This is a genomic window from Solwaraspora sp. WMMD1047, from assembly GCF_029626155.1.
GTDB lineage: Bacteria > Actinomycetota > Actinomycetes > Mycobacteriales > Micromonosporaceae > WMMD1047.
This window is the reverse complement of the sequence record NZ_JARUBL010000001.1, coordinates 1541170-1597461: the sequence shown is the minus strand read 5'-3', so window position 1 is coordinate 1597461 and position 56292 is coordinate 1541170. Positions and strand designations below refer to the sequence as shown.

Below are 56292 nucleotides of genomic sequence, written 5' to 3'. Positions count from 1 at the left end.
GGCCGAGCGCCACCGCCACCTCCCGCTCCCGCGGGCTCAGCCCGTCGATCAACCGGCGTGCCCGCTCCCGGCGGGGGTCCGGACCGGGCTGGCCACCGCCGGCCGCCGAGACATGGTCGATCAACTGCCGGGTCACCACCGGCGACAGGGTGGCTTCCCCGGCGGCGACCTGCCGCACCGCCCGGACGATCTCCCCGGGCGGCGTGTCCTTGAGCAGGAAGCCGCTGGCGCCGGCCCGCAGCGCGCGCAGCACGTACTCATCGGCGTTGAACGTGGTCAGCACCAGCACCTCGGGCGGCTCCGGCCCACGCCGCAGCGCCTCGGTCGCGGCCAGGCCGTCCATCCTCGGCATCCGGATGTCCATCAACACGACGTCCGGCCGGTGCTCCGCCACCGCCCCGGCCACCTCGGTGCCGTCGCCCACCTCGCCGACCACCCGCAGGTCGGACGCGCCGCCCAGGATCATCGTCAGCCCGGCCCGGACCAGCGCGTCGTCGTCGACCAGCAGCACCCGAACGGTCATGACGGCCAGGGTAACCAGGCGGTCAGCTGGAAGTCGCCGTCCGCCGTCCGGCCGTGCCGCAGCCGGCCACCGGCCAGGCTGGTCCGCTCCGCCAGCCCGATCAGCCCGGTCCCCGCGCCCGGGATCGGCGGCACCGGACCGGAGCCGGGGCCAGAGTCCGGGCCGGGACTGATCGGGCCGCGGTTGGACACCGCCACGTTCAGCCCGTCCCCGGGTCCGCCCGTCACCGAGACCGCCACCCGGGCGCCGGGTGCGTGCTTGCGGGCGTTCGTCAGCCCCTCCTGGACGATCCGGTAGGTCCCCCGCCCGACCGCCGCCGGCACCGCCGCCGGATCGGCCACCTCCGTGCGCAGGCTCACCCGGACCCCCGCCTCACGGGACTCGGCCACCAGCGCCGGCAGATCGGCGAGCGTGGGCTGCGGCCGCTCCGGTGCCCCGTCCGGTTCCTCCCGGAGTACGCCGATCACCTCCCGCAGGTCGTCGAGGGCCTGGTGGGCGCTGGCCCGGATCACCCCGGCCGCCCGGGTGATCTCGTCCGGGGAGGCGTCCGGGCGGAACTCCAGCGCCCCGGCGTGCAGGCTCAGCAGCGAGATCCGGTGTGCCAGCACGTCGTGCATCTCCCGGGCGATCCGGGTCCGTTCCACCTGCCGCGCCTGGGTGATCCGCAGCTGCTGCTCCGCCTCGGCCCGGTCGGCCCGGTCCCGCAACGAGAGCACGAGCTGCCGGCGGGCCCGGACGAACATCCCCCAGGCCAGCACCGCCCCGAGGAACACGACAGTGAAGATGAGCGAGCCCAGCCGGCCCAGTTCCTCGTCCGGGTGGATCTCGAAGTAGATCACCCCGGCGACGACGAAAGCCGCGCCGAACGGACCGACGATCGCGAAGCGGCGATGCACCGCGAGCGTGAAGTAGGCGATGACCTGGACCGCGCCGGTGGTCACCGAGAACATCGAGATGATCAGGGCCACCAGCGCCAGTCCCACCGGCCAGCGGCGCCGCCACCAGATCGCCAGGCTCCCGGCGAGACCGAGCACGGTGTCGACCGGGATGAGCCAGGCAGGGGTCATGCCGCCGGTGACGAACTGCGAGTCGGGCCGCCGGATGTCCCAGGCCGTGAAGATCGCGTAGCCGAGCGCCACCAGGAAGAAGATGCTGTCGACCAGCCAGTCCCGGGTGGTCCGCCGCGGCCTCGGCCGAGCCCCGCCCGCCTCGGCGCGGACCTCGGCGACCAGCGCCGACGGCAGCAGCCAGGCGTACTCGGAGGCCGATCTGCCGCTCATGCCGCCATGCTACGTACGGTCACCGGCCGTCGACAGCGACCAAAGTCGAGATGATCCGGTAGACGAAGGTAGTACCGCGCCCGCCGGTCATCGACCGCCGGCCGAAGCGCCGCCACCCCCGGTCCCGCCAGGCTTGACGACATGATCAGAGTTGACCGCCTCAGCAAGCGGTACGGGGCGCACACCGCCGTCGACGACGTCTCCTTCGACTGTCCCCCGGGCACCGTCACCGGCTTCCTCGGCCCGAACGGCGCCGGCAAATCCACCACCATGCGGATGATCTGCGGCCTCACCCCACCCACCGGTGGCAGCGCCACCATCGACGGCGTCGACTACCGCCGGCTGCCGAATCCCGGCCGGCACGTCGGCGTGCTGCTGGACGCCTCGGCCCAGCACGGCGGGCGGACCGGCCGCGAGGCGCTGGCCGTGTCCGCCCAGACCATGGGGGTGGACCGGCGCCGGGTCGCCGAGAAACTCGCCCTGGTCGGCCTCGACCGGACTGCCGCCCGGCGGCGCGTCCGCGCGTACTCGCTCGGGATGCGTCAGCGGCTCGGCCTGGCGCAGGCGCTGCTGGGTGACCCCCGGGTGCTGATCCTGGACGAGCCGGCCAACGGCCTCGACCCGGAGGGGATCTTCTGGATGCGCGGCGTGCTGCGCGACTTCGCCGACCGGGGCGGCACCGTGCTGCTCTCCTCCCACCTGCTGCGCGAGGTCGAGGCGGTGGCGGACCGGCTGGTGGTTATCGGGGGTGGCCGGATCGTCGCCCAGGGCGGCAAGGAGGAGCTGCTGGCGACCGGGGAGATCGGCACCCGGGTCCGGGCCCGCGACCAGCGGACGCTGGCAGACGCGCTGCAGCGGGCCGGGCTGCCCGCCACCGCGAACCCGGACGGCAGCCTGCTGGTGACCGCGCCGGCCGAGCAGGTCGGCGAGGTCGCTGCGGGCGCCGGCGCCGTCCTGCACGAGCTGCGGCCCGCCGAGAACGGCGGGCTGGAGCAGATCTTCCTCAACCTGACCGCCAAGGGAGCAGACCGGTGACCACGCAGACCGCACAGACCCCGTCACTGGCCCGGCTGACCGCCGTCGAGCTGCGCAAACTGGGCGACACCCGGGCCGGATACTGGCTGTTGATCGTGATCGGCCTGGTCGCGGCGGCCGTCGTCACCGTCCAACTGTTCGTCTTCGACGCCGAGGCGCAGACGTTCGAGAACTTCTTCCTGCCGTCGCTGATCCCGGTCGCCATCCTGCTGCCGGTGCTCGGCATCCTCTCGGTCACCAGCGAGTTCTCGCAGCGCACCGCGCTGACCACCTTCGCGCTGGTGCCGCAGCGGCACCGGGTGGTGGCGGCCAAACTGGCCGCCGGGGTGCTCGCCGCGGCGGCGTCCGTGCTGGCCAGCCTGGTGGTGGCGGCGATCGGCACGCTCATCGCCACGGCCACCGGCGGGGCCGGGACCTGGCGGACCCCGCTGGTGCTGATCGGCTACGCCACCCTGTTCCAGGTGCTCAACGTGCTGTTCGGGATCGGGTTCGGGATGCTGCTGCTGAACAGCCCGCTGGCGATCGTGGTCTACCTGGTCCTGCCGACCGCCTGGTCGATCCTGGGCGAACTCGTCGCCGCGCTGCGGACCGCCGCCGGCTGGCTGGACATCTCCCGCACCATGGAGCCACTGACCACCCCCGACGTGACCGCCGGCCAGTGGGGGCGGCTCGGGGTCTCGGTGCTGGTCTGGATCGCCCTGCCGATGGCCGTCGGGCTGATCCGGCTGCTGCGCCGCGAAGTCGCGTGAGCACGATGATCCGGCCACCGGGGTGGCTGCGCACCCTGGCCTGGATCGGACTGCCGCTGGTCGGCGCGGCCCTCGGGTGGCTGCTCGTCGTCGGCGCCGGCTGGCTGCTCACCCTGCCGTGGATTCCGATGCGCGGACCGCTCCGGCTGATCGACTCGCTGCCCGACCCGCAGTCGGCCATCGGGGCCACCGCCCTCGGCGGCGTACTCGGTCTGTTCGGCGGTTGGGCGGTGGCTGACGGCGGGCTCCGGGTCACCGTCGCGGCCGACGGGGTTCGGCTCACCCGGGGCGACACGGTCCGGGAGTTCGACCGGTCACGCGTCGGCGCGGTGTTCCTGGACGGCGAGCGGCTGGTGCTGCTCGACCCGGCCGGCCGGGAACTCGCCCGGGAGCCCGCCGGGCTGATCGTCGACGGGTTGGCCGAGCCGTTGCGGCGGTACGGCTATCCGTGGCGGCCGGACGGCGACCCGTACCGGGCGGCGTACCGGCGCTGGGTGCCGGACCTGCCGGAGCTGCCGGCCGGCGCGGACGCGTTGCTGCGGGCCCGGCAACGGGCGCTGGAGGCCGACCACCGCGACGACGCCGACGAGCTGCGCGCCGAACTGGCCCGGCTGGACATCGTGGTCCGGGACGAACAGAAACGGCAGTACTGGCGCCGGATCGACTGACCTACCGGCACCCGGCCGGACGGAGGCAGATGTCGCGTCCGGCCGGGGCCCTGCGGCCAGGCGGGATCGGCAGCGCCCCACCTGACGCAGTGACGCTAGGCACCCGGGGACCGGGTCGGACGCACACCGTGTCGGTGTCCGTCGATCAGTCGGCGGCCTGGTCCGCCACCGAACCGTCGGGCCGGATCGTCACCGGTTTGCCCTCGGCGAGTAGTCGGGTGATCAGATCCTGCTGCTCCGCCGAGAACGCGAAGCCAGCGGCCGGCGGCTGCGGGGCCGCCGGTGGCGGGGGTGGCTCGGGGGCGATCCCCAGCTCCTCGATCCGGCGCCACAGCGGCTCCAGGGCGGCGTCCGGGTCGCGGCTGAACACACTGCCCCGGACCCGGACGAAGACGCAGTTCCCGACCCGCTCCAGGACGGCCTGGCGGCGCATGTCGCTGGCCCACTCGTCCGGCCCGTGGTAGGCGTCACCGTCGCACTCGACCGCCAACCGGCGGCCGTCCGGAGCGGGCAGCACGAAGTCGATCCGGTAGCCGCCGATCCGGAACTGCGGCAGCGGCCGCAGGCCGCGCAGCAGCATCCGGCGCAGCACCTCCCGCTCGAACTCGCTGTCGCAGCACTGCTCCAGGTCGGTGAAGGTGGTCTCGGCCGAGGTCACGTGCTGCGCGTACGTCAGCAGCGCGGCGCGGGCGTCGTCGGGGCGCAAGTCGTCCGGGGTCATCGAGTGGAAGATCCAGAGCTGGTCGCGGGCCCGGGACGCTGCGACGTTGATCCGGCGGTGGTAGTCCCGCTTGGTGAAGGCCGCGATCGGCCCCGCGTGCGGGGAGGCCACCAGCGAAACCAGCACCACGTCCCGCTCGTCACCCTGGAAGGTGTAGGCGTCGCCGACCCGCAGCCGGCGCCGCTCCATCTCCTCCTCGCCGATCTCCTGCCGGATCCGGGAGAGCAGGTACAACGCCTGGCCACTGCTGCTGAGCAGGCTGACCACGCCGAGGGTACGGCCCGCGTACGCCTCGTCGGCGACGATCCCGGCGAGCCGCTCGACCAGCGCCTCGGCCTCGGGGACGTTGACGTCGCCGAAGCCGGCCAGCGACTGGCGTACCCCCGCCGGCACGTGCACCGGCACCACCGGCTCACCGATCCCCGGCACCCGGTCGGTGCGCAGCGGCTCGATCTTGCCGTCGTAGTACTGCCGGCTGGAGAACTCGATGATCTGCGGTACGCAGCGGAAGTGCTCGGTGAGCAGAATCCGCTCGGGCGACCGCCGCACCGCGTGGTCGTAGAGACTGCCCTCCGGATCGAAGTGCTCCGCCGAGGGCACGTCGGCCAGGTGGGCGCCGATCAGCCCGGCCACCGAACCGACGAAGGTCAACTGCGGGCCGATCTGCTGGTCGTCGCCGACCACCACGGCCCGGCTGGCGAGCGTCAGCACCGGCAGCGCGAACATGTCGGCCTGCGACGCCTCGTCGATGATCACCACATCGAAGCTGGCGCCGCCGGCGAACTGCTCCACCGCCCGGTCGATCGACATCACCCACACCGGCACCGCCTCCACGGCCGCCGCCATCGCCCGCTGGGCGTGGCCCTGCCAGGCCGCCGCACTCTTCCCGGTACCCTTGCCGATCTTGCGGAGCGCGGTGGTCCAGTCGGCCAGCGCGGCCCGGCGCCGGTCGTCGAGCGCACCGGCCACCGCCAGCCAGGCGGCGGCCACCACCAGATCCTCGGTCAACCGGCGGATCCGCTCCCGGCTCTGCTCCACCCGCCGGTTCAGCACCGCCGGGTCGACACTGCCGATCACCGCGTCGAACCAGGTCTGCGCCTGCCGCCACCGCCACCGGGCGAGGCAGTCGGGACCCGAGCCAGCCAGCGCCGGGGCGGTACCGGCCTCGATGGCCGCCGCCCACTGCGGGGCGATCGCCGCCAGCCGCCCGCGCAGTTCCAGATAGCGGCGTACCTGCGGAACCAGCGCGGCGAGCCGCCCGGCCTCGGCCCGCGCCTCGTCCCAGCCGGTCAGCTCCGCGTCCCGCCACGCGTCGTCGAGGCGGCGCCACAGGTCACTGGCGTCCGGTTGGGCGAGCCCGTCGCGCAGCTTCGCCGCCAGGTCCCGGTCGGCGGCGGCCAGCCGGTCGTGGTCGAAGACCGCCGGGCAGCGGGCCAGCAGGGCGGCGACCTGCCCGAGCCGGGCCGCGTCCAACGCCAGGTCGGCCCGGGGTACGAGCCGACGCAGCTCCCGGTGCAGCACCGGCCACTGCCGCCGGTCCCAGTCCAGTGACCGGCCGGCCTCGCTCAGCCGCGCCCCCACCCAGACCTCCGGGTCGGCGTGCTCCTCCGGCGCCGGGATGCCCAGCCGGCGGGACCACTCGTCCCAGCCGGCGGCGAGCTGCTGGCGCAGCCGCGCCCGGTCCACGTGGGCGACCACGATGTCGACGTCGGCGGTGGTGCGCAGCGGCTCCCCGTCGACCCGACAGTCGGCGGCCAGCCGGGCCAGGGCGGGTTGGACCAGCCGGCCGACGCTCTTGCCGGCCGCGTACCGGTTGCGTAGTTCGCCGAGCTGGCCGAGGAGCCGGCGCGGTTCGGCGGCGAGCGCGTCGGGGATGCTGACGGCGTTGCCGCCGATGATCCTGGCCGCCTCGGCGAGTTGGCCGAGCATCCGGGTGCAGGCGGTCACGTGGTCGTGCCACATCCGCTGCCAGTGCGGCTCGGCCAGCAGCCGGCCGAGCAGATCCGTCCAGCTGCCCTCCCGGCCGGTCAGCCAGGTCACCGACTGGCGCAGCGCGGTGAGCAGCTCGTCGAGCTGCTGCGCTCCGATGGACCGGACCGCGCCGAGGTCGACCCCGGCGCCGGCCAGCCGGTCCAGCTCGGCGGCGGCGGCGACCCGCGCCGCACGGTCCGCCCGCACCGCCCCGGCGGTCGGCAGCTCACCGGCGGGTGGGAGCTGGTGGACGGCGCGCGCCCGGTCCGGCGCGGCCAACCCGGTGGCGAGCCGGATCAGTTCGGTGAACTCGTCGGCGGTCAGCGGCGCCGGGCCGCTGACCGGGTCGGGGATGTCGCCGTACGCCTGGGCGTGGCCGCGCAGCCAGGCGCCGACGTCGCCCGGGGTCAGGGTGACCCCGTCGATGGCGTAGGTGGACGCCTCCTGCTCGGCCACCGCCCGTAGCCCGGCCATGGCCAGGCCCAGCTCCCGTTCCGCCTCCTCCAGTTGGGCGGTGAGCCGGTCGACCTTGGTCTGCTCGGCCGTCCGGTCCAGGGTGGCGGCCCGGTCGGAGAGCTCCCGGGCGGCGAGCTGGAGCTGGACGAGCTGGTCGGTGGAGCGGCCGAGCACGGCCAGGCAGAGGGCGCGGATCTCGGCGGGCAGGCCGTCGCGGAGCACCCGCAGCGGGTCCTCCTTCTGGGCCACCACCAGCACCCGCTTGCCGTTGGCCATCAGGTGGCAGATCAGGTTGCGGATGGTGTGGGTCTTGCCGGTGCCGGGCGGGCCCTGCACGGCGACGTTGCGGTGCTGGGCGAGCCGGCGGGCGATCGACTCCTGGGCTTCGTTGGTGGGCAGCGGCATGAGTAGGCGCTGCCCCACCGGCGCCCACTGGTCCGGCTGGTCGTCGGGCATCCGCAGCCGGCTCGGCTCGTGCGCCAGGATCGCCGCGAGGGAGCCGACGCCGGTCGGGTCGCCGTCGAGCAGCCGATCCCGGAGCTGCTCCAGGAACCGGCGGACCATCCGCTGCTTGGGCCGCAGGAACAGCACGGCGGTGTCGTGCACGTGCGGGGTGCCCGGGTCGGGGCCGTCCGGCTCCCGCAGCACCGGGTCGTGGCCCAGCCGCCGCAGCGCCCGCTCGTACAGCTCGCGCCGGCCGAGGTCGTCCCACGGGTCCACGTCGACCTGGCCACCGGGGCCGGCCAGGGCGAGCAGCTGGTTCAGGTAGCGCTCGTCGAGCCCGGCCAGCGGGTCGGTCTGCAGCCGGCCGCCGCCCTGCGGCGCCACCGCGACCAGCGCCCGGTCGGGGTCGTAGTCGATCGCCACCGGCGTCACCACCAGCGGGTAGGCGACCCGCTTGCCGTCGATGGCGAGGTGCAGGATGCCGTGACCCCAGACCAGCTCGTGGGTGGCGGTGTTCATGTCGACCTTGTGCTTGAGGTCGAACAACCGGCGGTGCAGGGTGCGGGTCCGCTCGACGGCGCCCGCCTCGGCGGCCCACGGCCGCCACTCGTCGTCGCGCCAGCGCTCGAACCGCCAGTCCAGGTCCGCCGGGGCGGGCTCCGGCCCGGCCGTACGCAGGGTCGGCTCGGCCGCGGCGGTCGGCTCGGCGGCGAGGTGGCCGATCAGGTCCGGCGGCACCTTGATGGCGGCCGGCGCCGGTGGCAGGCCGACCCGCAGCCAGGTCGCGCCGTCCGGCGACGGCCCCGACTGGCAGTCCCGGTGCGCCGGCAGGGTGTGCTGCCAGACGGCGTCCTCGGTGGGGACGGTGCGCACCGGCTTCTCCATCTGCGCGCGCACGGCGAGCAGATAGTCGGTGAGCGAGGCGGCCCGCTCGACGATCACCGCGGGCGACTCGCCGGGGGCACCCTGGCCAGTCATCCTCATCACGGTATCGGATCATCTCCAGGGCGCACGAACACCGAGCCGGGCTCGGTTCAACCTTCACGCTGCGTGTTGTTTCGGCCCCGGATCCTGTGTGGAGCTAAGTGGCCGTACTCATTCGTCGGTGGCCCGGACCTGGCAGGGTCTCTGGTATGACCGAAACGCGTGAGCTCCGTCCGGGACGGGCGTCCGCACCGCTCTGGATCGTCGGTGTCGCCGTCGTCACCGTCGTCGCCTACCTGGCGTTACTCGGCTGGGATCAGGAGAAGGACCTGAACCCGGCCACCGGCGCGGAGACCGGGCCCTACCAGCCCTGGCAGGTGCTCGGCCTCGGGCTGGTGCTCGGGTTGGTCGCGCTCGCCGCCGGGCGGGCCGGGCGGCACTGGCTGGCCGCGCCGGTGCTCGCGGTGGTGCTCACGGTCTGCTTCGCCGTGGACGCGGCCACCGACCCGGACGCCGACGGGCTCTGGGTGATCGGGGCGTTCCTGGTGGCGGTCGGGTCGCTGGCCGGCGCGCTGCTCGTCGGCCTGCTCGGCAGCCGCCTCGGGCGGCGTTGACCAGGGCTGTCCGACCGTGCGGCGGAATTGTCGGTGGGGTCGCCTAGCTTCGAACATGTGATCGAACGACAGGGGCTGCCCGAGGGCCTGGCGGAGTTCCCGCCGGGTCCTGAGCTGGCCGCCCGGCTCGCCACCATCGATCGGTCGCGACTCAACGGGCACGACCTGGTCGTCCTGCTGCAGGCGAGGTCACGGCAGGCGGCCCACGAGCAGGCCCAGGTGTTGGCCGATATGGCCGAGTTGGCGCACTGCCCGCCCGGTCATTCGGATTCGCCGGCGGCCCGCACCCCTGGCGTCGACGAGTTCGCGGTGGACGAGATCCGGGCGGCGCTCTGCCTGACCCGGACGGCCGCCGACGCCGCCCTCACCCTTGCCCTGGACGTGACCGGACGACTTCCCCGGGTGCATGCCGGCATGCTCGCCGGAGCTGTCGACGTGCCCCGGGCCAGGGTGTTCGCCCGGGAGACCCGCGCCCTGCCGACGGCGACCGCCAGAAGCGTCGTCGACGAGGTCATCGACGACGCACCGACGCTGACCACCGGCCAGCTCGCGGCCCGGCTCCGCTCGCTGGCGATCACCGCCGACCCGACGTCGGCGGACCGTCGGCGTCAGGCGTCCCTGGCCCGGCGCCGGATCTTCTCCGCTCTCGATCCCGACGGCACCGTCACTCTCGCCGGCTTTCGGTTGCCCACCGATCGGGCCGCGGTCGCGGCCGCCCGGATCGACGACCTGGCCCGGGCCGCCAAGCGGGCCGGGGACTCCCGCACCATGGACCAACTGCGCGCCGACACCTTCCTCGACCTGCTCGAAGGGGCCGCCGCCGCCGGAACCCCGGGTGGTCGTGGCGGGGTCGAGCTCCGGGTGGCGTTGACCACTCTGATGGGCCTGTCGGATCAGCCCGGTGAGCTGGCCGGTTGGGGGCCTGTCGTCGCTGAGGTCGCCCGCGAGGTGGCCGAGCGGCAACGCCGGTCGCCCTGGCGGGTGAGCGTCTACGACCGCACCGGTCGACTGGTTCATCATGGCCCGGTACGCCGCCGGCCGAGCACCGCCGACGCGGAGTTCGTGAAGGCCCGTGACCGTACCTGCCGGGCGCCGGGCTGCCGGATGCCGGCGCACCAGTCCGATCTCGACCATACCCAGCCCTACTCCGAGGGCGGACCGTCCGATCCCGGCAATCTCGGGGTGCTGTGTCGGCACGACCACCGCCTCAAGGGCGAGGGTGGCTGGCGGCTGCGCCAGATCAGCGATGGTGTCTTCGCCTGGCGGAGCCGCCAGGGTCACACCTATCTCGTTCCACCCGACCCGCAGCCGCCCTAATCGTCGGCGAGCCGGGCCGGAAAGCCACCGGTCGCGACCGGGCCCCAGCTGTCGATGGTGACCCGGATCAGCGACTTGCCCTGTTGACGCATGGCGTCGCGGTACTCGTCCCAGTCCGGATGCTCGCCCGAGATGCACCGGAAGTAGTCGACAAGCGGCTCCAGCGCCTCCGGAAGGTCCAGCACCTCGGCGGTGCCGTCGACCTGGACCCACGGTCCGTTCCATTCGTCGGACAGGACGCAGACCGACACCCGCGAATCGCGACGGATGTTGGCGACCTTCGCCCGTTCCGGGTAGGTCGAGATGACGATCCGGCCGGTGGTGTCGACGCCGCAGGTCAACGGTGACGACTGCGGCCTGCCGTCGGCCCTGGTGGTGATCAGGATCGCGCGGTGCCGAGGGGCGATGAAGTCGACGAGCTGTGCGCGGTCAACCCGGCTATTGGTAGCGATGCTGCGTGCCATGTGTGGATCTCCCTTCCTCTCCCCAGCCTAGCCATCTTGCTTGACTGTGCTATTTTTTGCTCATGCGAGCAAAGAGCGGTGCGCGAACCTTCATCGAGAACGCGCGGCGGGCCCAGATCCTCGACTGCGCGATCGAGACGATCGCCGAGCTCGGCTACGCCCGCGCGTCGTTCGCGCAGATCGCCAAGCGCGCCGGCCTGAGCAGCACCGGCCTGATCTCCTACCACTTCGCCGGCAAGGACGAGTTGATCCGGCAGATCGTCATCGAGATCCACCAGACGATGGGCGACTTCATGCACCGGCGGGTCAGCGCCGAGCAGAGCGCCGCCGGCATGCTCCGGGCCTACCTCGCGGGCAGCGTCGAATTCATCGGCGCACACCGCTCCCGCATGAAGGCCCTGCTGGAGATCTTCCTGAACTTCCGGCCCGAGACCGGGGGCGGGTCCTACGACGGGAACACCGAGCGAAACGTGCTGTCAAGCCTGGAACAGATCCTCCACGCCGGGCAACAGTCGGCCGAGTTCCGCGAGTTCGACCTGCGGGTGATGGCCACCACCATCCAACGCTCCATCGACGGGCTGCCCTTCGCCCTGGACGCCGACCCCGATCTCGACCTGAAGCGGTACGCCGACGAACTCGTCACCATCTTCGACCTGGCCACCAGGCGGTCGCCATGAACGCCGGCCAGTACCGCACCCTCCGTGGCTTCCTCCTCGAGGTCGCCGTGGACACCGGCATCCCCACCGCCGGTTACTACCTGCTGCGGGCGTTTGGCGTCGGGATGCTGCCCGCGCTGCTGGCCACCGTCGCCTTCACGGCGGCGCTGATCGCGTACCGGATGGTGGTTCGCCGCCGGGTCGACAAGCTGGCGCTGACGGTGCTCGGAATCCTGCTCGTCAGCACGGCGCTGTCGTTCCTCACCGGAAGCGTCCGGTTCATGTTCGCCAAGAATACGATCTTCCCGGCACTGATCGGCGCGGGCTTCCTGATCAGCGCGCGCGGCGACCGACCCGCCGCACTTGTCGTCTCCCGCCCGCTGCTGGAGGGCCTCTTCGGCGCCCGGCAACACTCCTGGGACGACCTGTGGCGCGACGACGCGCGCTTCCGCCGGATCTGGCGGGTCAGCACGGTCATCCAGGGCAGCGCGTGTGTGGCCGACGCGGTCGCCCGGTTCGTGCTCGCCTACACGCTCCCGGTCGACCTCGTGCCCGGTCTGTCGATGGCCCAGCGGATCGCGATCGTGCCGCTGGTGCTGCTGATCACGAACGTCTACCAGACCCGCGCCGGTCTCTGGCGCATCCTCTACCGCGGCCGTCCGACGCTTAGCGGTACGCCGTAACGAAGGGAGTTCCCATGCGAACCACCAGCCAACCAGCCTCGGCGTCGAACGGCGCCACCCGCCGCCGCGTCACCCGGGCGCTCACCGTGGCCGCCGCGACCGGCGCGGCCCTCGCCCTCTGGATCGTCACCGGACCGGTCGCCGGCATCGAGCTGACGGTCGACCGCGCCGGCGCCACCGCCGAGGTCGGTCCCGCGGCCGTCGCGTTCGCGGCCGTCGTCTCCGGCCTCGCCGGCTGGGCGCTGCTGGCCGTCCTGGAACGATCGGTCCGCCGGTCCAAGATGGTCTGGACCTCGATCGCCCTGATCGTGCTGGTGCTGTCCCTGGTCGGCCCGCTCGCGCAGGCCCGCACCGGGTCGGCAACCGCGGTCCTGGCCGGACTCCATCTCCTGACCGGGACCATCATCATCGCCGGAATGGCCAGCTCGGCAGTCCCGGCCCGGCCGGCACACTCAACCGCCGAGGAAACGCGCCGCGTTGCCGGCCAGTAGCAGATCCCGCTGCCGATCGGTGAGGAAGTCCGCGGAGCGCACCACCTTGCCGACCGGGCGTTCGCCGAGCGGGTAGGGGTAGTCGCTGCCCAGCATCACCCGCTCGGCACCCATGGTCTCGACCAGCAACCGCAGGGCCGCCGGTTCGAAAACCACGGTGTCGACCGAGAACCGGTCGACGTAGTGACTCGGTGGCTGCTCGGACCGGCCCCGGACCACGTCGCCGCGGCGGTGCCAGGCGTTGTCGGCCCGCCCGAGCCAGAACGGGAAGCTGCCGCCGCCGTGCGCGAAGCAGATCCGCAGCGACGTTGGAACCTGGTCGAACACCCCGCCGAGGATCATCGCCAGCACGGAGAGGTGCGTCTCGGCGGGCATCCCGGCCAGCCAGCGGGCCATCCACCGGTCCAGCCGGGGGCCGTCCGGCATGTCCCAGGGATGCACGAAGACCGGCGCGCCGACCTCGGCGCAGTGCCGCAGAAAGTCGACGATCCCCGGATCGTCGAGGTCCCGGTCGCCGACGTGGTTGCCGATCTCCACGCCGGCGTGGCCGGCGGCCAGACACCGGTCCAGTTCGGCGCAGGCGGCGTCGGGGTCCTGCAACGGCACCTGGCAGAACGGCACCAGCCGGCCCGGGGCCCCGGCCGCCAGCTCCAGGGCGAGGTCGTTAAAGATCCGGGCCACCTTCACCGCCTGGTCGGCCGGCCGGTCGTAGCCGAAGAAGACCGGGGTCGGCGAGATGACCTGGACGTCGACGCCGTCGGCGTCCATCTCGGCCAGCCGGGTATCGACGTCCCAGCACTCGGCCCCGACCGGCCGGAACTCGGCCTCCCCCACCATGATCATCGCCTGCCGTTCGGACTCCACCCGCAGCCATGGCCAGCCCGACCCGCCGCAGGCGGCGGCCAGATCCGGCCAGCCCTTGGGGACCCAGTGCGTGTGGACGTCGACGACCGGCGCCATCAGCCCTTACCGGGGTGCAGCGCGCCGCACCGGCCGCAGGTGCGGGCGGACTCGTCGGCGTAGAACGCCTGGAACACCGGCGGCAGGTCGGCCACGATGTCGCGGACCTGCAACTCCACCTCGTGGACGAGGTTGCCGCACTCGGCGCAGTACCACTGGAACTTCTCCAGCGTGCCCTCCGCGCGGACCCGCTCGATGACCACGCCGATCGAGCCCGGCTCCGGCCGCTGCGGGGAGTGCGGGACCGACCCGGGCAGCACCCACATCTGACCCTCCCGAATGTGCACGGTCGAGGGACCGTCCGGGGTCATCAGGTTGACGTGCATGTTCCCTTTGACCTGGTAGAAGAACTCCTCGTACGGGTCGACGTGGAAGTCGGTGCGCTGGTTGGGCCCGCCGACGACCATCACGATGAAGTCGTCGCCGGTCGGGAACATCTGCTTGTTGCCGACCGGCGGCTTGAGCAGGTGCTGGTTCTCCTCGAGCCAGCCCGGGAAGCTCACCGGGTCGGTGATGTCGGTCATGACGGCCCTCCTTGCGCGGCAGGCAGCACGGCGACCGCCTGCATCTCGATCAGCAGGTGTGGATGGGGCAGTTGGTGCACGGCGACGGTGGTGCGGGTCGGTCCGGACTCGTCGAAGAACTCCCCGTAGACCTCGTTGTAGCCGCCGAAGTCGTTCATGCTGACCAGGTAGCTGGTGACCTGGACCAGGTCGGACAGCTCGGCACCGACCTCGCGCAGGATGTCGCGGACGTTCTCGATGACCGCGCGGGTCTGCGCCCGGATGTCCAGGGTGGTGGTGCCGAACTCGTCCGCCGACGCACCGGCGATGCTGTTGTCCGGCCGTCGGCTCGACGTGCCGGAGACGAAGACCAGCCCGCCGGCGACCTTCACGTGCGGAAACCTGCCGCGCGGGGTCGCCTTGCCGGGCACCACGGTCATCGGGCCACCGCCCGGAACGACACCGCGCCGAGCTGCTCGACCACGGTCCGCACGTGCGCACCCGGCCGCAGCGGCACCGCCGCGGTCGCCGCGCCGGCCAGGAAGACCCAGCCCTCGGCGAGCCGGGTGCCGTACCGGTCGGCCAACCGGATCCCCTCGGTCAACGCCCGGCGGGGATCGCCGAGGATCGCGGCCGTCGACCCGGTCTGCACCACCCGCCCGTCGATCTCCAGCAGGACGCCGAGGTTCGCCAGGCCGTCCGGCACCGCCCGCCAGGGCCCGATCGCGTACGCGGCCGCGGAGGCGTTGTCGGCGATCACGTCCGGCAGCGAGAAGGTGAAGTCGGCGTACCGGGAGTCGATCAGCTCGACGGCCGGCGCCACCGCCTGGATCGACGCGTCCGGGCCCAGCCGGAAGGCGATTTCCGGTTCGACCCGGGGGTGGATGAACCGGGCCGGGTCGACGGCGCCCCCGTCGTCCACCGTCATCCGGTCGGTGAGCCGACCCCAGATCACCTCGTCGACCCCGACCTGCTGCATCTTGGCTCGGCTGGTCAGCCCCATCTTCATCCCGACCAGCCGCTCGCCGCGGCCGCACCGCAGCCGCAGCAGGGCGCCCTGGACGGCGTAGGCGTCGGCCACGTCGAGCCCCACCTCGGCGGCGAACTGCGGGATGGCCACCGCGGCGCGGGCGGCCTCGTCGAGGCGGCCGGCCAGCGCGTCGACGTTCATGACCGGCCCCCCGCCAGGTCCAGCGCCACGTCCACGATCATGTCCTCCTGGCCACCCACCATCTTGCGCCGGCCCAGCTCCATCAGGATGGCGCGCACGTCGACGCCGTACCGGGCCGACGCCCGTTCGGCGTGCCGCAGGAAGCTGGAGTAGACCCCGGCGTAGCCCAGCGACAGCGTCTCCCGGTCCACCCGCACCGGCCGGTCCTGAAGCGGCCGGACCAGGTCGTCGGCGGCGTCCATCAGCGCGAACACGTCGCAGCCGTGCTGCCAGCCGTGCAGCTCGGCGACGGCGGCGAAGACCTCCAGCGGCGCGTTCCCGGCGCCGGCGCCCTGGCCGGCCAGCGACGCGTCGACCCGGGTGGCGCCGTGTTCGACGGCGGCGACGCTGTTCGCCACCCCGAGCGACAGGTTGTGGTGGGCGTGGATGCCGATCTGGGTTTGGGGGTCCAGCACCTGCCGGTACGCGTCGATCCGCTCGGCCACCTCCCGGCTGAGCAGCCGCCCGCCGGAGTCGGTCACGTAGACGCAGTGCGCGCCGTAGGACTCCATCAGTTTGGCCTGCCGGGCCAGCTCGGCCGGGTCGGCCAGGTGCGCCATCATCAGGAAGCCGGCCACGTCCATGCCGTTGTCCCGAGCCCAGGAGATGTGCTGGGCGGAGATGTCGGCCTCGGTGCAGTGGGTGGCGATCCGTACGCTGCTCACCCCGAGGTCGCGGGCGGCCCGCAGGTCGGCGATGGTGCCGATGCCGGGCAGCAGCAGGGTGGTCAGCCGGGCGGTGCGCATCACCTCGGCCGCGGCGGCGATCCATTCCGCGTCGGTGGCGGCGCCGCGGCCGTAGTTGACGCTGGAGCCGGCCAGCCCGTCGCCGTGCGCGACCTCGATGGCGGCCACCCCGGCGGCGTCGAGCGCGGCGGCGATGGTGCGGACCTGGTCGACGGTGTAGCGGTGCCCGATGGCGTGCATGCCGTCCCGCAGGGTCACGTCCTGGACGTAGATCATCACCGCACCCCCGTCCGGGCGACCAGGCGTTCGGCGGTCCGCACCGCAGCCGAGGTCATGATGTCCAGGTTGCCGGCGTACCGGGGCAGGTAGTGGCCGGCGCCCTCGACCTCCAGGAACACCGACACCTGCAGCTCATCGCCGACCACGTCGAACTGGACCTCCTGCTTGAGCCGATAGCCGGGCACGTACTCGCCTACGTCGGCGACCATGGCGGTCACCGAGGCCGCGATGGCCGACCGGTCGGCGCCGGTGTCCGAGCACAGGCAGTAGACGGTGTCGCGCATCAGCAGCGGCGGCTCGGCCGGGTTGAGCACGATGATCGCCTTGCCCCGGGCGGCGCCGCCGACCACCTCGATGGCCCGCGCGGTGGTCTCGGTGAACTCGTCGATGTTGGCGCGGGTGCCCGGTCCCGCCGAGCGGGATGCGATGGAGGCGACGATCTCGCCGTACCCGACGGGGGTGACCCGGCCGACGGCGGCGACGATCGGGACGGTGGCCTGTCCGCCGCAGGTGACCATGTTGAGGTTCGGCTCGTGCAGGTGGGCGTCGAGGTTGACCGGCGGCACCACGTACGGCCCGATCGCGGCCGGGGTCAGGTCGATGATGGTGCGGCCGTGTTCGCGCAGCACCGCGTCGTGCCGGTGGTGGGCGGCGGCCGAGGTGGCGTCGAAGACCAGTTCGACGTCGGCGAACTCCGGCATGCTCACCAGCCCGTCGACGCCGGCGGCGGTGGTCGGCACGCCGAGCCGGCCGGCCCGGGCGAGCCCGTCGGAGGCCGGGTCGATGCCGGCCATCGCCCGCACCGTCAGCTCCCCACCACCGCGCAGGAGTTTGATCATCAGGTCGGTGCCGATGTTGCCCGATCCGAGCACCGCCACGCCTACCGTCATGCGAAACACGTCCTCACTGAGCCGAACCCGGAGATCCGGGCCTCGTACGCCGCCCCCGGGGTCACCGCGACCATCGGTCCGAGGGCACCGGAGAGCACCACGTCGCCGGCCCGCAGCGGGTCGCCGGCGCTGGCCAGCGTGCCGGCCAGCCAGGCCACCGCGTGCAGCGGGTTGCCGAGACAGGCGGCGCCGGCGCCGACCGAGACCGGCTCGCCGGCGTGTTCGAGCACCATCCCGCAGAGCCGCAGGTCCACGTCGCGCAGCCGGCGGGGCGTGGTGCCGAGCACGAACAACCCGCTGGAGGCGTTGTCGGCCACGGTGTCCACGATGGAGATGTCCCAGTCGGCCACCCGGGAGTCGACGATCTCGATGGCCGGCAGCAGGTGGTCGGTGGCCCGGATGACGTCGGCACTCGTCACCCGCTCGTACGGCAGGTCGCCGCCGAGCACGAACGCGACCTCGGCCTCCACCTTCGGCTGCAGCAGCCGGGCCGGGTCGACCTCGGCGCCGTCGGGCACCGCCATGCTGTCCAGCAGCACCCCGAAGTCGGGCTGGAAGACACCCAGCGCCTGCTGCACGGCCGGCGAGGTCAGACCGATCTTCGCCCCGACCGTGCGGTGCCCGGCGGCGAGCCAGTCGCGGACCTGGGCGCGCTGCACCTCGTACGCGGACTCGATGTCGCCGCTGGACAGGAGCGACCCGCGCAGCGGCGGGCAGGGTTCGCGGGCCTCGCGGGCCCTGGTGAGGGCGCGGACGGCGCCCTGGATGTCGGTCATGTCAGGTCCACGCAGACGTTCGTCAGTTCGGAGTAGAAGTCGAGCGAGTGGGTGCCGCCCTCCCGGCCGATCCCGGAGGCCCGCATCCCGCCGAACGGGGTACGCAGGTCGCGCAGGAACCAGGTGTTCACCCAGACGATCCCGGCGGCCAGCCCCGCGCCGGCCCGGTGGGCGCGCCCGACGTCGCGGGTCCAGACCGTCGCCGCCAGACCGTAGTCGCTGTCGTTGGCGAGCGCGAACGCCTCCTGCTCGTCGTCGAAGGGCGCCAGGTGGCAGACCGGCCCGAAGATCTCCTCCCGGTTGGTCCGGGTGGCCGGGCCGAGTCCGGTGAGCACCGTCGGCTGGACGTAGGCGCCGCCGTCGCGGGCGTCGCCGAAGGTCGGCACCCCGCCGCCGGTGAGCACGGTGGCCCCTTCCGCACGGGCCAGGTCGTAGCAGCCCAGCACCTTGCGCCGGTGTTCGGCCGAGATGAGCGGCATGTTCACGGTCGCCTCGTCCGACGGCCAGCCGAAGGTGAGCCCGGCGGCCCGCTCAGCCAGCCGCTCGGCGAACTCGTCGAAGACCGGCCGCTGCACGTAGATCCGCTCGGTGCAGAGGCACACCTGGCCGCCGTTGGTGAAGCTGGAGCGCACCGAGCCGGCGACGGCGGCGTCCAGGTCGGCGTCGGCGAAGACCAGCCCGGCGTTCTTTCCGCCCAGCTCGAACGAGACCGCCTTCACCCCGTCGGCGGCGGCCCGCATGATGGTGGCTCCGGTGCGCGATTCGCCGGTGAAGGTGATCGCGTCCACGCCGGGGTGCCGGGTCAGGAACTCGCCGGCGGAGTCCGGCCCGAACCCGTGCACGAGATTGAAAACCCCATCGGGTACGCCGGCCGCGGCCATCACCTCGGCCAGCAGCGTCGCGGACGCCGGGGTCTCCTCGGACGGCTTCACCACCACGGCGTTTCCGCAGGCCAGGGCGGGAGCGACCTTCCAGGTCAGCAGCAGCAGGGGCAGATTCCACGGTACGACGATGGCGACCACGCCGACCGGCTTGCGCAGGGCGTAGTTGAGCGCCCGGCCGGTAGGGGTGACGGTGGTGAACGACTCGGTCGGCGCGCTGGCGGCGATCTCGGCGAAGGCCCGGAAGTTGGCGGCGCCGCGCGGCACGTCCAGGGTGCGGGCCTGGGAGATGGCCTTGCCGGTGTCGGCGACCTCGGCGGTGACCAGGTCGTCGAAGCGGCGTTCCAGCTCGTCGGCGACGCGCCGCAGGACGGCCGCCCGGCCGGCCTCGCCGAGGCGGCCCCACGGTCCGTTCAGCGCCGCCCGGGCGGCGGCCACCGCGTCGTCCACCATGGACTCGTCGGCCTCGGCCACCTCGAAGAGGATCTCGCCGGTGACCGGGCTGGCCTTGGTGAAGGTCTTGCCGCCGGCGACGAAGCCGCCGTCGATGAAGCCGCGCAGCAGTTCGGGTTCGCCGACCGGTCGGCCGGCCATCAGTTCGGGCGCCCAGGCCGGGCCGGCCGCCCGGGCCGGTTCGGGTCGCGGCGTCATCGGCGCGACCGCCGACCGGCCAGCGCCGTACCGGCCAGCGCGGTGCCTACCAGCGCGGTGCCGACCACCGCAGCGGCCGCCGCCGCGAGGATCCGGTGCTGGCGGCGGACCCGGCGCCGGACCTCGGCGTACGGGGTGGTGGTGAAGGAGACCAGTTCGTAGCGGGAGACGTAGCGGCCGGGCAGGGCGCGTTCCAGGGCGTGCTCGGCCCGGCGGCCGAGCTGGAACAGCGGCGAGGCGACCCGGTCGCGCATCTCGACGAAGTTGGCCAGCGCCATTTCGGCGATCGCGTCGGCGTTGTCGATCCGGCGGGCCTGGTAGCGGGGCAGCGCCGCCGCCCAGTCGCCGTCGCATTCGGTCAGGCAGCGGTCCAGTTCGACCACGTCCTCGAAGGCGCAGTTGGCGCCCTGGCCGTAGAACGGGACGATGGCGTGTGCGGCGTCGCCGACCAGGCCGACCCGGCCGGCCGTCTGCCAGGGTGTGCAGTGCACGGTGCCGAGCAGCCCGACCGGGTTGTGCAGGTAGTCGTCGACCAGGTTCGGCGCCAGCGGCGGCAGGTCGGGGTAGTGGGTCTGGAAGTGCCGTTCGATGGCGGCCGGGCTGCCCAGCGAGGCGAAGCTGGTGGTGCCGCTGGTCGGCCAGAACAGGGTGCAGGTGAAGGAGCGGTCCGGGTTGGGCAGGGCGATCATCATCGAGGTGCCGCGCGGCCAGATGTGCAGCGCGCCCGGGTCGAGCGCGAACTCGCCGTCGGCGGGCGGGATGGTCAGTTCCTTGTAGCCGTAGTCGAGGAAGTCCAGGGTCTCGGTGAGCAGCCCGGCGTTGAGCAGCTGGCCGCGGACGGCCGATCCGGCCCCGTCGGCGCCGAGCACCACCTCGGCGGTGGTCCGGACCGGGCCGGTCGGGGTCTCGAACGTCAGCTCGCCGGTCTGCGGGACGAGCCCGACCAGCCGGTGGTCGAAGTGGACGCGTACCCCGTCGTGGGCCTCGGCGGCGTCCAGCAGGGTCTGGTTGAGGGCGCCCCGGCCGATCGAGTTGATGGCCCGGCGCCCGTCGGCGCTGTACGGCTGGAAGTCCGTCGGCGCCCCCACCGGGTGGATCATGCGGCCGCGCATCGGCAGCGCCTCGGCCAGCACCTGCTGGTCCAGCCCGATCCGGCGCAGCGCGTCCAGGCCCCGCTCGGAGAGTGCCAGGTTGATCGACCGGCCCCGCTCGGCGGCGGTGCGGCGCGGGTCGGCGCGCCGCTCGTAGACGGTGACCTGGTGGCCCCGGCGGGCCAGGAAGCAGGCCAGCAGGGAGCCGGCCAGGCCGGCACCGACGATGGTGACCTCGGTCATCGACCCTCCTCGACGAGGGCGGCGAGCGCGGCGGCGGCCCGCCAGCAGTCGTGGTAGGTGGAGTAGAGCGGCACCGGGGCGAGCCGGATCACGTCCGGCTCGCGGGCGTCGGCGATCACGCCGTACTCGTGGCGTAGTCGTTTGGTGAGTTCGGCGGCGCTGCCCCGGCCGATCCGGACGGAGAGCTGGCAGCCGCGGCGGTGCGGGTCGGCGGGGGTGAGCACGGTGAGCGGCCGGGTGGCGACGACCTGGTCGAGCAGTTCGGCAAGGTAGCCGGTGAGCCGCTGGCTGCGGGCCCGCAGCGCGGGCATCCCGATCCGGTCGAAGATCTCCAGCGAGGTCCGCACCGGCCCCATCGCGAAGATCGGCGGGTTGGAGATCTGCCAGGCGTCGGCGGTGGGCAGCGGCCGGGCCACCGGGGCCATCTCGAAGCGGGTCGCCGGGTCGGTGCTCCACCAGCCCTCGAACCGGTTGATGCGCGGGTCGTCCAGGTGCCGTTCGTGCACGAACGCGCCGGCCAGCGCGCCCGGTCCGGAGTTGAGGTACTTGTACGAGCACCAGGCCGCGAAGTCGACGTCCCAGTCGTGCAGGGCGAGCGGCACGTTGCCGGCGGCGTGCGCCAGATCCCAGCCGACGATGGCTCCGGCGGCCCGGCCGGCCCGGGTGATCCCGGGGATGTCGAGCAGCTTGCCGGTCAGGTAGTTGACCCCGCCGAGCAGCACCAGCGCCACCCGGTCGCCGGCCCGCGCCAGGTAGCCGGCGGCGTCGTCGGTGCGGACCACGGTGGTGTCCGGGTCGCGGCCGTGGAACCGGGCCTGGCTGCGGACGGCGTAGCTGTCGGAGGGGAAGGCGGATTCCTCGATCAGGATCTGGTCGCGCCGGCCGACCGGCCGGTAGAACGACACCATCAGCAGGTGCAGGTTGACCGTCAGGGAGTTCATCACCACGGCCTCGGTGGGCCGGGCGCCGACCAGTCGGGCGGCCGGGTCGGTGAGCAGTTCGTGGTACGGCAGCCAGGGGCGCTCGGCTTCCAGGTGGCCCTCGACGCCGAGCCGGGCCCAGGCGTCGAGGTCGGCGAGGAGTTCGTCGCGGGTGGCCCGGGGTTGCAGGCCGAGCGAGTTGCCGGCCAGGTACGCGGTCGACCGGTGGTCGCCGCCGTCGGCCGGTGGAACGTGGAACAGTTCGCGGTGGCCGGGGTCGGCGGCGTCGAGTTCGAGCGCCCGGGCCGGCGGTGCTGGCATCGTCATCGCTCTACCGTCACATGTCCGTGCGGGCGGACCAGAGTTCCGGGAAGACGGTCCGCGCCATGCTGCGCTGCAACCAGGTGACCCCGGCGGAGCCGCCGCTGCCCACCTTGTTGCCCATTGTCCGCTGCACGGCCCGCAGGTGCTGGTAGCGCCAGTCACCGAACCGGTCGGCGACCTCGGTCAGCGCCTCGCCGAGCAGCCGCAGGTGGTTGTCGGGGCCGGGGTGCCGGTAGATGCGCACCCAGGCCGCCTCGACCAGTTCGTGCGGCTCGTGTTCGGTGCCGAAGTCCCGGTCGAGCAGGTGGGCCGGGATGTCGTGGCCGTGCCGGGCGAGCAGCGCGACGGTGTCGTCCCAGAGGCTCGGCGCGCGCAGCGTGGCGACCAGTTCGGCGTGCACGTCGGGTTGGCGCCGGAACGGCCGGACCAGGCTGGCCGTCTTGAGCCCGAGCAGGAATTCGAGCTGCCGGTACATGGCGGACTGGAAGCCGGAGCCCTCGCCGAGCAGGTTGCGGAACCGGTTGAAGTCGGCCGGGGTCATCCAGCGCAGCCCCTGCCAGGCGGCGTTGAGCCCTTCCAGGTGCAGGGCCGCCCGGCGTAGTGGGGCCAGGCTGGGCCAGATCTCGTCGGCGCGCAGCAGCCGCTGCGCCTCGCGCAGTTCGTAGCAGGTGAGCCCGAAATAGAGCTCCATGATCTGGCTGACCATCAGGAACGACATCTCGCCGGGGTCGCCGCTGACCGGCTGCTGCAGCCGGTGCAGGGTGCTGGCGTGGGTGTAGGTGTCGTACGGGATCCGGTCCGGGAAGTCGAGGGTCGGCTCGCCGGCGTTGGCCGCCGCACGGGCGTCCCGTTCCTGCGCGGTTACCGGCCGCACCGCGCTCTCGACCCTGACGCTGCTCTCCACCGGTCCATGATCTCTGTGCCGGGTCGCCGGGCGGAATGCCGAACCAACGGCGCTCGGGGGCGCTGACCTGCGGTCGTGCGGCTAGTTTGGGGATCGACTTAACGTTCGAGAAGGGGAGCGGTCGTGGACGACATGGACTGGGCACTGTTGCGCGAGTTGCAGGCCGACGCCCGGCTCTCCTTCAGCGAGCTGTCCCGCCGGGTGCATCTGTCGCCGCCGGCGGTGGCGGAGCGGGTCCGCCGGCTGGAGGAGTCCGGGGTGATCGTCGGGTACCACGCCCACGTCGACCTGAACCGGGCCGGCCGGCCGGTGGTGGCGCTGATCCGGATGTCCTGTTACGGCCCGCACTGTGTGCTGCGGGACCCGGCGGTGCCGGACTGGCCGGAGATTCTGGAGATCCACCGGATCACCGGCGACGCGTGCAGTGTCCTGAAGGTGGCGGCCGGTTCGATCGACGCCTTCGAGGAGGTGATCGACCGGCTTGCCCCGTACGGGCGGCCGTCGAGCACGATGGTGCTCTCCACCCCGCTGGACTGGCATCCGGTCACCCCGCTGCCTTGATCACGGGTGTCGGGCCGCGACCGGTGGGAACTCCTCGGCGCGGAGGGGGGAATCATGCGTACTTTGATGCGCTTTGCCGCGGCCGCCGTCGTGCTGGGTGCCACCCTGCTGCCGGCGGGGCCGGCGCTGGCTGAGGCCCAGACCCAGAACCAGCCGCAGAACACCTTCGTGGAGGTGACGCCGAGTACCGCGCAGGCCGGTGCCCGGGTGAGCCTGCGCGCCAACTGCGACAACAGCAACACCGAGCAGGCCACCGTCGACTCCGACGCGTTCGGCCGGGTGATACTGCGTCCGGACAACGGCTTCCTCACCGGCGCGGTGACCATCCCGGGCAGCCGGGCGCCCGGCTCGTACGGGGTCAACCTGAAGTGCCAGAACGGAAGCACGGCCACCACCACCCTGACGGTGGTGAACATGAGCAAGCCCAGTCAGGGTCCGGCCACCGGGGGCGGCGGGACGGCCGGCGGCGGGTTGAGCCCGTTCGCCCTGGCCGGCGGCGCCGGGGTGCTCGCGCTGGTCGGCGGCCTGTGGCTGGTCGGGATGCGGCGGGCCCGCACCGAGCCGGAACGCTGACCCGTCCGGATCATGGTCGACCGTCGTCGGTGGTGGCGGCTGCTCGTCGAGATCGCCGGGCAGGCGTCGGCCGCCAGCGTCGTCACCCCGGACAGCGCCGACCGGGCGGCGCCGGGCACCCTCGCCGCCCCCGCCCGCCGGCGCCCGGCTGGGAGGGGACGGCCGGGGGGCGGCCGGGCGGCGGGTCGGCTGCCGCGGCTGCCCGGGCCGGCCCTGGTCATCGCCACCCTGATGATGTTGATCATCGGCGGGCTGGTCTTCGAGCGGTTGACCGGGACGGCGATCCTGCCGAGCGTGATCAGCGCGGGGATCAAGCCGCCGCCGGACCGGTTCCCGGTGATGGCGGCCAGCCAGCCGGTCGGGATCTCGATCCGGGCGCTGCGGCTGGACGCGCCCGTGCACGAGGTCGGCCTCGCCGATGACGGGGCGATCGCCGCGCCCAGCGCCGAGCGGGCGCAGGAGGCCGGCTGGTACAACCAGAGCCCGACCCCCGGCCAGTACGGCCCGGCGGTGCTCGTCGGGCACGTCGACACCCAGACCGGCCCGGCTGTCTTCCACGATCTGAGCGACCTGCGGTCCGGCGAGAAGATCGAGGTCAGTCGGGCGGACGGCTCGATCGCGGTGTTCGAGGTCAACTCGATCAGCCGGTACGACAAGACCCGGTTGCCGGTGGATCAGCTCTACGAGGACTTCAGCCGCCCCGGCCTGCGGGTGATCACCTGCGGCGGCCGCTGGGTGGGCGGCCAGGTCGGGTACGCCGACAACATCGTGGTCTTCGCGTCCCTGGTCACCGCCCGGGACGGCTGAGCCGTCAGGCGGCCACCTCGGCCTCGCGCAGGTCGAGCCAGTCGGCCCAGCGCGGGTCGGGCGCCCGGTGGCCGAGCACCCGCCAGGCCATCCCCTTCGGCGCGGTCGGCTTGGCGTGCAGCCGCCAGCCGAGTTCGGCCGGCGTCCGGTCGCCCTTGGTGTGGTTGCACCGGGCGCAGGCCGCCACCACGTTCTCCCAGGCGTGCCCACCGCCGCGGCTGCGCGGGAAGACGTGGTCGATGGTCTCCGCCGGGCCGCGGCAGTAGGCGCAGCGCCAGCCGTCCCGGGCGAAGATCGCCCGGCGGGAGAGCCCGACGTGGGTGCGGTAGGGCACCCGCACGTACCGGGTCAGCCGCACCACCGAGGGCACCGGCAGCGCGTTGCGGGCGCTGTGCAGGATGCCCTCGCCGTCGGCGACACAGACCGCCTTCGCGGAGAGGACGAGGATCGCGGCTCGACGCACTGAAACGACACACAGCGGCTCGTACGTAGCATTGAGCACCAACGCACCGGAGCCCACCATGGGTCGTATGTCAGGCATCGCGCTCACCCTCTCGGTCCTGCTCTCCCCCAGCCGCTCCCGCTTCCCGTTGCCCGCCGACCGCGGCTGACGCCGGCAGATCACCGGCGTCCGTGCGCCAATAGTCCCCGATAGCCGGGCCGAATGCACGCACTAATACGGGGGTCCCGTGTGAAGCTTTCATGTCCTGTGCCAGGATGACCGGTTCCGTACCGGTTGATCGTTGCCCGCCCCGGCGACCTGGTGGGACGTCACCGCCGGGCGGGTCGGTCTACCCGGTGGCCCGCCGGTGCGGTACGAAGCACGGGTGACCACCGACGCGATCCTGGCCCTGCCCGCCCAGGGCATCCCGACGCCCGCGCCCGCGTCCGAGCCCGCGCCCGAGCCGAGCAAGACCTGCGTGGACGACCCGGCCTGCAGCCTGATCCTGGACTGGACGGGTTCGACCTGGTTCGCGGAGAGCAGCTTCTACATCCTGATCAAGCCGCTGCGGATCCTGCTGATCCTGGTCCTCGCGGTGGTGCTGCGCTATCTGCTGCACCGGGCGATCAACCGGCTGGTGCGCAGCACCTCGGAGGGGTCGCCGCCGGCGATCCTCAAGCCGCTGCGGGAGCGGGTGCCGACCGCGGCGCCGGACGGGGCCGGCTACTTCCCGGAGCGCCGCCGGCAGCGGGCGGCGGCCATCGGTTCGGTGCTGCGCAGCCTGGTCACCGCCGTGGTCTTCTCGGTGGCGGTGCTGCTGGTCCTGGACGAGCTGAGTTTCAACCTGGCCCCGTTGCTGGCCAGCGCCGGCATCGCCGGCCTGGCGCTCGGGTTCGGGGCGCAGACCCTGGTCAAGGATCTGCTGTCCGGCCTGTTCATGCTCCTGGAGGACCAGTACGGGGTGGGCGACACCGTCGACCTGGGCGAGGCGACCGGGGTGGTGGAGGCGGTCGGGCTGCGGATCACCACGGTCCGCGACGCGCGCGGGGTGCTCTGGTACATCCGCAACGGCGAGATCATCCGGGTCGGCAACAAGAGCCAGGGCTGGGCGGTGGTGATCGTGGACATGCCGGTCGGGTTCGCCAGCACGGAGGAGGCCATCGCCGTGCTGCGTACCGCGGCCGCCTCGGTCGCGGTCGACCCGGAGCTTTCGCCGGCGATCGTCGATCCGCCGGAGGTGCTCGGCATCGAACAGATGACGGTGGAGGGTGCGGTGATCCGCACGATCGTGAAGACCACTGCGGAGGGTCAGTTCCAGGTTGGTCGAGGGCTCCGGCGCCGGCTCGCCGAGGCGTTGGAGAGTTCCGGGATCACCGCCAGCATCGCCGCGAGCAGGGTCTTCAGCCGTCCGATGACCGCGGCGGAGAACGAGGGCATCGGCCAGGGTGGTGCGACCTGACGGCCGGCCCGTGGGGATGGCCGAGAATCCGGGGGTCGCGCTCCGCGCGTACGGTCCTGTATCGTCCGTTCGTTCAGTCGGAGATGCGACGATCTGACCGTTCGTCTGGCCTTCCGTCGGATGATCGGGCAGAATCCGGGACAGCTCCCTCCGGAGTGTAACGACGACCTCGCTGATCCGTACGTCTGACAACGTTTCCCGGCAGCTCCATCACGAGTGGTCAGCGGTCGAGAACGATGGAGGCCCCCCGGTGTCCGACGAGCAACCAGCTCCCGAAGGACCAGCTACCTTTCGCGAGGTGTTCGCCCAGCCCGAGTTCCGGGCGCTCTACGCGGCCAGCGCGCTGTCGTGGACGGGCGACTTCATCGCCAAGGCCGCGGTCACGGTGCTGGTGTACCGCTCGACCCAGTCGGTGGCCCTGTCGGCCGCGGCGTTCGCGGTCAGCTTCCTGCCGTGGCTGGTCGGTGGCCCGCTGCTCGCCACGCTCGCCGAGCGGTACCCGTACCGGTCGGTGATGGTCGTCTGCGACCTCACCCGGATGGTCCTCGTCGCGCTCATCGCGCTGCCCGGTCTTCCGGTCGAGCTGATCCTGGTCCTGATCTTCACGGTGACGCTCGCCAATCCGCCCAGTCAGGCCGCCCGGTCCGCCCTGCTGCCGCTGATCCTGACCGGCGACCGGCTGGTGGTCGGGCTGTCGGTGCAGACCAGCACCGGGCAGGCCGCACAGGTCGGCGGGTACGTGGCGGGCGCGGCGATCGCCGCCTACAGCCCGACCCTGGCGCTACTGATCAACTCCGCCGCGTTCGCCACCTCCGCCATGATCATCCGGTTCGGGGTCCGGCACCGGCCGGCGGCGCTGACCGCCGAGCGCCGCAGCCACCTGCTCCGCGAGACCGCCGAGGGGTTCCGCCTGGTCTTCGGCACCCGGGTGCTGCGGGCGATCGCGATCCTGGTCTTCAGCGCCATGCTCTTCGCGATCGTCCCGGAAGGGCTGGCCGCGGCCTGGGCCGAGGAACACGGCGGAGACGGCCCGGGTACGGGTCTCTCGCAGGCCATGATCATGGCAGCCAACCCGGTCGGCTTCGTGCTGGGTGGCCTGACCATCGGCCGGTTCCTCCGCCCCGACCAGCGGCGGGCGATGATCCGCCCGTTCGCCGTCCTGGCCCCACTGGCGCTGGTGCCGACCCTGCTGGATCCGCCGCCGGCCGTGGTGGCGGGGCTGGCCGCCGTCTGCGGCTTCTGCGTGGCGGGGCTGTTGCCGGTCGCCAACGGCCTGTTCGTGCAGGCGCTGCCGCACGGCTACCGGGCCCGGGCGTTCGGCGTGATGGCCACCGGCGTGCAGGTGCTGCAGGGCAGCGCGGTGCTGGCCACCGGCGTGCTGGCCGACCATTACAGCATCCCGCTGGTGGTCGGCATGTGGAGCCTGGCCGGGGTCTTCCTGATGCTCCTGGCGGTCACCCAGTGGCCGAGTTCCGAGGAGTTCAACACCGTCATCGCCGACGCCGCCCGGCAGGCACCGCCGCCGGACGAGCCCGCCGTCGACGGAGAGGTGCCGACCAGCCGGGCGGCGACCCGGTCCGGTGCGGCTGGGCAGCCGCAGAACGCCTCCGGGATCCTGTCCGGCCAGCGCGGCGGCGAGCGGGAGGCCGGCCGGGTGCCGGTCAACCGGCCGCCCGGCGATCCCCGCCGGTCACCCGATGACTCCGCCGGTGGTCCCGGCGGCCCGGAAGGGCACCGCGGGCCGCCCACCTCCGGCGCCGAGGTCGGTCGGAGCTGAGCCTGGCAGGATGGAGCGGTGAATCCTGAATCGGCGGCGGACGGGCCGCCGGAGACCTTCTTCGCCGCGATCGGCGGCGAGCCGACCTTCCGCAAGCTGGTCGACGAGTTCTACGCCGGGGTGGCCGACGATCCGCTGCTGCGTCCGATGTACCCCGAGGCTGATCTCGGGCCGGCCGCGGAGCGGCTGACCCTGTTCCTGATGCAGTACTGGGGCGGGCCGAACACCTACTCGGCCCAGCGCGGGCACCCGCGACTGCGGATGCGGCACGCGCCGTTCCGGGTCGGGCCGGCCGAGCGGGATGCCTGGCTGACCCACATGCACCGGGCCGTGCGGAGCCTCGATCTCCCGCCCGAGCAGGAGCAGCCGCTCTGGGACTACCTGGAGCGGGCGGCCTACTTCATGGTCAACACGATGGACCCGATGCCCGGCTAGAGCAGCGCGCCCTCGTCGTGCAGCCAGTCCACGAAGCTGGTGGCCATCGCCGCGCCGCAGTCGAGCATCTCGACCAGCAGCGCGTCGTGCGCCCCGGCGCTGAGCGGGACCTGCAGCTCGGCGTAGATCGGCAACTGGCCGCGTTCGGTCGGGTCTCCCACATACGCCTTGCAGAACCGGCTCGTGTGGTTCCACTCGTTGACCACCCGGTAGGCCCGGTCGGCCCAGTCCGGCGGGACGGTGGAGTACGGCCGGGCCCGGATGACCAGGATCTCGTCCTCCGGCCCCTCCAGGGTGAAGAGCACCGCGTGCCGCTCCCACATCCCCAGCAGGCTGTCCTCGCCGTCGGCGAGGTACCGGACGTCGAGCAGGTCGAGCGCCTCACCCACCCGTCGCAGGGTGACCGGCGCGACCACCGGCGGGATCTGGTCCATGCCGGCCAGACCCGGCGGCGCGCAGTCGTGTTCGGGCTCCCGTGGCGCCGGTGGTCCGACCCGGACGGCACCGTCCACTCCGATCCTGCTTCGAGTGTCCGGCTCACCGCCACCGGCGTGACCGGGGCGCCATGACCACCACGGCATCCTCGTGCACCTCGCTCCCCAGCGGATCCAGCACCTGCGACGTGGTGGATCCGAGGGACGACGGTACCCGGATAGCCGGGTTCCGGCATCCCCCCAACGACCCCACCAGCCTGGATGGACTAGGCCACATCATCCGTTCGGCTGATCCTGAACGGGGGAAAGCATGAGTGAATCAACGCTACGTGACCAGGCCGTTCCGAAGGGTCCGGACAGGCCGGTCCAGCGGCCCGCCACCCGGACCTGCACGCCGTCCGACTCGGCGCCGGCCGACCGGCCGAGGAACCCCATCCGGACGACGGCCTGGACCAGCCGTTGGGTGACCTCGACCCGGCTGTCCGACGCCGTCACCACCACCGCCACGTGGTCGAGCAGGGCATCGCGCAGCGCCCGTTGCCCGACCGCCCGACCCCCGACGCCGCCGCTCTCGGCGCTGCGCAGGGTCCCGGCCGCCGCGGCGGCGACGTCGCGCAGGTCGGCCCCGGGCATCGTCTCCACCACCCGGCCGGTCGCCGGGGGCAGCGGCCACCGCCACTGGGCGTCCCGGCGGGCGGGCAACGCCGGCCCGCCCCGGTCGAGTTCGGCCAGCAGCTCGGCGGCCGAGACGGTGGCGTCGTCGGGACCGGCCCCGGCGACGCCGCGGGTGACGAGCACCGACCAGGGCAGCCTGGCCCAGAGCCCGGCCCGTCCGCCGGCCACCGGATCCGACCGGAGCCGCACCAGCGCGCCCGGATCGAGCCGGGTCAGCCGGGCCAGGAACGCCCCGGCATCGGCGATCCCGGTCAGTCCGTGCGGTTCCACGGTCCTCCCATCCCGCTCACTCGGTACGCAGGTACGGCCGTAGGTAGTCCCGCTCCGGGTCGGCCAGCCGGCGCGGCCGCTGCTCGCGCAGGTCGAAGGGGACGAGCACCGAGCGGGCCCGGCTGGCCAACACCGGACCGTCGAACAGCTCGTAGCCGACGGTGAACCGGGAGGCGCGCATGTCCTCGATCCACATCTCGATCCGGACCGTCGGCGCCCGCTCGGCGGTGTCCCGGCCCATGGCGTAGTCGACCGGCCGCAGGTAGTCGACCTCGTGCCGGGCGATCACCACGCCGTCGGCGAACGAGCCGACCCCCCAGGCCTTCCCGCCGGCGAACATGAACGCCACCCGCGCCTCCTCGTAGAGGGTCAGGAAGCGGGCGTTGTTGAGGTGGCCGTACGCGTCCAGGTCGGACCAGCGCAGCGCGCAGTGGTAGACGTAGCGCTGGCCGGAACTAGTCACGGGTGAGCTTGCGGTAGGTCACCCGGTGCGGACGGGCCGCCTCCGCGCCGAGCCGGGTGATCTTGTTCTTCTCGTACGCCTCGAAGTTGCCCTCGAACCAGAACCAGTTGGCCGGGTCCTCGTCGGTGCCCTCCCAGGCCAGGATGTGGGTCGCCACCCGGTCCAGGAACATCCGGTCGTGCGAGATGACCACCGCGCAGCCGGGGAACTCCAGCAGTGCGTTCTCCAGCGAGGAGAGGGTCTCCACGTCCAGGTCGTTGGTCGGCTCGTCGAGCAGGACCACGTTCCCGCCGATCTTGAGGGTGAGCGCCAGGTTGAGCCGGTTGCGCTCGCCACCGGAGAGCACCTTCGTCGGCTTCTGCTGGTCGGGACCCTTGAAACCGAAGGCCGCCACGTACGCCCGGGAGGGCATCTCCACCTTGCCCACCATCAGGTGGTCGAGGCCGTCGGAGACCACCTCCCAGACCGTCTTGTCGCCGGCCAGGCCCTGCCGGTTCTGATCGACGTAGGAGAGCTTGACGGTGTCGCCGACCTTGACCGAGCCGGCGGTCGGCTCCTCCAGCCCGACGATCGTCTTGAACAGGGTGGTCTTGCCGACGCCGTTGGGGCCGATGATGCCGACGATGCCGTTGCGTGGCAGCGAGAAGCTCAGGTTGTCGATCAGCACCCGGTCGCCGAAGCCCTTGGTCAGCCCGTGCGCCTCGATCACCGTGTTGCCCAGCCGCGGGCCCGGCGGGATCTGGATCTCCTCGAAGTCGAGCTTGCGGGTCTTCTCCGCCTCGGTGGCCATCTCCTCGTACCGGTCCAGCCGGGCCTTGGACTTGGTCTGCCGGGCCTTGGCGTTCGAGCGGACCCACTCCAGCTCCTCGGAGAGGCGCTTCTTCATCTTGGCGTCGCGGCGGCCCTCGACGGCCAGCCGGGCGGCCTTCTTCTCCAGGTAGGTGGAGTAGTTGCCCTCGTAGCCGACCGCCCGGCCGCGGTCCAGCTCCAGGATCCAGCCGGCCACGTTGTCCAGGAAGTAGCGGTCGTGGGTGATCGCCATCACGGTGCCGGCGTACTTGGCCAGGTGCTGTTCGAGCCACTGCACGCTCTCGGCGTCCAGGTGGTTGGTGGGCTCGTCGAGCAGCAGCAGGTCGGGCGCCTCCAGCAGCAGCTTGCACAGCGCCACCCGGCGGCGCTCACCACCGGAGAGCTGGGTGACGTCGGCGTCCGGTGGCGGGCAGCGCAGCGCGTCCATCGCGAGTTCGAGCTTGGAGTCGACGTCCCAGGCGTCGGCGTGGTCCAGCTCCTCCTGCAGCCGGCCCATCTCCTCCATCAGCTCGTCGGAGTAGTCGGTGGCCATCTGCTCGGCGATCTTGTTGAACCGCTCCAGCTTGGCCTTGGTCTCCGCCACCGCCTCCTCGATGTTGCCCAGCACCGTCTTGGCGTCGTTGAGCGGCGGCTCCTGGGAGAGCAGGCCGACGGTGTAGCCGGGCATCAGCCGGGCCTCGCCGTTGCTGGGCCGGTCGATGCCGGCCATGATCTTGAGAAGGCTGGACTTACCGGCGCCGTTCGGGCCGACCACGCCGATCTTGGCGCCGGGCAGGAAACTCAGCGTCACGTTGTCGAGCACGACCTTGTCGCCGTGCGCCTTGCGCGCCCTTTCCAGGACGTAGATGTACTGGGCCACGGTGCGCGGTACCTCCAGAGTCGGCGCGGGAAGGTGGCTTACGCCACTGTCGATCGCAGCGATGGGCGATCGGTGAGCCACCGCCAATCCTGACAGGTCCGCCGGCGGCCTGCCCACGGCACCCCGACGGCACCTCGACGGGTGCCCAAGGTCACGCCCGGGTTTGCCCGGCCGGCACCGTCGGGCAGTAGGTGTGGGCACGGGCCGCAGCCTGGCTGGCTAGGCTCAGTAGGCTCTGCGGTGGGACCCGCAATGACCGGAGGTGCACGGATCGTGACGGTACGCAGCTCGTTCGTGGTCGTAGCGAATCGGCTACCGGTCGATGAGGTGGTCACGCCGGAGGGCCGGCAGTGGCGCCGCAGCCCCGGTGGTCTGGTGACCGCCCTGCATCCGGTGCTGGTGGCGCACGAGGGGACCTGGGTTGGCTGGGCCGGCGGCGTCGGTGCCGCGCCCGACCCCTTCGAACTGGACGGCATCGGACTGCATCCGGTCCCGCTCAGCGCCGAGGAGTTGGAACGGTACTACGAGGGCCAGTCGAACGCCACCATCTGGCCGCTCTACCACGACGCGGTGGAGACGCCCGCCTACAAGCGCCGCTGGCGGGAGGCGTACCGGCTGGTGAACGCCCGGTTCGCGGAGGCCGCGGCGGACGTCGCGGCCGAGGGTGCGACGGTCTGGGTGCAGGACTACCAGCTCCAGCTCGTCCCGGCGATGCTCCGCGAGCTGCGGCCGGACCTGCGGATCGGTTTCTTCCTGCACATCCCGTTCCCGCCGATCGAGCTGTTCATGCAGATGCCGCTGCGGGCCGAGGTGCTGCGCGGGCTGCTCGGGGCGGACCTGGTCGGTTTCCAGCAGCGGCTGGCGGCGCAGAACTTCGTCCGGCTGGCGCGGCACCTGCTCGGGCTCCGCTACGAGGGCCAGATGATCAAGGTGGACGGGCGGAACGTGAAGGCCGGCGCCTTCCCGATCTCGATCGACGTGGCCGAGATGGAGCGGATGGCGAAGGACGAGAACGTCCAGGCCCGCGCCAAACAGATCCGGGCCGAGTTGGGCGACCCGAAGACGGTGATCCTCGGCGTGGACCGGCTCGACTACACCAAGGGGATCGAGCTACGCCTCAAGGCCTTCCGGGAGCTTCTTGCTGACGGAAAGTTGACAGTTCCCGAGGCGGTTATGGTGCAGGTCGCTACGCCGAGTCGCGAGCGGGTGGAGCACTACCAGGCACTTCGAGTCAAGGTCGAACGCGAAGTTGGTCGGATTAATGGTGAATTCGGCCGGGTCGGCGTGCCGGCGGTCCATTACCTGCACCAGTCGTACAGTCGCAGTGAACTGGCCGCGCTCTACTGCGCGGCCGACGTGATGATGGTGACCCCACTGCGAGACGGGATGAACCTGGTGGCCAAGGAGTACGTCGCGACCCGTGCCGACAGCGGCGGGGCGCTCGTACTCAGTGAGTTCGCCGGCGCCGCGACGGAGCTGCGCCAGGCGTTCCTCTGCAACCCGCACGACCCCGACGGGGTCAAGGACGCGCTGCTGCGCGCCGTGCACGTCGACCAGGTGGAGGCCAAGCGCCGCATGCGCATCATGCAGCGGCACCTGCGCTCCCACGACGTGGACCACTGGGCCCGGTCCTTCCTCAACGAGCTTGGCGTCCCCGAAACGGAGGCGGCGTGAACACCACGGTCCTCGACGCGGATCCCCGCGCGCTGGACTCGATCGACCCGGCCCTGCGGGCCGCCGTAGGGCGTATCGCCCGGGTACCGCAGCTCCTGGTCGCCTGCGACTACGACGGCACCCTGGCGCCGATCGTGGAGGACCCCACCAAGGCCGTTCCGCTGCCCGAGTCGGTGGCCGCCGTACGCGCCCTCGCCGCCCTGCCCCAGACCACCGTCGCGGTGGTCTCCGGCCGGGCGTTGCGCGACCTGGCCACCCTCTCCCGGCTGCCGAGCGAGGTGCACCTGGTCGGCAGCCACGGGTCCGAGTTCGACATCGGCTTCGTCGAACGGCTCTCCCCCGAACTCGTCGAGGTCCGCACCCGGCTGCGCAACGAACTGCGCCAGATCGTCGCCGGCCGGCCCGGGGTCCGGCTGGAGAGCAAGCCGGCCAGCATCGCGGTGCACACCCGCGGCGCCGACCCGCAGATCAGCGCCGAGGTGGTGCAGGCCGTCGAGAGCGGCCCGGCCGCCTGGTCCGACGTCACCGTCACCCGCGGTAAGGAGGTGGTCGAACTCTCGGTGATCCCCACCCACAAGGGGCTCGCCGTCGACCAGCTCCGCACCCAGCTCTCGGCCAGCGCGGTGCTCTTCATCGGCGACGACGTCACCGACGAGAACGCCTTCGGCAACCTCTCCGGGCCGGACGTCGGCATCAAGATCGGCCCCGGCGAGACCAAGGCCGGCTTCCGGGTCGCCGAGCCGATCGAGGCCGCCCGGGTGCTCGGCCTGCTGCTCGACGTCCGCCGCAACTGGCTCTTCGGCGAGCGGGCGGTGCCGATCGAACGGCACTCGATGCTGGCCAACGGGCGTACCGTCGCGCTGGTCACCCCGGAGGGCCGGATCACCTGGCTCTGCCACCCCAAGCCCGACTCGTCGGCGATCTTCGCCGACCTGGTCGGCGGGGCGCCCGCCGGCCACTTCAGCGTCGCCCCCGACCGCGGCGGCCTGCCGCTGGGCCAGCGCTACCGGTCCGGCACGATGACCGTCGAGACCCGCTGGTCCGGGTTGACGGTCACCGACTGGCTGGACCATCCGCTTGTCGACGAGGCGGCGGGGGAGCAGTCCGCCCACTCCGGCGACTCCACCCTGATCCGGGTGCTCACCGGCTCCGGCCGGGTCCGGCTGGACTTCGCGCCGCGGCCCGAGTTCGGTCAGGTCGCCGTCCAGCTCCAGCCGCTCGGCGACGGCCTGCTGGTGCTCGGCTCGAACGAACCGATCGCGCTCTACTCCCCCGGCGTCGAGTGGGAGGTGGTCGCCGACGGCGGCTACGAGGCCGCCCGCGCGGTCGTCGACCTCGCCGCCGCTGGCGGCTCGGTCACCCTGGAGCTGCGGTTCGGCTCGCACAGCCTGGACCACCACCGGGTGCCGGTGCACGACCGGCAGCTCGCCGCCGAACAGCCCTGGCGGGAATGGGTGAACGGGCTCAACCTGCCGATCGCCGCCCGCGACCTGGTGGCCCGTAGCGCGCTCACCCTGCGTGGCCTGGTGCACGAGCCGACCGGCTCGATCCTGGCCGCCGCCACCACCTCGCTGCCGGAGGAGCTGGGCGGGGTCCGCAACTGGGACTACCGCTACTGCTGGCTGCGCGACGCCGCGATGACCGCCCGCGCCCTGGTCGACCTCGGTTCGCTGACCGAGGCCGAGGCGCTGCTGCGCTGGGTGGACGGCTGCGTCGAACGCACCGGCGGACACCCGGAACGGCTGCACCCGCTCTACACCGTGGACGGCTTCGAGCTCGGTGCCGAGGCGGTCATCGACACCCTGCCCGGGTACGCCGGCTCCCGGCCGGTCCGGGTCGGCAACCTCGCCAACCACCAGCTCCAGCTCGACGTCTTCGGGCCGATCGCGGACCTGCTGGCCGCCGTGGTGGACATGCGCGGCTCGGTGCAGGAGACCGAGTGGCGGGTGCTGGAGTCGATGGTCGAGGCGGTCCGCCGCCGCTGGCACGAGCCCGACCACGGCCTCTGGGAGGCCCGGCTGCCACCCCGGCACCACGTCTTCTCCAAGGTGATGTGCTGGCTGACCGTGGACCGGGCGCTGCAGGTGATCGCCCGGCACGGCGGCGGCGAGGAGCGGCCCGAGTGGGTCGGGCTGCGGGACCGGATCGGGCACAACGTCCTGGAGTACGGCTGGCACGCCGGCGCCGGGGCGTACACGGTCGCCTACGGCGACGAGGAGATGGACGCCTCCTCGCTCTGGATCGGCCTCTCCGGGCTGCTGCCGGACGACGACCCGCGCTTCCTGGCCACCGTGCTCAAGGTCGAGGCGGACCTGCGCAGCGGCCCGGTCGTCTACCGGTACCGCTGGGACGACGGCCTGCCCGGCCGGGAGGGCGGCTTCCACATCTGCACGGCCTGGCTGATCGAGGCGTACCTGCGCACCGGGCGGCGGGCCGACGCCGAGGAGCTGTTCCAGCAGATGGTGGACACCGCCGGCCCGACCGGTCTGCTGCCGGAGCAGTACGACCCGATCTCGGAACGCGGGCTGGGCAACCACCCGCAGGCGTACAGCCACCTCGGCCTGATCCGCTGCGCGCTGCTGCTGGACGGCCAGCTCACTGGCGGCTGAGCGCGGTCACCACCTCGCCGACCACCAGGATGGCCGGCGCCCGGATGGTGGCGGTCCTGGCCCGCTCGGCGATCGTGTCGAGGCTGGCCCGGACCGTCCGTTCGGCGCCGGTCGTCCCCTCCTGGACCACGGCGGCCGGCGTGCCGGCCGGCCGGCCGTGTGCCACCAGGGCGGCGGTGATCGCGGCCAGGTTCTTCAGCCCCATCAGCACCACCAGGGTGCCGCGCAGCCGGGCCAGCCCGGCCCAGTCGACGAGCGACTCCGGGTCGCCCGGCGGGACGTGCCCGGAGACCACGGTGAACTCGTGCGCCACCTGGCGGTGGGTGACCGGCACCCCGGCCGCCGCCGGTACCGCGATCGCGCTCGTCACCCCCGGCACCACCAGCACCGGTACGCCCGCCTCGGCGCAGGCCAGCACCTCCTCGCCGCCCCGGCCGAAGACGTACGGGTCGCCACCCTTGAGCCGCACCACCAGCGCCCCGGACCGGGCCCGCTCCACCAGGATCCGGTTGATCTCCTCCTGCGCCCGGGCCGGCCCGTAGGGGATCTTGGCGGCGTCGACCAGCTCGACGTCCGGGCGCAGCTCGTCCAGGAGCAGCCCCGGCACCAGCCGGTCGGCGACCACCACGTCCGCCTCGGCGAGCAGCCGCCGGCCGCGTACGGTGATCAGCTCCGGGTCGCCGGGTCCGGCGCCGACAAGCGCCACCCGGCCGCCGGTTCCGGCCGGTCCCGCCGAGCCGTCGCGCAACGTCCGCCCGGCCGGTGGGACGGGGATGCCGCCGTCGGCCAGCCGGTCGCGGATCGCGTCCCGCACCGCCACCGACCGGTACGGGTCGCCGCCGCCGAGCACCGCCACCGTGACCGGCCCGTGCCGGACCACCGCCGGGGTCCAGGCGGTCGCGGCGGTCCGGTCGTCGGCGCGTACGCAGAACACCCGGCGCTCTTCGGCGGCCGCGCTCACCTCGGCCGCCGCCACCGGATCGTCGATCGCCACCTGGACCAGCCAGCAGTCGTCCAGGTCGGCGGGGGTGAACCGGCGGGCCAGCCAGTGCAGCCGCCCGACGTCGGCGAGCGCCCGCAGGGACGGGGTGAGTTCCGGCGAGACCAGCTCCACCCGGGCGCCGGTGGCCAGCAGGGCCGGCATCCGCCGGGTGGCGACCGCGCCGCCGCCCACCACCAGGACCCGCCGGCCGGCCAGCCGGAGCGCGAGCGGATAGAGGTCGGCGCCCTCCGGCCGGCTCACGGCGACGCCGCCGGGCCGGCAGGGTCCTTCTCGGTGACGCCGGCCGCGTCGAAGGTGGCCACCTCGTGCAGCACCCGGACCGCGCCCGCGACGGCCGGCAGGGCGAGCAGCGCGCCGGTGCCCTCGCCGAGCCGCAGCCCGAGGTCGATCAGGGGGGTCAACCCGAGGTGGCGCAGCCCGACGGTGGCGCCCGGCTCGGCCGACCGGTGGCCGGCGACCATCGCGGCGGTGGCGGCCGGGGCGTAGGCGGTGGCGACGAGCGCGGCCGCGACCGCGCTCACCCCGTCGAGCAGGACCGGGATCCGCCGCGCGGCGCCGCCGAGGATGAGCCCGGCCAGCGCGGCGTGTTCCAGTCCTCCGACGCTGGCCAGCACGCCGGTGGGATCGGTGGGGTCGGGGGTGTGCAGACGCAGCGCGGTCTCGATCACGACGATCTTCCGGGCGTGGGTGGCGTCGTCGATGCCGGTGCCCCGGCCGGTGACCTGCGCGGCGGGCGCCCCGGTGAAGGCGGCGATGAGCGCGGCGGCCGGGGTGGTGTTGGCGATGCCCATGTCCCCGGTGAGCAGGATGGCCGCTCCCGCGTCGATCAGGTCGCCGGCGACCCGGATGCCGACCTCGACGGCGGCGACCGCTTCCTCGCGGGTCAGCGCCGCCTCGCGGGTCAGGTCCCGGGTGCCGGGGCGGATCTTCGCCGCGACCAGTCCGGCGTCGGCGAGCGGGGTGGCCACCCCGACGTCGACCACGGTCACCGAGGCCCCGGTCTGCCGGGCGAAGGCGTTCACCACCGCACCGCCGGCGAGGAAGTTGCCGACCATCTGGGCGGTCACCTCGCGGGGCCAGGGTGTCACGCCCTGGTCGTGCACCCCGTGATCGCCGGCGAAGACGGCCACCGCGGCCGGCTCGGGCAGCGGTGGTGGGCAGGCGCCGGCCAGCCCGGCCAGCCGGACCGAGAGGGTCTCCAGTTCACCGAGGGAGCCGGCCGGCTTGGTCAGCCGGCCGTGCAGCTCGCGGGCGGCGGCCATCGCCGCCTCGTCCGGCGGCTCGATGGCCATGATCGTCGACTCCAGCAACATCATGCCTCCAGGATCTCCGCCGGCCGGGCGCCGAGGGAGCCCGGGGGCAGTCTCCCGGAGGGTGGTCGGCCGGGAGATGGTGGCCCCGGCCCCGCGAGATTCGCGAATCTTCCTCTTGTTTTAACGTGATTTATCATAACTTGGTGGGGTGACCAATCCCACCCTTCGCTTTGCCCATCGCTGGGCGCCCCTGCTCCGCGCCGGCCTGATCGCCGGCGTGGTGGTCGCCGTCGCCGCCTTCCCGATCGTCGCCACCGCCGGTCTGGTCACGAAGGCGGCCGCCGACTCGGTCCAGAAGAAGCCCCGCGACCTGCTCGCCGTCTCCCCGGCGCAGACCACCTACGTGTACGGGGCGGACGGGCGGACCCTGCTGACCATGTTCTACGAGGAGCACCGCAAGTACGTGCCCATCGCGCAGATGTCGCCGTACGTCCAGCAGGCGATCGTGGCCAGCGAGGACGCCCGCTTCTACGAGCACCGGGGGGTGGACGCCAAGGGCATCGCCCGGGCCTTCGTCGCCAACCAGCAGGCCGGCGGGGTCTCCCAGGGTGCCTCGACGCTGACCATGCAGTACGTCCGGATGGCGCTGCGGGACGGCGCACAGAGCCCGCTGGAGGTGCAGCGGGCCACCGAGCAGACCCCGGTCCGCAAGCTGCGGGAGATGCGGATGGCGATGGACCTGGAGAAGGAGGTGACCAAGTCGGAGATCCTGGAGCGCTACCTGAACTCCGCCTACTTCGGCCACCGCGCGTACGGCATCTACGCCGCCTCGGAGATCTTCTTCTCGAAGACCCCGAAGGATCTCACCCCGGTCGAGGCGGCCACCCTCGCCGGCCTGGTGAAGGCCCCGTCGGAGTACGACCCGGCCAGCTCGGACCGGAAGGCGGCCACCGACCGCCGCAACTACGTGCTGCAGCGGATGAACGACATGGGCTACCTGTCACCGGCCGCCACCGCCGCCGCCCAGTCCGAGCCGATCACCCTGAAGCTGACCTCGCCGCCGAACGACTGCATCTCGGTGCCGAAGGAGTACAACAGCTGGGGCTTCTTCTGCGACTACCTGAAGTCCTGGTGGGCCTCCCAGCCCGCGTTCGGCAACACGCCGATGGAACGCGAGGACCGGCTGCGTCGGGGCGGCTACACGATCGTGACCAGTATCGACCCGAAGATCCAGGAGATCGCCGAGAAGCACGTGGCGGCCAAGGAGTCCGACCACAGCCCGTTCGCGCACGGCCTGGTCGTCGTCGAGCCGGGCACCGGCCGGGTCAAGGCGATGGCGGTGAACCGCACCTACGCGCTCGACCAGGACGGCAACGGCGTGCACTCCGACCCCAACAAGCGCGGCCGCCTCAAGGGCAACTACCCGAACACCGTCAACCCGCTGCTCGGCGGCGGGGACCTGCCGGGCTACCAGGCCGGTTCGACGTTCAAGATGTTCACCATGTTGGCCGCCCTGGACGCCGGCATGCCGCTCTCCACGGCGTTCAACTCCCCGTTCCGGATCGTCTCGATCTATCCGGGCGGCGGCGACACCAGCAGCTGCGGCGGCATGTGGTGCCCCTCGAACGCCAGCCCGGCGATGACCGGCCGGCACGCCATGTGGTCGGGCTTCGGGCAGTCGGTGAACACCTACTTCGTACAGCTGATGCAGAAGGTCGGGGCGGACAAGACGGTCGAGATGGCCGAGCGGCTGGGGCTGCGCTGGCGCACCGAGGTGGACCGCCGGCAGGCGTCCCCGGAGAAGCGCAACAGTTGGGGCGCGTTCACCCTCGGCGTCTCGGACGTCAACCCGCTGGAGATGGCGAACGCCTACGCGACGGTGGCCGCCGACGGCCGGTACTGCGAGCCCCTGCCGGTGCTCTCGGTGACCGACCCGAAGGGGCGGCCCATCACGTACCGGGCCGAGACCGGGGACGAGCTCTCCGTCGGCAAGCCCCGCTGCCATCAGGAGGTGAGCGCGGACGCGGCCCGCGCCGCCACCGACGCGGCCCGCTGCCCGGTCGGCGACCGGCCGGTACGCGGCTCCTGCGGCAGCTGGTCGACCGCCGACAGCGTCCGCGGCACCGTGGGCCGCCCGGTGGCCGGCAAGACGGGTACCACGGACAGCACCCGGTCGGCCTGGTTCGTCGCCTACACCCCGGAGCTCGCCGCCGCGAGCTTCCTCTCCGATCCGGACAACCCGCAGAACGCCGTCGGCGACGCCCAGTCCCAGAAGCCGGTCCAGTCGGTCGCGGACACCCTGCGCGACGCCCTCAAGGACCGCCCGGTCCGCCAGTTCTCGGCCCCGTCCGAAGAGATCGCCGGCGGTTGACCCTGATCCGGCGCGGGAGCGGCCCCCGGGAGGGCCGCTCCCACCAGGATCGCCCTACTGCCGGAGGTCGGCCAGGACCAGGGACCAGACCTCCAGGTCGACCCGGCCGCTGTGCACGTAGCCGGCGTTGCGGAGCAGGCCCTCGTAGGTGAAGCCGGCCTTCTCGGCCACCCGCCGGGAGGCGGTGTTGCCCGGCGCCACCCGCAGCTCGACCCGCTGGAAGCCGTGTTCGAGGAGGAGGGCGATGGCCACCGCGTCGACCGCCTCGGCGGCCAGCCCGAAGCCGCGCGCCTGCGGCGCGATCGCGTACGAGACCTCGGTGACCCGGCCGGCCCAGTCGGTCCGCTTGGTCCACAGGCAGCCGACCAGCTCGTCGTCCTCGCGCCGGACCACCCCGTAGTGGTCGCCGCCGCCGCTGTCGCGCCGCTCCTGGGCCATCTCCGTGCACCAGGCGAGCCCGTCGATCTGGCCGGCCTCGCGGGCGAACGGCAACCAGCGCTCGGTCTGCTTGTCGGCGAAGATCTCCGACACCGCGTCGGCGTCGGCCGCGTCGAGCCGCCGCACGTGCATCCGGGGCGTCGACACGGTCAACACCGGGAAACGACGCACCGCGATGTGTCCGCTCACCGGATCAGGTCACCGTCCCGGCCGGCGGGCTGACCGGGACGGGCGCCGTCGCCGGACTGGTCGGACTCGTCGAACCGGCGACCGCGGCCGGCACCGACTCCCCGGCCGACGTACCAGCCCCCGACCCGGTCCTGATCTCCTCGGTGGCGGGCTCCCCCACCGGCACCCCGCCGGACCCCGGCACCCCGCTGGACCCCGCCGAACCGCCGAACCCTGCCGCCGTGCCGGACCCAGGCGCCCCATTCGGTCCGGTCGCCGCCCCGGCCCCGGGTGCGGTCGCGCCCCCGGGCACCGAGGAGGTCGTGGCCGACGCCGGTGAGCCGGTACCGCCGTCGGCGGCGCGGGCGGCGGCGACCAGGCGGGCCGCCATCCACGGTGCGCCGGCCGGGTGCAGGATCAGCTGCGAGGCGTGCACCCGCTGCCAGACGTACCCCTCCGGGACGCCGTCGCCCCAGGTCCAGGCCGGCACCTGACCGGCCCGCGGGTTCAGCACGCCGCGGTGCTGCTTGTAGCCGACCACCCGCTCGCCGCGCCCGGTCACCACGCTGTCGGCGGCGGCGGTCGCCTCCCGGTAGCCGACCACCATCCGGTCCATGCTCAGCCCGACGGTGTCCAGCACCCCGCACATAGGCCGCTTGTCGAACTCCCGGGCCAGCCAGAGCAGCCCGGCGCCCTCGGCGAGGACCGGCCGACCGGTCCGGGCCAGTTCGGCAACCGAGATGCAGAGCCGGCGGTTCGCCGACAGCTCCTCGGCGTACGACTCCGGCAGCGCGCCGCCGACGACGAGCGCCTCGACCCCGGCGGGCAGCACCTCGTCGCGCAGTGGGTCGACGGTCACCAGCTCCGCGCCGGCCGCGGCCAGCAGCTCGGCGGTCTCCGGGTAGCCGTACCGCAGGTCGGTGGTGCCGGCGACGGCGACGACCGGCCGGCGCGCGGCCGGCGCGGCCGGATCGGCGCCGACCGCGACGGCCGGCGACCACGGCTCGGTGGAGAGCCGGGGGGCCGAGCGGGCCAGGGCGAGCAGCCGGTCGAGGTCGACGGTGCCGCCGATGGCCTCCCCGAGCCGGCGGACCGCCCGGCCGGCCTCCGCGCTGCCCTGCATCACCGGGACGACGCCGTGCTGGCGGGACGGCAGGGCGGCCGGCAGGTCACGGCGGCGCAGCGCGCCGAAGACGGGTACGCCGATGTCGTCGAGCGCGTCGCGGAGCAGCTCCTCGTGCCGGTCCGAGGCCACCCGGTTGAGGATGACCCCGCCGAGCCAGAGCATCTCGTCGTAGGCGCGGAAGCCGTGCACCAGGGCGGCCACCGACTGGCCCATGGCGGCCACGTCGACGACCAGCACGACCGGGGTACGCAGCGCACCGGCGACGGCGGCCGTGGAGTCGGCCTCGGGTTGGCCGGCGAGGCTGTCGAACAGGCCCATGGTGCCCTCGACGATCGCCACGTCGGCGCCCGTCGCCCCGTACGCGAAGAGGGGGGCGACCTGCCGCGGGCCGACCAGTCGCGGGTCCAGGTTGCGGCCGGCGCGGCCGGCGGCCAGGCCGAGGTAGGCGGCGTCGGTGTGGTCCGGGCCGACCTTGAAGGCGGCGGTCGCCAGGCCGCGCCCCGCGTACGCGGCCAGCAGGCCGACGGTGATCGCGGTCTTGCCGTGCCCGGAGGACGGGGCGCTCACCAGCACGCGCGGCACGGCGGTCATGGTCGGCTCCTCGGCGCTGTATCGACTGCGCCCGCGAGCGGGCGGGTTGACTGCGCCCGCGGGCGGGCGTGCGCGTGACCATACCGGGCGGCGCGCGCGGCCCGCCGCGATGGTCCGGCCGCCGGTTCGGTGGTGCCGGTCACAGGGGTAGCCTCGGGCCGTGTACCGGTTTCTGCTCACGCCGCGCTGGCTGGGCATCCTCGCCCTGACGCTGGCCGCCGCCGCGGTGATGGTGCAGCTCGGCAACTGGCAGCTGCACCGGTACCAGGAGCGCTCGGCCGTCAACGCCCGGATCGACGCGGCCGGCGACCGGGCGCCGACCCCGCTGCGCGAGGTGCTCGCCGCGCCGGTGGGCGCGGCGGACGCGGTCGGCGAGCCGCCGCCCGCCGACGCGGTCTGGACCCGGGTGACAGCCACCGGCCGGTACGACGAGAGCAACGTGATCCTGGTCCGGGGCCGGACGGTGAACAACCGGGTCGGCTTCGAGGTGGTGACCCCGCTGGTGCTGGCCGACGGCAGCGCGGTCCTGGTGGACCGGGGCTGGGTGCCGCCGGCGGCCGGCGGCGCGCTGGCGCATCCGGAGTTGCCGGCCCCGACCTCCGGCGAGGTGACGGTCGTGGGGCGGGTGCGGCTCGGTGAGAGCCGGGCCCAGGAGGTGACCCGGCGGGACGGCCGGCTGGAGACCCGGCGGATCGCCATCCCCGAGCTGGGCCGGGAGCTTCCCTATCCGGTGTACGGCGGCTATCTGCTCCTCGACGAGCAGGACCCGCCCGCCGATCCGGCCTTCGTGGCGATCCCGCTGCGGCACGAGAACGACTGGCAGAACTTCGGTTACGTGATCCAGTGGTGGCTGTTCGCGGCGATGGCCCTGGTCGGCTTCGGCTGGGTGGCCCGCCGCGAGGCGCACGGCACACCGGTCGGCAAGGCTGCTCGCGCCGCCGCACCGGCTGACCGGGCTGCCGATCCTGCGGGCAGCGGCCTCGGTCCTGCTGATCGGCGTTCACCGGGTTAGGGTGCCGTCATGGGTGAACGTGGCGACAAGGGCGGCAACGCGGAACCAACGTTGCCGTTGCCCGGGGCTGGTGCCACCGGCCAGTTTCCGCCGGCCACCGACCCCTGGTCGGGCGATCCGGTGTTCGGTGGTCCGGCGTTCGGTGACGCGCTCGGTACGCAGACCCCGCCGCCCGACCCGGCCCCGCCTCGGCCGCCGGCGCCCCGGTCCGCCCCGACCAGCCCGACCGCGCCCTATCCGGGGCACCCCGGTGGCCTGACGCCGCCCGGTGGGCCGGAGCCGGTGGTGGCGCGGATCGGTGAGATCTCGGTGACCGCCACGACGGTCCGCACGCCGGCCGGGGAGATCCCGCTGGCGGGCTCGACCTGGCAGGTGGCGGACTACTGGCAGTCCGAGCAGAAGACACCGACCTGGGCGATCGTCGCGGCGATCGTCGGCTTCTGCGTGCTGACCGTGTTCAGCCTGTTCTTCCTGCTGGTCAAGGAGACGATCCACCGGGGCACGGTGCAGGTGACGGTCGGCAACGGCCCGCGGCAGTACGTGGCCCGGATCCCGGTCACCGGTCAGCCGCAGGTCCAGCAGATCCACCAGCAGGTCAACTACGTACGCTCGCTGGCCGCGCGCTGAGCGTCGGTCAGCCGGCCCGGCCGGCGTGCAGGGCGCGGACGGCGTCGATGGTGTCGGCCTCGGCGGCGCTCTTGTCGTCGCGGTAGCGCAGCACCCGGGCGAACCGCAGCGCCATCCCGCCGGGATAGCGGGTGCTGGTCTGCACGCCGTCGAAGGCGATCTCCACCACCTGCTCGGGCCGGACCCGGACCAGCCAGTCGCCGCGCTCGACGGCCAACTCCTGGAACCGTTCGGTCTGCCAGCGCAGCAGCTCGTCGGTGAGCCCCTTGAACGTCTTGCCCAGCATCACGAATCCGCCGGTGGCCGGGTCGCGGGCGCCGAGGTGCAGGTTCGACAGCCAGCCCCGGCGCCGACCGCTGCCCCACTCGACGGCGAGTACCACCAGGTCGAGGGTGTGCCGGGGCTTGACCTTCACCCAGGCGGCGCCCCGCCGGCCGGCGTCGTACGGCGCCTCGGGCGACTTGACGACGATGCCTTCCTGGCCGGCGTCCAGCGCGGCGGAGAAGGCGGCGGACGCCTGCTCCACCGTCTCGACGGTGACCCGGCCGACGAGCAGGTCGGCCGGCGCGGTGGCCGCGAGCGCCGCCCACCGGTCCCGGCCGGGCGCGTCGAGCAGGTCGGCCCCGTCCAGGTGCAGCAGATCGAAGAAGTACGGCGTCAGCCCACCGCCGGCCGCCTCCGCGCCGGCTGTCCCGGCCGCCGCGCGGCGGGCGCCCCGGATGGCGGCCCGGCTGGCGGTCTCCTGAAACGGCCGGGGTCGGCCGGCGGCGTCCAGCAGGATCGCCTCGCCGTCCAAGACCAGTTGCCGGGCCGGCAGGGCGCGGACCGCGGCCACCACCGCCGGCACCCGGCCGGTGATCTCGTCGAGGCTGCGGGTGAAGACCGCGACGTCGGCGCCGGAGCGGTGCACCTGGATCCGGATGCCGTCGAGCTTGTTGTCCACCACGGCGGGCGCGCCGGTCGCGGCCAGGGCCGCCTCGACGGAGGCCGCGCTCTGGGCGAGCATCGGGGCCAGCGGCCGGCCGACCTGGAGGGCGAACCGGTCGAGCGCGGCGGCACCCCCGGTCAGCGCGGCGTGCGCCACCAGCTTCAGGTCGCCAGCCAGCAGCAGCGCCCGCCGGACCGTGCCGGCCGGCACCTCGGCTGCGCGGGCGACCGCGTCGGCCAGCAGGCCGGCCTGGGCGCCCTGCCGCAGTTCGCCGCTGAAGAGCCCGACCAGCAGCCGTTGCTCGTCGAGGGTGGCGGCGGCGAGCAGGGCGTCGAGCAGCCCGCGTCGGCGGGCCTGGGAACCGGCACCGGCGACGGCCGCGATCGCCTCGATGGCGGCGTCGACCTGGGCCACGGTGAGGGTGGGCGACTCGGCGGGCGACGGCCGGTCCCGCAGGCTGGCGTAGCCGACCCCGGTCTGCCGTTGCCGCAACTCGCCGGCGAGGTAGGCGGCGCCCGGCACGATCTCGTCGGGACCGAGCGCCCGCAGCGTCGCGGCCAGCAGGTCGACCTTGGCTCGCCGGCCCGAGGTCGCCGCCACCGCAGCCGAGGTGGCTGCCAGGTCGATGAACCGCATGGCACGATCCTGACAGCCACCCCCGACACAAACACCGGCCTGCCCGGGAACCGTCCGGCCGGGCGGCTCCCCGCCGCGCCCCGCACCCGACGGCCTCTCCTCGGGCGGACCGCTCCTCGTTCCGCCGCCCCGCGCCCGGCGGCCCGCCGTCAGGCCGAAACCGGCTCCTCGATCCGCAGGCCGCGCTCGCGGACCGCGTCGGCGACCCGGGAGAGCAGCGCATCGAGCGCGCAGAGGGCGGCCGACAGGTCGCCCAGTTGATCCTTGAGCGCGTCCTCCGACCACGCGGAGACGTCGACGTCCCCCAGAGCACTGACAGCGGCGTCGAGCCGCGCGATAGCCTCATTCGTACTCATGTTCGAAACTCTAGCGTCCCGGTGCGACACTTCGCACGACTTTCCCGACATCCGCGCCCGGCGCGTCCCGGCCAGGCCGAAAAAGCCGGACGGTCAGCGGTCGGCAGCCACCCCCGCGACGTTCGCCAGCAGCAGCGCCTCCGCGAGGCAGACCCGGGCGAACTCGCCGAGGTGCAGGCTCTCGTTCGGCCCGTGCGCCTGGGCGTACGGGTCCTCCACCCCGGTCACCAGGATCGCCGCCGCCGGGAACATCTCCTGGAAGGTGGCGATGAACGGGATCGAGCCACCCACCCCGATCTCGACCGGCTCCACCCCGTCCCAGGCGGTCCGGAACGCCGCCCGCGCGGCGTCGTACATCGGGCCGGTCGAGTCGATCACGCAGGGCGCTCCGTCGCTCTCGAAGGTGACCGTCACCGCGGCCCCCCACGGCGCGTGCTTGACCAGGTGCTCGCGCAGGGCGGCGTACGCCCGCTTGGGGTCGTCACCGGGCGCCAGTCGCAGGCTGAGCTTCGCCTTCGCGGCCGGGACCAACGCGTTCGGCGCCGCGTTCGTCGGCGGGGCGTCGATGCCGAGTACGGCCAGCGCCGGCTTCGTCCAGATCCGCTCGGTCAGCCGACCGGTGCCGATCAGCGAGACCCCGTCGACGACCCCGGCCTCGTGCCGCAGCCGGTCCTCCGGGTAGTCCACCACCGCGCCACCGGGTCCGACCAGCCCGGCCACCGCGACGTTACCCGCCTCGTCGTGCAGGGTGGCGAGCAGCCGGGCCAGCGCGGTCAGCGCGTCCGGTACGGCACCGCCGAACATCCCGCTGTGCACCGCGTGGTCGAGGGTGCGCACCTCGACGAAGCAGTTCACCAGCCCGCGCAGCGAGGTGGTGAGGGCCGGTACGCCGATGTCCCAGTTCCCCGAGTCGGCGATCACGATCACGTCGCAGGCCAGCTCCTCGCGGTACTCGGCGAGCAGCCGGTCCAGTGACTCCGAACCGAACTCCTCCTCGCCCTCGATGAAGAGGGCCACCCCGACCGGCAGCGCGTCGCCGAAGGCCCGCAGCGCGGCGACGTGCGCCAGTACGCCGGCCTTGTCGTCGGCCGCGCCCCGCCCGTACAGCCGGCCGTCGCGCTCCACCGGCTCGAACGGCTCGCTCTCCCACAGGGTCGGGTCACCGGTCGGCTGCACGTCGTGGTGGGCGTAGAGCAGGACGGTCGGCGCGCCGGGCGGGGCGGGCCGACGACCGATCACCGCCGGTTGCCCGCCGGAGCGGACGATCCGGACGTCCAGGTCGCAGCCGCGCAGCAGTTCGGCGACCGCCTCGGCGGAGCGTTCCACCTGGGAGTGGTCGAAGCCGTCGAACGCGATGCCCGGAATGCGCACCAGCCGTTCCAGGTCGGCCCGGACCCCCGGCATCTCGCGTTCGATCGCCGCCCGCAGTGCGGCTTCGGTGAAACTCGGTGAAGTCATGACCGCGATGCTAGGCCGGCCTTACCGGTCGGGGTCGACGGAGCCCTCCGCTGGCGGCTCGCCCGCGCCGCCACCCGGCCCGTCGGCACCATCCGACCCGCCGCCCCGCCCGCTCGCGCCGCCCGGGTGCGGGCGGGCGTTGCCGTTCGGGCGGCCGGCCGCCCGGCCGGCGGCCTCGCTCGCCGCGTTCATCCAGGACCGGGCCCGCCCGGCCCCGCCGCCGACCCACTCGCCGAGGTCGCTGGCACCGTCGCCGAGCCGGCGCAGCAGCCCGATCAACGGGTCCTGGGACCGGCCGAACTCCTCCCGGTACGACTCGGCGGCGGCCTTGACCTCGGCCGACACCGAGGTCATCGCGTCGTCCTCGCGCCGCGGGTAGTCGCCGGAGAGCACCCGCTGGTACGCCCCGGAGTCGATCCACCCGCGCAGCGCCGCGGCCCGGGCCACCGGTACCGGGTGGGTGCTCCAGGCGGTCATCCGCAGCTTGTGCAGGCTGTCCCGCAGGTCGCCGCCGCCCTCGTACTCGGCGGCCTGCTCCAGGAAGGCGGCGGTGTCGATCTGGCTGAGGTCACCGCCGCCGGCCAGCTTCATCAGCAGCCGCAGCGCGGCGGCCGGGTCCTGGCCGGCGAGCAGGCCGGCCCGGTCGGCGGAGAGCTCGGCCTTGCGCCACCATTCGAGCATCGCGGCGATGATCGCCCGCAGCGCCATCGCGCCCACCGGCAGCCAGCTCAGGCTGGCCGCCCACCGGGTCAGGATCATCAGGATGGTCTTGTAGACGGCGTGTCCGCTGCGGACGTGGCCCAGCTCGTGGCCGAGCAGGCAGCGCAGCTCGTCGTCGTCGAGCTGCTGCACGCAGGCCGAGTTGAGCACGATGAACGGCCGGTCCAGCCCGATCGCCTCGGCGGTCAGCCAGGGCGACTGGTTGACGAAGAGTTCGGGCAGTTCGGGGATGTCCAGCGCGGCGCCGGCCTCGGCGTACCGCTGGTACACCCGCGGGTACTGCCGGTGGTCCACCCGGATCGCCGCCGCCAGGTACGACAGCCGGAAACCGCGTTCGTTCCACATCCCGAAGAACGCCTTGACCACGTCGTCGAAGCCGCGCAACTCCCGCAGCGCGGTCAGGGCGCCACGGTCGGCGGGGTGTTCCCAGGCCCGGGAGCTGATGCCGGTGAGCACGACCCGCCGGCGGACCGGTGCGGTGCCCTGGTCGGGTCCGGCACCCTGGTCGTCTGTGGTCATCGCGCTCCCCCCTCCGCCGGTCGGCCGTCCCTGCCGATGGTGCCCGAGTCGCCGGGCCACGTCTATGGGCCGCGGTCAGGACACCAGGCGGACGTACTCCGTATCCGGGTTGTGGGGTACGGCCGGCGCGCCGTCGACCACCAGGTCGGCCCGGGTCGCGGTGCGGTCCGCGGCGAAATGGGCGTCCTCGCCACGCCGCCAGTTTTCCAGGTACGGCGCCAGCGCGGCGCCGTCGCGGGACAGCACCCGGTCGAGCCGGAGCCCGGCCGGGGCGGTGACGAACACCCCGAGGGCCAGCTCCGGGGCGATCTCAGCGCGGGCGCTGCTGACCCCTTCGACGATGACGACCGGGGCGGCCGGCACGGTGATCCAGCCCGGGGTGAATTCGCGCCGGACCCAGCTGTAGCGGCGGTAGCGGCCCGGCCGGCCGGCCCGCAGCGGCCCGAGCACCCACTCCTGCAGCCGCGGCCAGAAGGTGAGCTGGTCGTCCCAGCCGTCGAGCAGGTCGTCGGTGCAGACCACCGGCACTCCGCCGGCCGGGCCGCCCCGGCCGCCCGGCTCGGCGGGGACGGCCGGGCCGCCCGGACCGGCTCCGCCACCCGGGCCGGACCCGCCACCCGGATCGGGTCCAGCGGTGGCGTCGGAGGCCGCGGCGAGCCGGCGGGCGAAGCGGGACTTGCCGGCGCCGCTCGGGCCGTCCACGGCGATCAGTCGGCAGGGTCCGAGGGTGGGTGGCAGGTCGCGGATCCGGCCGGCGAGTTCCCGGTACGTCTCCAGCAGGGTCGAGGAGGCCACCGGTCTATCGTGCCGGCGCGCCGGGCGGCACGATCGGCAGATCCGCCGGGACGCCGGACTCGATCAGCTTCCACAGCGCGTCGGTGTCGAGGTGTTCCTCGACCAGGTCGCCGAGCAGGTCGAGGGCGCGGGTGCGGGCGGCGGCGAAGTCGGTGTCCGGGGCGACCCGGAAGCCGGGCCGGCCGGCGAGCCGGGCGGCCTCGGTGAGGAACCGGCGGCGGAACTCGTCGGACTCGAAGGCGCCGTGCCAGTGGGTGCCGAACACGTTGCCGCTGGCCGCTCCTTCCGTCCGGCCGTCGGCGTACCGGAGCAGTGGGGTGAGGTCGGGGTCGGTGCGCCAGACGTACCCGTGGTGGATCTCGTAGCCGCGGACCGGCACCGACCCGGCGGCCGTGCCCACCGACCGGCCGACGGTCTTGGTGGTGGCGAAGCGGACCTCGATGGGCAGCAGGCCGAGGCCGGCGACGGTGCCCCGGCGGCTCTCCACCTGGTCGTGGATGGCGCGGCCGAGCATCTGGTAGCCGCCGCAGATGCCGAGCAGCGGTCGGCCGGCGGCGGCGTGCGCCCGGATGGCGTCGGCGAGGCCGTTACCGCGCAACCAGTCCAGATCGTCCACGGTGGACTTCGTGCCGGGGATGACGACCAGGTCGGCGGCGGCGATCTCGGCCGGTTCGATGGTCAGCCGGACCCGCACGCCCGGTTCGGTGGCGAGCGCCTCGACGTCGGTGGCGTTGGAGACCCGGGGCAGCCGGACCACGGCGACGTCCAGCCAGTCCGGCCCGCGCGGCGGCGCCGGCCGGCCCAGTATCCGGCCGTAGGCGAGCGAGTCCTCGGCGTCCAGCCACAGGTCGAGGTGCCAGGGCAGGACGCCGTACGTGGGTCGGCCGGTGACCTGGCGCAGCATCTCCAGGCCGGGCCGCAGCAGGCCCAGGTCGCCGCGGAACTTGTTGATCACGAAGCCGGCCAGCAGCGCCTGGTCGGCGGGTTCGAGCAGGGCGAGGGTGCCGAACAGCGCCGCGAACACGCCGCCCCGGTCGATGTCGCCGACCACGATCGTGGGTAGGCCGGCGTGCCGGGCCAGCCCCATGTTGACGTAGTCGGTGTCCCGCAGGTTGATCTCGGCCGGACTGCCGGCGCCCTCGCAGATCACCACGTCGTACGCGGTCCGCAGCTCAGCGAGCGCGTCGAAAGCGGTCTGGGCGAGCCGGGGCCGCAGCGCCCGGAAGTTGCCGGCGGTGACGCTCACCGTGCCCGCCGGCTGGTCTGGTTCGGCCGCCGGCATCGCCTCGCCGAGGAGCACCACCTGGCTGGAGAGGTCGCTGCCGGGCTTGAGCAGCACCGGGTTGAACCGCAGGTCGGGTTCGAGTCCGCAGGCCGCGGCCTGCATGGCCTGCGCCCGGCCGATCTCGCCGGCCCGCCCGTCCGCCCCGACGACCACGGCCGAGTTGTTCGACATGTTCTGCGCCTTGAACGGCGCGACGGCCACGCCGCGCCGGTACAGCCAGCGGCAGATTCCGGCGGTGAGCACGCTCTTGCCGGCGTCCGATGTGGTCCCGGCGACGAGCAGCCCGCCGGTCACCCGCCCGGCCGGCGGCTCAGAGCCTGACCTGCGCCGCCCGTCCCAGCGCCGACCGCTCGACAAGCCAGCCCGGACGCGACGGAAGCGAGGGCGGCGACGCCGAGCGCGGCGATCCCGACGGCGGTGGAGAGCCGGGTGGCCCGCCGGATGTGCCGGGCCTCCGGCCGGGGGCCGTCGCCGAGGAAGGGCCGGGTCTCGCTGCGCCCGTGATAGACGTTGCGCCCGCCGAGGCGTACCCCGAGGGCGCCGGCCATCGCCGCCTCGCACTGCCCGGCGTTCGGGCTCGGGTGGTCGTTGCGGTCGCGCCGCCAGACCCGCCAGGCCCGCGCCCGGTCGCCGTGCACGATCGGGGCGGCGGCGACGGTGAGCAGCCCGGTCAGCCGGGACGGCACCAGATTCAGCAGGTCGTCCAGCCGGGCCGCCGTGGTGCCGAACCGGGCGTACCGCTCGGACCGGTGCCCGACCATCGCGTCCAGGGTGTTGGCGGCCCGGTAGCCGAGCAGTCCGGGCAGGCCGGCGACCGCGCCCCAGAGCAGCGGGGCGACGACGGCGTCGGAGGTGTTCTCGGCCACCGACTCGACGGTGGCGCGGACGAGTTCGGGCTCGTCGAGCATCGACGGGTCACGCCCGCAGAGGTGACTCAGCCGGCCGCGCGCCGCCGGCAGGTTCCCCCGGCGCAGCGACTTGCCGAGCACCGTCGCCTCGTGGCGCAGCGTCCGCCCGCCGAGCACCGTCCAGGTGGCGGCGGCGACAAGCGCCGCGCGGGTCAGCGGCCGCCCCCGGGTCGCGGCCGTGGCCGCGACACCCACCAGCACGGGTACGCCGACAGCCAGCGTCGTGTACGCCGTGCCGGCCGCCCGGTCGGGCCGGTAGAGCCGCCGTTCGAGCGCCCCGGCCGCTCGCCCGTACCCGGCGACCGGGTGCAGCCGACGCGGGTCGCCGAGCGCGGCGTCCAGCGCGTACCCGATGGCCAGCCCAGCGGCGTTTGCCACCGCCGATCCGACCCACCCGGCCCCGTCCCGTGCCGTCAACCCGATCACCCCCGGCCGGAAGCGTAACGACCCACACCCGCTCCCGCCCCCACACCACATCCCCGCCAATCCGAGCGCCCCCGCCCAGCTGACCGCCGTGCCCCATGATCGTGACGCACTCAGCCGTGAAATTTGGCCATTTCCAACGGCTCAGAGCGCCACAATCATGGAAGCTCTCGGCAGCCCGGGTACATCACGGCTGGCAGGGTGGGAGGTTTTGTCTGCTTAGCAAGCCTTTGTGCGTTCGATGAACGCGGTCCAGGCCCCAGACCCGAAGACCAGGGTGCCACCGTCGCGGTCCTTGGTGTCCCGAACCAGCACCCGGCCGGGCAGGTTGTCGGCAACTTCGACACAGGTGTCCCCGCCGTTGCCGCTGCGGCTGGACTTGCGCCAGTTCGGACTACTGCTCGTGCTCATCGATCACCTTCAGGATCAGATCCCTTGACAACCGGCCCGGCAGGGCCAAGTCGACAACAGACTCCCACACCCTCTCCAGCGCTGTCACCTTACCGACGCTGGAGACGATCTTGCCCTCAAGCTGATCGTCGAGGTACCCGATTCGATCACCGTTGGTCAAGGTGGCGAGGACAAAGGGTCCGGCGTGGCCGGCGTGCACTCCGGCACTGGTAGGGATAACCCAGATGCGCACGTTCTGCCGGTGGCCGATATCCACCAGGTGCTCGAGCTGTTCTTTCATGATCGTCGGGTCCCCGGTCCGCAGCACCGGTTCGCACATGATCGCAGAAATCGCGACCGGGTTGGACCGGCCAAGCGTCGCCGCCTGACGGGCCATCCGATCCCGAGTCAGCTCCGCCACATGCGCCTCGGTTCGCAGACCGTTGTCCAGCACCATCCGGGCGTACGCCTCCGTTTGCAGAAGACCGGGAACGAGGTTCGTCTGGAAGGTGCGAAGCAGAGTTGACCGCTCCTCGTTCTCCTTCCAGGGCCGCAACCAGGGAGCGATCGCCTCGCCTCGCGCCTGCTTGGTCTGTTGCCGAAGCTTGTCCCCGGTACCGAAGAACGCGTCGAAGGCCGCCGCCACGTCATCGGGCGGAATCGATCTTCCGCTCTCGTAGTGGCCGATCTGCGAACCGCTGATGTGTACCTCAGCACCAAGGGCATCCTGCGACATGCCGCGCGCCATGCGCTCACGACGAAGCGTGTGGCGAAACTCATTCATGTCTGCCAACTCGGGACCTCCCGATCCGATAGTCAGCCAGCGAGCACCACACATCTTCTGTCCATTTCACGCCGGGGTCCAGGGTGGATTCACCTGACAACCGGATCGGAGGCGTCAAGTACGCCCCGAGCACCGAACGCAGAGAGGCAGAAAGAATGTCGACAAGATCGATTCGCCACCGGCGGGACTGGCGTCGGTTATGGCGGTACTGCCGATGTGGATACCGGTGGCGGTGTCCCGGCTCGCCGGATCTGGCTGTCGTGCCATGGCCGAGGTCCCGGTCCGGGCCGACCCGGTCGACGCCGAACCAGCTCTCGGCGCCGCTCCGGCGCCGGCCGATGAACCGTGGTCCGCTGTACCCGGACCAGGTCGACGTGCGGATTCGCCGGTACACTTCCCCGCCCGGACGGGCGTCATGAGCCGTCGCCCGATCGCCCAGCAGCCCCGCGCGCACGTACCGCAGCGGCCACTCTGGCTGTGCCGGCGATGCGCCCAGCCGTGGCCGTGCGGGGAGGCCCGACTCGCCCTGCTCCACGAGTACGCGGACGACCCGGCCCGGCTGCGGATCTACCTGACGAGCTGTATGCACGATGCCCTCGCCGACCTGCTCAAGCTCAACCCGGAGACCGCACCCACGGCCGAGACGACCTTCACCCGCTTTCTGGCCTGGACGGCGCCCCGGGCGGCCCGGGACGCCGCAGATCCCGCCGTCCGGTCCGAACCGTCGCCGGCGCGGTTGGCTGCCCTCTCGTCGCTGCGGCTCTGGCGGGCGCGCCGCAGGTCGATCTGAACGGCCGGTACTGCCCATACCGGTCGATGGCGATGGAGCCCGGTGATCAGGCCCAGGCCACCCGATCTTTCGCGGCACCGGAGACCGGTGGTCCGCACCGCCCGTTCAGCGACTAGCGTGTGCCTGCGCCGGTCGGCAGGAAAGCCAGGAACAGGGTGAGGCGGGGTGGTCGTGACCAGGACGGTGGGTCAGGCCGGATGGCGGCTGGTGGCCGGACTCGCGCTCGTCGCGATCGGCAACGCCGCCGGGTTCGCGCTGGTGTACTGGCTGACCGTGCGCACCACACCCGGGCGGCGGTTCGGGGACCGGACCATGCGGGGGGCCGGTCTGAGTCAGCCACAGCTCAGCGAAGGGGTGGACCGCGTCCTGGACGTGGTGTCGGTGGCGTCGCTGTTCGGCGCGGTCGCGGCGGTCGCCGTCATCGCGTTGCTGCGGCTGCTGCGCCTTCGTGGGCTTGCGGCCGTCGGATTGCTGGTGGCGGCGAACCTGGCGACCCAGGTGTTGAAGCATGTGTTGCCGCGACCGGATCTCGGACTGCGGGAGATCACC

At 73.2% G+C, this 56292-nt stretch carries 54 protein-coding genes (2 of these 54 cut by a window edge); 21 read left to right on the top strand and 33 right to left on the bottom strand.

Annotation, left to right across the window (positions count from 1 at the left end; genetic code table 11):
* On the bottom strand, positions 1 to 523 hold the 5' portion of the coding sequence (locus tag O7627_RS07425) for a response regulator transcription factor (protein WP_278092754.1). Its footprint begins 146 nt before the window's first position; the window shows 523 of its 669 coding nt (coding positions 1–523); it begins with the start codon at positions 521 to 523; its stop codon lies off the left edge, out of view.
* Positions 520 to 1803: a histidine kinase gene (locus O7627_RS07420; RefSeq protein WP_278092753.1), complete on the bottom strand. Its 1284-nt coding sequence runs from the start codon at positions 1801 to 1803 to the stop codon at positions 520 to 522. Before O7627_RS07420 ends, O7627_RS07425 begins: the two co-directional genes overlap by 4 nt.
* Before the next feature lie 141 nt (positions 1804 to 1944).
* On the opposite strand from O7627_RS07420, the gene O7627_RS07415 reads away from it, so the two are divergent.
* The 3 genes from O7627_RS07415 to O7627_RS07405 are packed head-to-tail and all read left to right on the top strand — an operon-like array spanning position 1945 to position 4255.
* Positions 1945 to 2838: an ATP-binding cassette domain-containing protein gene (locus tag O7627_RS07415; RefSeq protein ID WP_278092752.1), complete on the top strand. Its 894-nt coding sequence runs from the start codon at positions 1945 to 1947 to the stop codon at positions 2836 to 2838.
* Complete coding sequence (locus tag O7627_RS07410; RefSeq protein ID WP_278092751.1) at positions 2835 to 3587, top strand: ABC transporter permease; 753 nt, start codon at positions 2835 to 2837, stop codon at positions 3585 to 3587. The genes O7627_RS07415 and O7627_RS07410 overlap by 4 nt, the downstream gene beginning before the upstream one ends.
* Positions 3588 to 3592: 5 nt before the next feature.
* Complete coding sequence (locus O7627_RS07405) at positions 3593 to 4255, top strand: hypothetical protein (RefSeq protein WP_278092750.1); 663 nt, start codon at positions 3593 to 3595, stop codon at positions 4253 to 4255.
* 145 nt (positions 4256 to 4400) lie between these two features.
* Here O7627_RS07405 and O7627_RS07400 read toward each other — a convergent pair whose 3' ends face one another.
* Positions 4401 to 8825 carry an AAA domain-containing protein gene (locus O7627_RS07400; RefSeq protein ID WP_278092749.1) on the bottom strand — a complete coding sequence of 1475 codons (4425 nt, stop codon included), beginning with the start codon at positions 8823 to 8825 and terminating at the stop codon, positions 4401 to 4403.
* A gap of 155 nt (positions 8826 to 8980) precedes the next feature.
* On the opposite strand from O7627_RS07400, the gene O7627_RS07395 reads away from it, so the two are divergent.
* The gene (locus tag O7627_RS07395) at positions 8981 to 9385 is read left to right on the top strand and encodes a hypothetical protein (RefSeq protein ID WP_278092748.1); all 405 of its coding nucleotides are present in this window, start codon (positions 8981 to 8983) and stop codon (positions 9383 to 9385) included.
* A 57-nt stretch (positions 9386 to 9442) separates the two neighbouring features.
* Positions 9443 to 10702, top strand: coding sequence for an HNH endonuclease signature motif containing protein (locus O7627_RS07390; protein WP_278092747.1), 1260 nt, complete (start codon positions 9443 to 9445; stop codon positions 10700 to 10702).
* On the opposite strand, the gene O7627_RS07385 is transcribed toward O7627_RS07390, so the two are convergent.
* The gene (locus O7627_RS07385) at positions 10699 to 11166 is read right to left on the bottom strand and encodes a PPOX class F420-dependent oxidoreductase (RefSeq protein ID WP_278092746.1); all 468 of its coding nucleotides are present in this window, start codon (positions 11164 to 11166) and stop codon (positions 10699 to 10701) included. The two genes, O7627_RS07390 and O7627_RS07385, sit on opposite strands and share 4 nt — an antisense overlap.
* Positions 11167 to 11228: 62 nt before the next feature.
* Between O7627_RS07385 and O7627_RS07380 the strand changes: the two genes are divergently transcribed.
* The 3 genes from O7627_RS07380 to O7627_RS07370 are packed head-to-tail and all read left to right on the top strand — an operon-like array spanning position 11229 to position 12996.
* Positions 11229 to 11843 (top strand): TetR family transcriptional regulator, encoded by a 615-nt coding sequence (locus O7627_RS07380; RefSeq protein ID WP_278092745.1) that lies wholly within the window; start codon positions 11229 to 11231, stop codon positions 11841 to 11843.
* Positions 11840 to 12505 carry a VC0807 family protein gene (locus O7627_RS07375; RefSeq protein ID WP_278092744.1) on the top strand — a complete coding sequence of 222 codons (666 nt, stop codon included), beginning with the start codon at positions 11840 to 11842 and terminating at the stop codon, positions 12503 to 12505. Before O7627_RS07380 ends, O7627_RS07375 begins: the two co-directional genes overlap by 4 nt.
* 14 nt (positions 12506 to 12519) lie before the next feature.
* On the top strand, positions 12520 to 12996 hold the full coding sequence (locus tag O7627_RS07370; protein ID WP_278092743.1) for a DUF6069 family protein: 477 nt from the start codon (positions 12520 to 12522) through the stop codon (positions 12994 to 12996).
* On the opposite strand, the gene O7627_RS07365 is transcribed toward O7627_RS07370, so the two are convergent.
* Genes O7627_RS07365 through O7627_RS07315 form a run of 11 tightly spaced genes read right to left on the bottom strand, consistent with a single transcriptional unit; the run spans position 12958 to position 23314 of the window.
* A complete protein-coding gene (locus O7627_RS07365; RefSeq protein ID WP_278098196.1) occupies positions 12958 to 13959 on the bottom strand; it encodes an amidohydrolase family protein in 1002 nt (333 codons plus the stop codon). The two genes, O7627_RS07370 and O7627_RS07365, sit on opposite strands and share 39 nt — an antisense overlap.
* Positions 13956 to 14480, bottom strand: a complete 525-nt coding sequence (locus O7627_RS07360) for a 3-hydroxyanthranilate 3,4-dioxygenase (RefSeq protein WP_278092742.1) — start codon at positions 14478 to 14480, stop codon at positions 13956 to 13958. Before O7627_RS07360 ends, O7627_RS07365 begins: the two co-directional genes overlap by 4 nt.
* On the bottom strand, positions 14477 to 14899 hold the full coding sequence (locus O7627_RS07355; protein WP_278092741.1) for a RidA family protein: 423 nt from the start codon (positions 14897 to 14899) through the stop codon (positions 14477 to 14479). Before O7627_RS07355 ends, O7627_RS07360 begins: the two co-directional genes overlap by 4 nt.
* Positions 14896 to 15630 carry a fumarylacetoacetate hydrolase family protein gene (locus O7627_RS07350; protein ID WP_278092740.1) on the bottom strand — a complete coding sequence of 245 codons (735 nt, stop codon included), beginning with the start codon at positions 15628 to 15630 and terminating at the stop codon, positions 14896 to 14898. Before O7627_RS07350 ends, O7627_RS07355 begins: the two co-directional genes overlap by 4 nt.
* Positions 15627 to 16631 carry a 4-hydroxy-2-oxovalerate aldolase gene (gene dmpG / locus O7627_RS07345; protein WP_278092739.1) on the bottom strand — a complete coding sequence of 335 codons (1005 nt, stop codon included), beginning with the start codon at positions 16629 to 16631 and terminating at the stop codon, positions 15627 to 15629. Before dmpG ends, O7627_RS07350 begins: the two co-directional genes overlap by 4 nt.
* Positions 16631 to 17524 (bottom strand): acetaldehyde dehydrogenase (acetylating), encoded by an 894-nt coding sequence (locus O7627_RS07340; RefSeq protein ID WP_278092738.1) that lies wholly within the window; start codon positions 17522 to 17524, stop codon positions 16631 to 16633. Before O7627_RS07340 ends, dmpG begins: the two co-directional genes overlap by 1 nt.
* A complete protein-coding gene (locus O7627_RS07335; protein ID WP_278092737.1) occupies positions 17521 to 18300 on the bottom strand; it encodes a fumarylacetoacetate hydrolase family protein in 780 nt (259 codons plus the stop codon). The genes O7627_RS07340 and O7627_RS07335 overlap by 4 nt, the downstream gene beginning before the upstream one ends.
* Entirely contained in the window at positions 18297 to 19775 is a 1479-nt protein-coding gene (locus tag O7627_RS07330) for a 2-hydroxymuconic semialdehyde dehydrogenase (protein ID WP_278098195.1), read from the bottom strand. Before O7627_RS07330 ends, O7627_RS07335 begins: the two co-directional genes overlap by 4 nt.
* Before the next feature lie 53 nt (positions 19776 to 19828).
* A complete protein-coding gene (locus O7627_RS07325; RefSeq protein WP_278092736.1) occupies positions 19829 to 21166 on the bottom strand; it encodes an NAD(P)/FAD-dependent oxidoreductase in 1338 nt (445 codons plus the stop codon).
* Positions 21163 to 22407, bottom strand: coding sequence for a kynureninase (gene kynU / locus O7627_RS07320; RefSeq protein WP_278098194.1), 1245 nt, complete (start codon positions 22405 to 22407; stop codon positions 21163 to 21165). The genes O7627_RS07325 and kynU overlap by 4 nt, the downstream gene beginning before the upstream one ends.
* A 16-nt stretch (positions 22408 to 22423) precedes the next feature.
* Positions 22424 to 23314 carry a tryptophan 2,3-dioxygenase family protein gene (locus O7627_RS07315; protein ID WP_278092735.1) on the bottom strand — a complete coding sequence of 297 codons (891 nt, stop codon included), beginning with the start codon at positions 23312 to 23314 and terminating at the stop codon, positions 22424 to 22426.
* Positions 23315 to 23437: 123 nt separating this feature from the next.
* On the opposite strand from O7627_RS07315, the gene O7627_RS07310 reads away from it, so the two are divergent.
* The 3 genes from O7627_RS07310 to O7627_RS07300 all read left to right on the top strand — a co-directional run bounded on the left by O7627_RS07310 (position 23438) and on the right by O7627_RS07300 (position 25255).
* The gene (locus tag O7627_RS07310) at positions 23438 to 23875 is read left to right on the top strand and encodes an Lrp/AsnC family transcriptional regulator (protein ID WP_278092734.1); all 438 of its coding nucleotides are present in this window, start codon (positions 23438 to 23440) and stop codon (positions 23873 to 23875) included.
* A 66-nt stretch (positions 23876 to 23941) separates the two neighbouring features.
* Complete coding sequence (locus O7627_RS07305) at positions 23942 to 24448, top strand: hypothetical protein (RefSeq protein WP_278092733.1); 507 nt, start codon at positions 23942 to 23944, stop codon at positions 24446 to 24448.
* A 12-nt stretch (positions 24449 to 24460) separates the two neighbouring features.
* Positions 24461 to 25255, top strand: a complete 795-nt coding sequence (locus O7627_RS07300; protein WP_278092732.1) for a class F sortase — start codon at positions 24461 to 24463, stop codon at positions 25253 to 25255.
* Positions 25256 to 25259: 4 nt separating this feature from the next.
* On the opposite strand, the gene O7627_RS07295 is transcribed toward O7627_RS07300, so the two are convergent.
* Entirely contained in the window at positions 25260 to 25796 is a 537-nt protein-coding gene (locus O7627_RS07295; protein WP_278092731.1) for an HNH endonuclease, read from the bottom strand.
* A gap of 301 nt (positions 25797 to 26097) precedes the next feature.
* Here O7627_RS07295 and O7627_RS07290 point away from each other — a divergent pair, with 301 nt between their 5' ends.
* From O7627_RS07290 to O7627_RS07280, 3 genes are all read left to right on the top strand, one after another.
* A complete protein-coding gene (locus tag O7627_RS07290) occupies positions 26098 to 27156 on the top strand; it encodes a mechanosensitive ion channel family protein (protein ID WP_278098193.1) in 1059 nt (352 codons plus the stop codon).
* Between the two features lie 250 nt (positions 27157 to 27406).
* Positions 27407 to 28933 carry an MFS transporter gene (locus O7627_RS07285; RefSeq protein WP_278092730.1) on the top strand — a complete coding sequence of 509 codons (1527 nt, stop codon included), beginning with the start codon at positions 27407 to 27409 and terminating at the stop codon, positions 28931 to 28933.
* A gap of 18 nt (positions 28934 to 28951) precedes the next feature.
* The gene (locus tag O7627_RS07280) at positions 28952 to 29368 is read left to right on the top strand and encodes a globin (protein ID WP_278092729.1); all 417 of its coding nucleotides are present in this window, start codon (positions 28952 to 28954) and stop codon (positions 29366 to 29368) included.
* On the opposite strand, the gene O7627_RS07275 is transcribed toward O7627_RS07280, so the two are convergent.
* From O7627_RS07275 to ettA, 4 genes are all read right to left on the bottom strand, one after another.
* Positions 29365 to 29949: a YbjN domain-containing protein gene (locus O7627_RS07275; protein ID WP_278092728.1), complete on the bottom strand. Its 585-nt coding sequence runs from the start codon at positions 29947 to 29949 to the stop codon at positions 29365 to 29367. The genes O7627_RS07280 and O7627_RS07275 overlap by 4 nt on opposite strands.
* A 129-nt stretch (positions 29950 to 30078) precedes the next feature.
* The gene (locus O7627_RS07270; RefSeq protein WP_278092727.1) at positions 30079 to 30747 is read right to left on the bottom strand and encodes a hypothetical protein; all 669 of its coding nucleotides are present in this window, start codon (positions 30745 to 30747) and stop codon (positions 30079 to 30081) included.
* A gap of 16 nt (positions 30748 to 30763) precedes the next feature.
* Positions 30764 to 31210, bottom strand: coding sequence for a thioesterase family protein (locus tag O7627_RS07265; RefSeq protein ID WP_278092726.1), 447 nt, complete (start codon positions 31208 to 31210; stop codon positions 30764 to 30766).
* Positions 31203 to 32879, bottom strand: a complete 1677-nt coding sequence (ettA, locus tag O7627_RS07260; protein WP_278092725.1) for an energy-dependent translational throttle protein EttA — start codon at positions 32877 to 32879, stop codon at positions 31203 to 31205. Before ettA ends, O7627_RS07265 begins: the two co-directional genes overlap by 8 nt.
* Positions 32880 to 33152: 273 nt before the next feature.
* On the opposite strand from ettA, the gene O7627_RS07255 reads away from it, so the two are divergent.
* Positions 33153 to 34553: a trehalose-6-phosphate synthase gene (locus O7627_RS07255; protein WP_278092724.1), complete on the top strand. Its 1401-nt coding sequence runs from the start codon at positions 33153 to 33155 to the stop codon at positions 34551 to 34553.
* Between the two features lie 32 nt (positions 34554 to 34585).
* The gene (gene otsB / locus O7627_RS07250) at positions 34586 to 37162 is read left to right on the top strand and encodes a trehalose-phosphatase (RefSeq protein WP_278098192.1); all 2577 of its coding nucleotides are present in this window, start codon (positions 34586 to 34588) and stop codon (positions 37160 to 37162) included.
* Here otsB and cobA read toward each other — a convergent pair.
* The gene (gene cobA / locus O7627_RS07245; RefSeq protein WP_278092723.1) at positions 37149 to 38405 is read right to left on the bottom strand and encodes a uroporphyrinogen-III C-methyltransferase; all 1257 of its coding nucleotides are present in this window, start codon (positions 38403 to 38405) and stop codon (positions 37149 to 37151) included. The genes otsB and cobA overlap by 14 nt on opposite strands.
* Positions 38402 to 39475: a nicotinate-nucleotide--dimethylbenzimidazole phosphoribosyltransferase gene (cobT, locus tag O7627_RS07240; RefSeq protein WP_278098191.1), complete on the bottom strand. Its 1074-nt coding sequence runs from the start codon at positions 39473 to 39475 to the stop codon at positions 38402 to 38404. The genes cobA and cobT overlap by 4 nt, the downstream gene beginning before the upstream one ends.
* A 151-nt stretch (positions 39476 to 39626) precedes the next feature.
* Between cobT and O7627_RS07235 the strand changes: the two genes are divergently transcribed.
* A complete protein-coding gene (locus tag O7627_RS07235) occupies positions 39627 to 41789 on the top strand; it encodes a transglycosylase domain-containing protein (RefSeq protein ID WP_278092722.1) in 2163 nt (720 codons plus the stop codon).
* A gap of 54 nt (positions 41790 to 41843) precedes the next feature.
* Here the strand turns inward: O7627_RS07235 and O7627_RS07230 are convergent, their stop codons facing one another.
* Together O7627_RS07230 and O7627_RS07225 are read right to left on the bottom strand one after the other, a co-directional pair.
* Complete coding sequence (locus O7627_RS07230) at positions 41844 to 42416, bottom strand: GNAT family protein (protein WP_278092721.1); 573 nt, start codon at positions 42414 to 42416, stop codon at positions 41844 to 41846.
* Positions 42417 to 42420: 4 nt separating this feature from the next.
* Complete coding sequence (locus O7627_RS07225) at positions 42421 to 44112, bottom strand: cobyrinate a,c-diamide synthase (protein ID WP_278092720.1); 1692 nt, start codon at positions 44110 to 44112, stop codon at positions 42421 to 42423.
* Between the two features lie 160 nt (positions 44113 to 44272).
* Here O7627_RS07225 and O7627_RS07220 point away from each other — a divergent pair, with 160 nt between their 5' ends.
* Positions 44273 to 45124 (top strand): SURF1 family protein, encoded by an 852-nt coding sequence (locus tag O7627_RS07220; RefSeq protein WP_278092719.1) that lies wholly within the window; start codon positions 44273 to 44275, stop codon positions 45122 to 45124.
* Positions 45125 to 45133: 9 nt separating this feature from the next.
* Positions 45134 to 45751: a hypothetical protein gene (locus O7627_RS07215; RefSeq protein WP_278092718.1), complete on the top strand. Its 618-nt coding sequence runs from the start codon at positions 45134 to 45136 to the stop codon at positions 45749 to 45751.
* Between the two features lie 7 nt (positions 45752 to 45758).
* Here the strand turns inward: O7627_RS07215 and O7627_RS07210 are convergent, their stop codons facing one another.
* From O7627_RS07210 to O7627_RS07170, 9 genes are all read right to left on the bottom strand, one after another.
* Complete coding sequence (locus O7627_RS07210) at positions 45759 to 47315, bottom strand: ATP-dependent DNA ligase (RefSeq protein ID WP_278092717.1); 1557 nt, start codon at positions 47313 to 47315, stop codon at positions 45759 to 45761.
* Between the two features lie 149 nt (positions 47316 to 47464).
* Positions 47465 to 47671: a hypothetical protein gene (locus O7627_RS07205; protein ID WP_278092716.1), complete on the bottom strand. Its 207-nt coding sequence runs from the start codon at positions 47669 to 47671 to the stop codon at positions 47465 to 47467.
* Positions 47672 to 47764: 93 nt separating this feature from the next.
* Positions 47765 to 49129, bottom strand: a complete 1365-nt coding sequence (locus O7627_RS07200) for a dipeptidase (protein WP_278092715.1) — start codon at positions 49127 to 49129, stop codon at positions 47765 to 47767.
* Positions 49130 to 49150: 21 nt separating this feature from the next.
* Positions 49151 to 50368 carry a M48 family metallopeptidase gene (locus O7627_RS07195; RefSeq protein ID WP_278092714.1) on the bottom strand — a complete coding sequence of 406 codons (1218 nt, stop codon included), beginning with the start codon at positions 50366 to 50368 and terminating at the stop codon, positions 49151 to 49153.
* 75 nt (positions 50369 to 50443) lie between these two features.
* The gene (locus O7627_RS07190) at positions 50444 to 51145 is read right to left on the bottom strand and encodes a hypothetical protein (protein ID WP_278098190.1); all 702 of its coding nucleotides are present in this window, start codon (positions 51143 to 51145) and stop codon (positions 50444 to 50446) included.
* 22 nt (positions 51146 to 51167) lie between these two features.
* Entirely contained in the window at positions 51168 to 52742 is a 1575-nt protein-coding gene (locus O7627_RS07185; RefSeq protein WP_278092713.1) for a cobyric acid synthase, read from the bottom strand.
* The gene (locus O7627_RS07180) at positions 52739 to 53734 is read right to left on the bottom strand and encodes a cobalamin biosynthesis protein (protein WP_278092712.1); all 996 of its coding nucleotides are present in this window, start codon (positions 53732 to 53734) and stop codon (positions 52739 to 52741) included. Before O7627_RS07180 ends, O7627_RS07185 begins: the two co-directional genes overlap by 4 nt.
* A 264-nt stretch (positions 53735 to 53998) precedes the next feature.
* On the bottom strand, positions 53999 to 54190 hold the full coding sequence (locus O7627_RS07175; RefSeq protein WP_278092711.1) for a DUF397 domain-containing protein: 192 nt from the start codon (positions 54188 to 54190) through the stop codon (positions 53999 to 54001).
* A complete protein-coding gene (locus O7627_RS07170) occupies positions 54174 to 54953 on the bottom strand; it encodes a helix-turn-helix transcriptional regulator (protein WP_278092710.1) in 780 nt (259 codons plus the stop codon). Before O7627_RS07170 ends, O7627_RS07175 begins: the two co-directional genes overlap by 17 nt.
* A 415-nt stretch (positions 54954 to 55368) precedes the next feature.
* Here O7627_RS07170 and O7627_RS07165 point away from each other — a divergent pair, with 415 nt between their 5' ends.
* Together O7627_RS07165 and O7627_RS07160 are read left to right on the top strand one after the other, a co-directional pair.
* Positions 55369 to 55743 (top strand): hypothetical protein, encoded by a 375-nt coding sequence (locus O7627_RS07165; RefSeq protein ID WP_278092709.1) that lies wholly within the window; start codon positions 55369 to 55371, stop codon positions 55741 to 55743.
* 171 nt (positions 55744 to 55914) lie between these two features.
* Positions 55915 to 56292 carry the 5' end (the start) of a phosphatase PAP2 family protein gene (locus O7627_RS07160; RefSeq protein WP_278092708.1) on the top strand. The gene runs 573 nt beyond the window's last position, so 378 of the gene's 951 nt are visible here — the first part of the coding sequence; the start codon lies at positions 55915 to 55917; its stop codon lies beyond the right edge, outside the window.

Coding starts and splice junctions, on each gene's coding strand:
- O7627_RS07360 (WP_278092742.1), bottom strand. CDS start 14,480: ATGACCGACATCACCGACCCGGTGAGCTTCCCGGGCTGGCTCGAGGAG.
- O7627_RS07395 (WP_278092748.1), top strand. CDS start 8,981: ATGACCGAAACGCGTGAGCTCCGTCCGGGACGGGCGTCCGCACCGCTC.
- O7627_RS07380 (WP_278092745.1), top strand. CDS start 11,229: ATGCGAGCAAAGAGCGGTGCGCGAACCTTCATCGAGAACGCGCGGCGG.
- O7627_RS07385 (WP_278092746.1), bottom strand. CDS start 11,166: ATGGCACGCAGCATCGCTACCAATAGCCGGGTTGACCGCGCACAGCTC.
- O7627_RS07340 (WP_278092738.1), bottom strand. CDS start 17,524: ATGACGGTAGGCGTGGCGGTGCTCGGATCGGGCAACATCGGCACCGAC.
- O7627_RS07175 (WP_278092711.1), bottom strand. CDS start 54,190: ATGAGCACGAGCAGTAGTCCGAACTGGCGCAAGTCCAGCCGCAGCGGC.
- O7627_RS07415 (WP_278092752.1), top strand. CDS start 1,945: ATGATCAGAGTTGACCGCCTCAGCAAGCGGTACGGGGCGCACACCGCC.
- O7627_RS07195 (WP_278092714.1), bottom strand. CDS start 50,368: ATGACCACAGACGACCAGGGTGCCGGACCCGACCAGGGCACCGCACCG.
- O7627_RS07370 (WP_278092743.1), top strand. CDS start 12,520: ATGCGAACCACCAGCCAACCAGCCTCGGCGTCGAACGGCGCCACCCGC.
- O7627_RS07200 (WP_278092715.1), bottom strand. CDS start 49,129: ATGACTTCACCGAGTTTCACCGAAGCCGCACTGCGGGCGGCGATCGAA.
- O7627_RS07335 (WP_278092737.1), bottom strand. CDS start 18,300: ATGACCGACATCCAGGGCGCCGTCCGCGCCCTCACCAGGGCCCGCGAG.
- O7627_RS07325 (WP_278092736.1), bottom strand. CDS start 21,166: ATGACCGAGGTCACCATCGTCGGTGCCGGCCTGGCCGGCTCCCTGCTG.
- O7627_RS07375 (WP_278092744.1), top strand. CDS start 11,840: ATGAACGCCGGCCAGTACCGCACCCTCCGTGGCTTCCTCCTCGAGGTC.
- O7627_RS07355 (WP_278092741.1), bottom strand. CDS start 14,899: ATGACCGTGGTGCCCGGCAAGGCGACCCCGCGCGGCAGGTTTCCGCAC.
- O7627_RS07420 (WP_278092753.1), bottom strand. CDS start 1,803: ATGAGCGGCAGATCGGCCTCCGAGTACGCCTGGCTGCTGCCGTCGGCG.
- O7627_RS07305 (WP_278092733.1), top strand. CDS start 23,942: ATGCGCTTTGCCGCGGCCGCCGTCGTGCTGGGTGCCACCCTGCTGCCG.
- O7627_RS07300 (WP_278092732.1), top strand. CDS start 24,461: ATGGTCGACCGTCGTCGGTGGTGGCGGCTGCTCGTCGAGATCGCCGGG.
- O7627_RS07330 (WP_278098195.1), bottom strand. CDS start 19,775: ATGGCCGGCCGACCGGTCGGCGAACCCGAACTGCTGCGCGGCTTCATC.
- O7627_RS07275 (WP_278092728.1), bottom strand. CDS start 29,949: ATGCCGTGGTGGTCATGGCGCCCCGGTCACGCCGGTGGCGGTGAGCCG.
- O7627_RS07350 (WP_278092740.1), bottom strand. CDS start 15,630: ATGAACGTCGACGCGCTGGCCGGCCGCCTCGACGAGGCCGCCCGCGCC.
- dmpG (WP_278092739.1), bottom strand. CDS start 16,631: ATGATCTACGTCCAGGACGTGACCCTGCGGGACGGCATGCACGCCATC.
- O7627_RS07215 (WP_278092718.1), top strand. CDS start 45,134: ATGGGTGAACGTGGCGACAAGGGCGGCAACGCGGAACCAACGTTGCCG.
- O7627_RS07165 (WP_278092709.1), top strand. CDS start 55,369: ATGAGCCGTCGCCCGATCGCCCAGCAGCCCCGCGCGCACGTACCGCAG.
- O7627_RS07210 (WP_278092717.1), bottom strand. CDS start 47,315: ATGCGGTTCATCGACCTGGCAGCCACCTCGGCTGCGGTGGCGGCGACC.
- O7627_RS07400 (WP_278092749.1), bottom strand. CDS start 8,825: ATGACTGGCCAGGGTGCCCCCGGCGAGTCGCCCGCGGTGATCGTCGAG.
- O7627_RS07225 (WP_278092720.1), bottom strand. CDS start 44,112: ATGACCGCCGTGCCGCGCGTGCTGGTGAGCGCCCCGTCCTCCGGGCAC.
- O7627_RS07405 (WP_278092750.1), top strand. CDS start 3,593: ATGATCCGGCCACCGGGGTGGCTGCGCACCCTGGCCTGGATCGGACTG.
- O7627_RS07295 (WP_278092731.1), bottom strand. CDS start 25,796: ATGCCTGACATACGACCCATGGTGGGCTCCGGTGCGTTGGTGCTCAAT.
- O7627_RS07205 (WP_278092716.1), bottom strand. CDS start 47,671: ATGAGTACGAATGAGGCTATCGCGCGGCTCGACGCCGCTGTCAGTGCT.
- O7627_RS07170 (WP_278092710.1), bottom strand. CDS start 54,953: ATGAATGAGTTTCGCCACACGCTTCGTCGTGAGCGCATGGCGCGCGGC.
- kynU (WP_278098194.1), bottom strand. CDS start 22,407: ATGCCAGCACCGCCGGCCCGGGCGCTCGAACTCGACGCCGCCGACCCC.